Source organism: Streptomyces sp. NPDC002476 (genome assembly GCF_042889785.1).
GTDB lineage: Bacteria > Actinomycetota > Actinomycetes > Streptomycetales > Streptomycetaceae > Streptomyces.
Window position 1 is genome coordinate 256056 of record NZ_JBIARH010000002.1, and the last position, 56144, is coordinate 312199.

The following is a 56144-nucleotide window of genomic DNA, read 5'->3' on the forward strand; positions in this document are numbered from 1 at the left end:
AGCACCCCGACCGCGCGGCAGCAACGCCTAGGGGCCGAACTGCGCAAATTGCGCGAACAGTCGGGGATGTCGGTGCAGCAGGCCGCCGCCCTGCTGGGTGTCGACCGCACCCGCATCCCGAACATCGAATCGGGCCGCTTCGGCATCAGCCCCGAACGGGTCCGCACCCTGGCGTTCAACTACGGCTGCCCCGACACCTCCCTGGTCGACCTGCTCGCCGAGATGGCCCGGGAACGGGCCAGGGGCTGGTGGGAGGAGCATCGCGGACTGCTGCTCCCGGGGCTGCTCGACATCGCCGAACTCGAACACCACGCGGCCGAGCTGACCACCTCGACCACCACCCACATCCCCGGCCTGCTGCAGACCGAGGAGCACGCACGGGCGCTCTTCGCCATGGCCGACCCCCCACTGCCCGGACCGGATCTGAACGCCCGGCTCGCCCTGCGGCTGCGCCGTCAGGATGTGCTGAACCGGGACCGGCCCCCGTCGTACGAGGCGGTGATCCACGAGGCGGCCCTGCGCATGCAGTTCGGCGGCCCGAAGGTGGCCCGCGCACAACTGGACCACATCCTCGCTCAGTCGGAACGGGACCTGATCACGGTCCGGGTCATCCCGTTCGCCGCCGGTGGACTGCCCGGCGCGGGACAGTCGTTCACTTACGCGGGCGCGCGGGTACCCCAGCTCGATAGTGTGCAACTCGATTCCTCGCACGGCTCGACGCTGTTGGACTCCGACATGCAACTACGAAGATATCGCGGCCTGTTGGGGCGCCTGCGAGCACTCGCGCTCCCGGTCGGGGAATCACGCGACCTCGTCCGAACCATAGCCCGGGACCTCTGACCCGGCACCGTCGAGAGGACAGAACCATGAGCGAGATCCACTGGGACGATCCCTTCTGCAGCGAGGGCGCCAACTGCTTCCGCTTCGGGCTCGACGACCGGGGCCGCGCGTACATCGGCTCCACGACGGACACCGACGTCCATGTCAGCGACTCCGTGGAGGCACTGCGGGCGCTGATCACCGCGGTCAAGTCGGGAGCGGCGGACCACCTGCTCTGACCCTCCGCCCCGCCCGCACGGCGCGGCGCCCCGCGGCGAGCACGACCGCTCCGAGTACGCCGACAGCTCTGAGCGACCCTCCCGCGCGGCCGGCCGGGCCTACGGGAGGACGCCGACGCCGATCGCCCCGGAAACCAGACAGAAGATGTCCGGTATCGCGGTTAGCTTCGGCCGCATGGATCACCCCGCCCGCCGGAACACGGACCGGCACCTCGTCGTCACCGGAGCATGCGCGAACAATCTGCGCGAAGTCTCCCTCGCCATTCCCAAGGAGCGCATCACCGTTTTTACCGGAGTCTCCGGGTCGGGCAAGTCGTCGCTCGTCTTCGGCACGATCGCCGTGGAGTCCCAGCGCCAACTGAACGCGACCTTCGGTTCGTTCATCCGCAACCGGTTGCCGAAGTACGAACGGCCCCGGGTGGACTCGATCGACGACCTGTCCGTGGCGATCGTGGTGGACCAGAGGCCGATCGGCGGCAACGTCCGCTCGACCGTCGGCACGGCGAGCGACATCTGGTCGGCGATCCGGGTGCTGTTCTCCCGGCACGGAACACCGAGCGCGGGCCCGGCGACCGCGTACTCCTTCAACGAACCGGACGGCATGTGCCCGGAGTGCGACGGCGTCGGACGCACGGTGCGACTCGACATCGACCGGGCGATCGATCCCGGCAAGTCGCTCAACGAGGGCGCGTTGTTGCTGCCCGGACTTTCGGTGGGCGGCTGGGAGTGGCAGCTGTACGCCAGGTCGGGAGCCTTCGACAACGACAAACCGCTCCGCGACTTCACCGAGGAGGAGATGCGGCTCCTGCTGCACGGCGGAGGGTTCACCGTGCGGGTGAAGGTGAAGTCGTCCGAGGCCGAGGTGCGATTCGAGGGCATCGTCGAACGCTTCACCCGGCTCCACCTGAACCGGGACACCGAGGGGCTCTCGGAGCGGCGGCGCGCGGCCACCGCGCGCTTCACCACGGAGTCGGTCTGTGCCTCCTGCGACGGCGCCCGGCTGAGCGCGGCGGCGCTCGCCACCCGGATCCACGGCCTCTCCATCGCCGACTACGGCCGGATGGAGGTCGCCGACCTGGTGAAGGTGCTGGCTGCGATCGACGATCCGGTGGCCGGCCCGGTGGCCTCGGCCGCCCGCGAACGGCTGGAGCGCCTGGTGGACATCGGTCTCGGCTACCTCAGCCTGGACCGCGAGACCTCCACACTGTCCGGCGGCGAGGGGCAGCGGCTCAAGCTGGTCCGGCACCTGGGCAGTTCGCTGACCGGACTGACCTTCGTCCTCGACGAGCCGAGCGTGGGCCTGCACCCGCGCGACGTCGGCCGACTGTGCGACCTCCTGGTCCGGCTGCGCGACCGGGGCAACACCGTCCTCGTCGTCGAGCACGACCCGGACGTGCTGGCCGTCGCGGACCACGTCGTGGACATGGGCCCGCGGGCCGGCGCCGACGGCGGACGCGTCGTCTTCGAGGGTCCGGTGGAAAGGCTGCGCCGAGCGGACACGCTCACCGGACGCTGCCTGCGCCGCCGGGCACGGATCAAGGACACGTTCCGGTCCCCCGCCGGATGGATGCCGGTGACCGGCGCCAGGCTGCACAACCTCAAGGGCGTGGACGTGGCGTTCCCGCGAGGTGTACTGACGGTGGTGACGGGCGTGGCCGGATCCGGCAAGTCGACACTGGTCTCGCAGGTGTTCACGCGGGCGTACCCGGACGCGGTGGTCGTCGACCAGGGCGCGATCACCGCGTCGTCGCGTTCGACCCCGGCGTCGTACCTCGGCGCACTGGACCCCATCCGCAGGATCTTCGCCCGGGAGAACGGCGTCGATCCGGGCCTGTTCAGCTTCAACTCCTCGGGGGCGTGCGGGAATTGCTCGGGCAAGGGTGTGATCACCACCGATCTCGCGTTCATGGACCCGGTGACCACCACCTGCGCGGTGTGCGAGGGCCGGCGCTTCGACGACGAGGTGCTGCGGTACCGGGTCGGCGGCGCGTCCATCGTCGATGTGCTGGAGATGACGGCCGCACCGGCCGCCCGCCTCTTCGACGACCCGGTCCTGGCGCGCAGACTGGGTGCGCTCGACGACGTCGGTCTGGCGTACCTGCCACTGGGCCGTTCGCTCAGCACGCTCTCCGGCGGCGAGCGCCAGCGCATCAAACTCGCCACCCGACTGCACCGGACCGGCGTCGTGTATGTGCTCGACGAGCCGACCACCGGACTGCACATGGCGGACACCGGCACGCTCGTCGACCTGCTGGACCGGCTGGTGGACGCGGGCAACAGCGTGATCTGCGTGGAACACGACCTGGATGTGCTCAAGCGCGCGGACTGGGTGATCGACCTCGGGCCCGACGGCGGACGGAGCGGGGGCGAGATCCTCTTCCGGGGAACGCCCGCGGGACTGCTCGACCACCCCACCTCGTTCACCGCCGCCCATCTGCGCCGGGACCTGGGCTTGGATCCGGGCCGCGGTCCGGGGCCGCTCCCGGGCCCCGCACGGGCCGACGCGACTGGTACGCACGCCTCCTGACCAGCGGTCGGAAGGGGGTTCGAGGAGGGACTTCGCGGGGGTTTCGGGGGGCGAGTTTGGCGACAGCCTTACCGCCGCCTTAACCTACGGTCTCGTAACCTACGTGTCCGTAGGTAAACCTCCCGTCCCCAGGAGTCCCCGTGACGATCACCGCTCCCCACCTCGGCAGTTCCCAGGCGTGGACCGACGCCCGGCTGCTGTACGCCCTGGAAGAGGTGGTCGAGAAGGAGCTCAACCGCCACCTCAAGGTCGCCAAGGACTGGATGCCGCACGAGTACGTGCCGTTCTCCGACGGGCGGAACTTCCCGGGCGTCTTCGAGGACGGCGAGGAGTGGCGGGCCGACCAGTCCAAGGTGACCGACATCGGCAGGACCGCCCTCGTCGTCAATCTGCTGACGGAGGACAACCTCCCGAGCTATCACCACGAGATCGCCACTCTCTTCGGCCGTGACGGCGCCTGGGGCACCTGGGTGCACCGCTGGACCGCCGAGGAGGGCCGGCACGGGATCGTGATGCGCGACTACCTGCTCACCTCGCGGGCCGTGGACCCGGACGAGCTGGAGCGGTTCCGGATGGCGCACATGTCGGAGGGCTTCGAGTCCGACAACCGCCATTCGATGCTGCGCTCCGTGGCGTACGTCGCTTTCCAGGAGCTGGCCACCCGCGTCTCGCACCGCAACACGGGCCATCAGTCGGGCGACCCGGTCTGCGACCGGATGCTGGCGCGCATCGCGACCGACGAGAACCTCCACATGGTCTTCTACCGCAACCTGCTCGCCGCCGCGTTCGAGATCGCCCCGGACGAGACGATGCGGGCCGTGCGCGACGTCGTCGTCGACTTCCGGATGCCGGGCCACGGGATGCCGGGCTTCGAACGGGCCGCCGCGCGGATGGCGATCGGCGAGATCTACAACCTGCGCATCCACCACGACGACGTGCTCCAGCCGGTACTGCGCTACCTGAAGGTGCTCCAGATCGACGGTCTGGGCCCCGAGGGCCTGCGGGCGCAGGAGGAACTGGGCCTGTACATGGGCGGCCTGAACGACGAGGCGGCGAAGTTCGACGAGAAGCTCGCCGCCCGCAAGGCGCGGATGGCCGCGCGCGCCGAGGCCTGATCCCCGGCCGGTCCTTCTGCCCGTCCGTCCCGGCCTCCTCGGGTGCGGGCCGGGGGGACGGTGTGCCGCCCCGGTCGTCTCCCCCGGCGGCCGGGGCCGGTGCCCGGCACCGGGCTCACACCGTCGCGCGCGGACCGCGCGCGTAGTGCTCGATCGCACTCCGGTACTGCCGCACGGACGGGTCCTCGCCGGCGGCGGCCAGCAGCTCCGGCACAGGCGCGCGGACGCGTCGTGCTCACCGGTGTGGAACAGGGCCACGGCGAGGAAGGTCCGCAGCGCCCCGTCGTCGGGGAACTCCTCGACGTCGCCGCTCAGCACCTCCACGGCCCTGTCGTACCGGTCGGGCACCCGGTAGGTGCTGACCAGCCCGAGCAGCGTGCCCCGCCCCGGAGCCGGGGCCGGGCGTGCTCAGGCCCGCCTGCGTTCGCTCCTGCGCAGCCGTTCCCGCTCCTTCTCGGAGAGGCCGCCCCACACGCCGAAACGCTCGTCGTTGGCCAGGGCGTACTCCAGGCACGCCACACGTCCCTCGCAGGCGTTGCAGAGCTGCTTGGCCTCACGGGTGGAGCTGCCGGGGGCGGGAAAGAAGAATTCGGGTCCCGCCTGCGCGCACAACGCTGTCTCCTGCCAGGCGAGTGCGGGGTCGGAAGCGGTGTTGATCAGCATGGCACCCACAATGCCCGGCCCCGATAAACAACCGATCAACGCGCCATCAATGCGGCGCGCCGGTGCTTTCCGGCCGACCTTGCGGTCTTCGCGAACGGCGCCAGGGCCGAACTCCGGCCGCACCCGCGTCGGTCACGCGGCGGCCGTCGCCCTCCGGAGGGTACAGCCCGGCCCGGGCCCGGGACACCCCCGGCGGCCCGCCCGCCTCCTGAGCACCGCGGCCTGCGTACCCGCCGGAGCCTCGTACCCGCCAGGGCTCGTAGCCGCCGGACCCTCGTTCCCGTGGCGGCCGCCCGCTCGCCGCCTCGTACTCACCGGGGCCGGGGCCCTGTCGGCGGCGCGTGGCACGATATGAGGCGCCGGGGCAGGTGCCGGGCGGGACGGCGGCCCGGCCACGCGGACAGAGGAACGACGCAGATGACAGAGGCCGGACCGGCACGGGCCGGGGCACCCACGGGGCGGTCCGCCCGGGAACTGCTGGAGCGGGCCGAACGACTGCTGGTCACGGCGCGCGCGGTGCTGACCGATCACGCGGGCGCCGTCGACGCCGTGCGCACGGCGCTGAACCCGCTGCTCGACGGCCTCGTCCGTCGCGAACTGTCCGCCATCCCGGTCTCGCGGCTGAAGGACGTCACCGAGGGGCGGTTGCGGCTCGGCGCCGTGGAGCAGGCCGGTTTCACCACCGTCGGCCAGGTCCACGAGGCGAACCGCTACGAACTGCGCCAGATCTCCGGCGTCGGCGCGCAAACGGCCGATCAGGCGCTGGCCGCGGCCGGCCAGATCGCCCACGCCGTACGGGACACCGTCGCGGTGCGGATCGACGTGGACGCCCCGGACGAGGCCACGACCGCGCTGGTCACCGCGTTGCACCGGCTGGTCGAGGCCGGTCCCGACGCCCGTCGGGCGGTGGACGCCGCAGGGCGGCTCATCGCGCGGCTGGAGCCTCTGACGGTCGCGGCGGGGCCCACGCGGGGGCGGCTGCGCCTGCTGCTCGGCGGACGGGAGGCCCGTGCCCGCGCGTTGACGGCCGCCGTCTCGGTGCGGGACGAGGTCGACGAGACTGCGGCGCGCGGACTGCCCCTGCTGTTCGGGCAGGTGTCGGCCGATCTGCTGCGGGAGGCGGACACGGGCCTCGCGGCCTGGGTCGACTTCGAGCTGCGGTCCGCCGAGTACTACAGCCTGATCGCCGAGCTGTCGGGCAGCGGCCCCGACCGGGACGCGGCGGAGGGTTTCATCCCGGCGGGGATCGCCGACCGGGTGCGCGGTCTCAGGCTGGACGACGCCCATCTGCGGGTCTCGCTGCGCGGCTACCAGTCGTTCGGGGCCCGGTTCGCGCTGGCGCAGAAGCGGGTGATCCTCGGTGACGAGATGGGGCTGGGCAAGACCGTGCAGGCCATCGCCGCGCTCGCGCATCTCGCGGCGCACGGCGAGACGCACTTCCTGGTGGTGTGCCCGGCGAGCGTGCTGATCAACTGGGCGCGCGAGGTCAGGGCCCGCTCCACCCTGCGGGCCCTGCCGGTGCACGGCCCCGAGCGGCACGGCGCCTTCGCCGAGTGGCGGGAGAGCGGCGGCGTCGCCGTCACCACGTTCGACGCCCTCCACACCCTGCCGGATCCCCGGGACTGCGGCGTGCGTCCCGGCATGCTGGTGGTCGACGAGGCCCACTACGTCAAGAATCCGGAGACCCGCCGCTCCCGGGCCGTGTCCGGCTGGACGGGACGCACGGAACGGGTGCTGTTCCTCACCGGTACGCCGATGGAGAACCGGGTCGAGGAGTTCCGCAGCCTGGTCCGCCATCTCCAGCCCGAACTGGCCCCTTCGGTCCGCACCACGCACGGGGCCGCGGGCTCGCAGGCGTTCCGCAGGGCCGTCGCCCCCGCCTACCTGCGACGCAACCAGGAGGACGTGCTCACGGAACTGCCCGCCCTGGTGCAGGTCGACGAGTGGGAGGAGTTCAGCGAGGAGGACCTCGCCGCCTACCGCGAGGCGGTGGACGCCGGGCAGTTCATGCGGATGCGCCGCGCCGCGTACGCCCGGCCCGGCACCTCCACGAAGCTGGACCGGCTGCGCGAGCTGGTCGCCGAGGCGGCGGAGAACGGGCTCAAGGTCGTGGTGTTCTCGTACTTCGGCGAGGTGCTCCACACGGTCGGGCAGGCCCTGGGAGGGGAGGTGTTCGGACCGCTGGCGGGAAGTGTCCCGGCGGCCCGGCGGCAGGACATCGTCGACGGGTTCGCCGCCGCCGACGGCCACGCGGTCCTGCTGAGCCAGATCCAGGCCGGTGGCACGGGCCTCAACCTCCAGGCCGCGTCGGTCGTCATCCTCTGCGAACCGCAGATCAAACCGACGATGGAGCATCAGGCGGTGGCCCGCGCGCACCGGATGGGGCAGATACGGACCGTCCGGGTGCACCGGCTCCTCGCCACCGACAGCGTCGACGAGCGGATGCTGGACATCCTGGCCCGCAAGGAGCGGCTGTTCGACCTGTACGCGCGGCGCAGCGACATCGCCGAGACGACGCCGGACGCCGTGGACGTGTCGGACGGGTCGCTCGCCCGTCGCATCGTCGAGGAGGAACAGCGGCGTCTGGCGTCACGGGCGGCCGACCCGGCGAACACCGCCGAAGCCTCCTCACCGGCCGGGACGGCCGACGTCGACACCACCGGCCCCGCGACGGGAGCCGGCTGACCGGGCCGGGTCAGGAGCCGTATGACGCCTGGTCAGGAGCCGTGCGCTGCAGGGGCGTGGGCGGCCCCGCCCGCGGTCGGCCCACCGGGGGCCGCCGCGCCGGTGTCCGGCGTGCCGGGGGCGGCGGTCCTGCCGGGCGTGGGCGTGTCCGGTGCGCCCTTGCCCGGAGCGGCGCCCGACGGGGTCTTCTCCGGTGCGGGCGTACTGTGGAGCCCCGGGTCGTGTGGATCGTAGCCCGGGACCGTGCCGTCCGGCTCGGCGACCAGCAGCAGTCCGGCCATGCCCAGGTCCGAGTGGCTCTGCACGTGGCAGTGGTACATCCAGGCCCCCGCTCCCACCCGTTCGCCCGCGATGACCTGGAAGCCGAAGGAGTCCGCCGGGCCGACGGTCCTCGTGTCGATGACGCGGCTCAGGTCGTCCGGGCCGGTGAGCAGGCCGGTCCGGTTGTCCGCCCAGCGGTGTCCGTGCAGGTGGAAGGTGTGGAAGAAGTCGCCGTGGGTGATCATCACGACTTCGAGCCGCTCCCCCAACGTGGCGCGGAAGTCGGGGGCCTGACGGGCCGGACTGTTGTTGACCGTTGTGCCGTTGAAGACGATGGTGATGGTCCTGTCCGGCAGGACGTCGCCCCTGCGGCGGACGACCAGGGGGCCGTACAGTCCCTTCCGGATGCCCTCGGTGCCGTGGTCCGTGCCGACAACGTGGTCGTGGTAGTGCCAGTAGCCCGCGCTGCCTTCCCACCAGGTGCCGTCCCGGCGCCTGCCCGGGGCGTGGGTGCGCCAGATGTAGGTACGGGTGCCGCCCGGTTCGGTCATGCTTCTGTTCAGCCGGGTGCCGTCGCTGGCGATGTCGTAGTCCACGCCGTGCGGGTGGAGGCTGACCGGCACGTCCGTGGTGTTGTGCAGCTCGATCCGCAGGGTGTCGCCCTCGTTGAGTTCGACGAGCGGTCCGGGGACCGTGGCCCTGCCCTTTTGCAGGCCGAACCCCATCCGTCCGTCCGGGAGCCTCTCCGCGTACATCCTCAGGCGGCGTGTGGCGCCGCCGGGCGGGGCGGTCCGCGGCACGGCGTGCGCCGGGCTCGCCTCGATCGCGCCGAGGGGCAACGATGCCGCCCCGGCTGCGGCCGCCACCCCGCCGCCCACCAGGAACCTCCGGTTGAAACTCCTTCTGTCCATGCCAAACTCCCCACTGCGTTACGGAATTTACGGAGTGTGTGCAAACGTGGCCGGATCGCGGGGCCGCCCCGGATCGCAGGGGAACGGCCCGGGCCGGAACCGGCCCTGATCGGGGAACCGCGGAAAGTGCGGAGACAACGGAGGTTACGGGGCGTGCGGCGGCTTCCGATGCTGCCGTGGTAGGCGGGGCGCGGCTGCCCCTCGGACGGCCCACACCGTTTCCCGGGGATCTCCCGCTCGTACGCACCCGGACGGAGCGCGCACCGTCCGCCACCGCGGCCTTTGACGCTCCCGGCCTCGGCCGCCGACGCCACGCCCGGCACGGGCGGACGGCCCCCGCGCGGCGCGCCGGGTCCCGGGCCGGGGCCGGACGGCGGCGCCGGGCGGGCTCGGCCGGACGGGCTCAGCCGCCCGTGGCCGCATGCCGGGGCATGTGGTCGCGGCCACCCGGATGCCGGTGGCGCCACACCCAGAACACCGTGCAGGACACCAGTGTCCAGCCGCCGAGCACCAGATACGGGAAGAGGAACTGGTGCCCCCGGTAGTAGACGGCGGTGTGCTGGGCGTTGACCGAGGCCCCGGGAGGCAGCCAGCGGCCGATGTACCCGAGGAGCGACGGCAGCAGCGGCCAGGAGACCGCGCCGCCGGAGGACGGATTGCCCAGCAGGATCATCACGCCCCAGGTGGGCAGCATCGCCCAACGCCCCATCAGGGTGTTGAACATGTTGAAGACCATGCCCGAGGTGAACATGGTGAACGCCAGGATCAGCCAGGAGTGGAGGAACGGCAGGTCCAGGGCGCCGATCAGCCAGTCGACGACCGCGGCGATCGCGAAGGCGCCGAGCAGCGAGTACGCGACGGTGAAGGCGATCCGCTCCAGCGGCACGAGCGCCCGCGCGTGCACGCTCAGCTGGATCGCGCCGACGAAGCCGACGATCACCGCGGCGAGCGAGATGTAGAAGAGGGCCAGACCGCGCGGATCGCCCCTCTGCAACGGTTTGACGTCCCGGACCGTGACCGGCACCCCGGTCTCGGCGCCGGCCTTCGCCGCGGCCCCGGTCAGCAGCTCGGCGACGGAGGCTCCCGCGGCACCGGCCACGTCCAGGGCGGCTCCCCGGCCGCCCGCGCGAATGACCGCGAAGACCTCCTGGGCCTCCAGCGCCTGCCCGGCCCGTGCCCGGGTCGGGTAGGTGTGGATGACGAGCGAGCCGTCGAGCGCCTTGTCCAAGGCGGCCACGAACGCCTCGCCCCGCGCCGACTCGGGACGGCCGACCACCGCGGTCGGGATCCGGTGCGGGGTCGGGTTGGCCATCGCGTAGCTGTAGGAACCCGCGAAGAGCCCGGCGGCGGCCGCGACGATGAAGAGCAGCACAGTGGCGGGAAGGTACGGGGACTTCTTGTACACGGACCATTTCTGACGGGCATTCAGCGGTCGGCCATGTGCCCCGTGCGGTGCGGAGGGCTCCAGGTCGGGTGCGCTCATGCGGCGCCGTCCTCGTCGCTCCGGGCCCGGCTCGGCTGGACGCGCTTCGGCTCGCCGGGCATCTTCGGATACTCCGGCGGGTACGGCAGGTCGCCGAGGCCGCGCTCGCGCTCGTCCCGGTCGGCCAGTTCCAGCAGGGCGTCGAGCCGGAAGGCGTACTCCTCCATGTCCGCGTGCACGTCGCCGACCTCCGCGTAGCGCTTCGGCATGGTCCGGATGTCGAAGTCCCGCGGTTCGGCGTCGTCGATCTCGTCCCAGCGCAGCGGTGCGGAGACCGGAGCGTGCGGGCGGGGGCGCACGGAGTACGCGGAGGCGATGGTGCGGTCGCGGGCGGTCTGGTTGAAGTCCACGAAGATCCGCTCCCCGCGTTCCTCCTTCCACCAGGCGGTGGTCACCCGGTCCGGCATCCGGCGTTCCAGTTCGCGGCCGGTGGCGATGGCGGCGCGCCGGACCTCGGTGAAGGTCCAGCGCGGCTCGATGGGGACGAAGACATGGACGCCCCGGCCGCCGGAGGTCTTGGGCCAGCCGCGCAGGTCGTGGTCGTCGAGGACGGAGCGCAGTTCGTGGGCGGCCCGCACCGCGTCGGCGTAGTCCGTTCCGGGCTGCGGGTCGAGGTCGATGCGCAGTTCGTCCGGGTGGTCGGTGTCCGCGCTCCGGACCGGCCACGGGTGGAAGGTGAGCGTGCCGAGGTTGGCCGCCCAGAGGACGGCGGCCGGTTCGGCCGGGCAGATCTCGTCGGCCTGGCGGCCGCTGGGGAACGTGATCCGGGCGGTGGGGATCCAGTCGGGAAGGTTCTTCGGGGCCCGCTTCTGGTAGAAGAACTCGCCCTCGACGCCGTCCACGAAGCGCTGGAGCGTGGTCGGCCGGTCCCGCAGGGCACGGGTGATGCCCGGACCCACGGCGCGGAAGTACTCCGCCACGTCCCTCTTGGTGTAGCCCGGCTCCGGAAAGTAGACCTTGTCCGGACTGGACAGCCGTACGGTCCGTCCCCGGGCTTCCAGTTCCACCGCTCTGCCCGCTGCGCCCATGACGATCACGGTAGGCCGGGGTCACTTATGCCGCATATCGGGAGAAGTACGACTGCCCTCGGGTGAGAATCGGACCATGGACCTGCCGGTGATGCCGCCCGTGAAGCCGATGCTCGCCAAGTCCGTCGCCAAGATCCCGCCGGGCATGCAGTACGAGGCCAAGTGGGACGGCTTCCGGGCGATCGTGTTCCGTGACGGCGACGAGGTGGTGATCGGCAGCCGCACCGGGAAGCCGCTCACCCGCTACTTCCCCGAGCTGGTCACGGCAGTCCGGGACAATCTGCCGCCGCGCTGCGTCATCGACGGCGAGATCGTGGTCGCGTACGAGGGCCGTCTGGACTTCGACCGGCTCGGTGAACGGATCCATCCGGCCGATTCCCGGGTGCGGCTGCTCGCCGAGCGGACCCCGGCCAGTCTCGTCGCCTTCGACATCCTGGCGGCGGGCGACGACTCGCTGCTCTCCCTGCCCCAGTCCGACCGGCGCACCGTGCTGGAGGCCGCGCTGTCCGCCGCCGAACCGCCCGTCCACCTGGCCCCGGTGACCAGGGACCCCGCGGTCGCCGAGGTGTGGTTCGAGCGGTACGAGGGCGCGGGGCTCGACGGCGTGGTCGCCAAACCGCTCGACCTGCCGTACCGCCCCGACACCCGCGTGATGTACAAGATCAAGCACGAGCGCACCGCCGACTGCGTGGTGGCGGGGTACCGCCTCCACCGGAGCGGCCCGGTCGTCGGCTCGCTGCTGCTCGGTCTGTACGACTCCGGCGGCGTCCTGCAGCACGTCGGGGTCTGCGCGGCGTTCTCGGCGACACACCGCGCCGAACTGGTCGAGGAGCTGGAGCCGCTGCGCGTCGACTTCGCCGGACACCCGTGGGCGGCGTGGGCGGACGCGGAGGCGCACGAGACCGCCCGGCTGCCCGGGGCGCCGAGCCGCTGGTCGGGGAAGAAGGACCGGACCTGGGTGGCGCTGCGCCCTCAACGGGTCTGCGAGGTGGCGTACGACCACATGGAGGGCGGCCGTTTCCGGCACACCACCCGGTTCTGCCGGTGGCGGCCGGACCGCGCTCCGGAGAGCTGCACGTACGCGCAGCTGGAGGAGGTGGTGCGGTACGACCTGACCGAGGTGCTGTCGGCCGGTGGCCGGTGAGCCCATTGCCCCCTCCCGGCCATGCTCGCGACGGGGCGGACGTTCCCGGGAGGGGCACGAGGTGCCGTCAGGCGGTGGAGGGCGGGTCCGACGGGGTGGGGCACGGTCCCTCGCCGGGGCCGGACCCGGGATCCGGGGACGGGCTCCGCGTCGGCTCCGGCGATTCGCCCGGGTCCGGCGGGGCGGAGCCGGTGGGGCAGCCGGAGCCGGGGTCCGTCGTGCCGGGGCCGGGGGTGGTGCCGGGGTCCGGGGAGGACGGTCCGCCGTCGGTGGGGCGGGGCGATGCGGTCGGACCGGTGGGGTCCGGGCTCCCGGTCGGTCCGGGTGAGCCGGTCGGGGTGACGGACGGTCCCGGGGACGCGGACGGCGAGGGGCCGGGCGAGCCGCCGGGCTGCGGGCCCACGACGATGCCGCCGCCCGGGGACCCGGGTCCGCCGACCGGCCGCTTCGGCTTCTCGGGGCCGCCCGCGCCGGGGCTCCGGGGGACGACGCCCCTGCCGTCGGCCACCGGGTGGACGCCCTTGCGGTAGAACTCCAGCCAGGACAGCACGGTGCGCAGATAGGTGTCCGAGTGGTTGTAGGCGAGGACCGCGCGGTCCAGATCGGCCTTCACGGACAGGTCGCGTGCACCGGCGCACAGGTAGGCCCCGGCGGCGAGGGCGGCGTCGTACACGTTGTTCGGGTCGCGGCGGCCGTCGCCGTTCCCGTCCCTGCCCCAGTGGGCCCATGTGGACGGGATGAACTGCATCGGGCCCACCGCGCGGTCGTATGTGCGGTCGCCGTCGTACACGCCGTCGTCGGTGTCCCGGATCTCGGCGAAGCCCGCGCCGTCGAGCACCGGTCCGAGGACCGGGGTGAGGGTCGTGCCGTGCACGTCGACCCGCCCGCCGCCCGCGTGCCCGGACTCGACCCTGCCGATCGCCGCGAGCAGCTGCCACGGCAGACGGCATCCGGGGGCGGTGCGGCGCAGCGCGCTCTCCGCCTTGCGGTAGGCGGCGAGGACCGTGGTGGGGATGCCCGCCTCGGCCCAGGTCCGGGCGGCGGCCGGGCTCCGCTTCGCGCCGGTCACCGGCGGCTGCGGCGTCGCGAGCGGCGGGAGTTCGGTGTGGTAGGAGTCGTCGTTGGGCGCCTGGGACCATCTGATCTCCTCGGTGGTCTTCTGACGCTCCTTCGCGGTGTGTTCGTGACGGACGCCCGTCGGCGCCTGGGACGCGGTGAGCGCGGCCATGGCGGCGACCGCGGCCGCGGTGCCGCCGATCCTGCGGCGGGTGGTGCCGGTGAACCTCATGTGTGCTCCCCTCTCCCCGGATCGATGAGCCGCCGAGTCACTGCGCGAAGGTGTCGATGGCGGAGATCCGCCAGGTGCCGTCGCGGCGCACGGCGTCCACGGCGAACATCGCCGCCGCGTAGGTCCTCTCCTCCGACGTACCGGTACGGGTGTTGCTCTGGTCGGCGTAGATCAGCAGCCTGGCCCGGTCGCCGTCGAGGACTTCCACACCGCTGTCGGTGACGGTGGTGGTCAGGACGAGCTTCTGTTTCGGCCCCTGCGCGCGGACCTGGGCGAGCATGTCGCGGTGCTGCTGGACCGCCTTGCCGACCAGGTGGGTCCGCGCCGCCTGCTCGGACTTGGCGGTGGCGGCGTAGTTGTACGAGAAGACCGCGCCGACCGCCTCGGTGATCTGGCCCTTCACCTCGCTGGTGCGGCCGATGTCGGTGAGGGCGGTGTTCTGCCGTGCGGGTTCGTCACGCAGGCTCGCGGCCTGACCGAAGGCCCAGGCGGCGAAGGCTCCGAGGAGCACGGTGAGGGCGCAGAGGACGGCGGGGAGACCGATCCGGAGGCGGGGCATCCGGCCGGATCCCGGCCCTCTGTTCTCCCGGCTCGTTCTTCCCCGGCGCACTTGACTCGTCCCCGTGCCGTCCGCACCGGTGCCGTCCGTGGCGGTGCCGTCCGCGCCGGTGTCCTCCGTGACCGGAAGGCGGTCGGGATCAGCGCGTGGCGCGTCCGGGCCCGCGGGCCCGCGCGGCGGCGTGGCGGCTCCCCCGCGTTCCGCGGCGACGGCGGCCAGACGGCGTCGGCGGTTGACCAGGTGACGGGTGGTCGACATGTCCGGGGTCCTCTCGGTGACGGGGGTGGGGAGCCGGGGCGTCAGCCGGCCGTGTTGCCGACCGGTGCCTGGCCGAGGGCGCTGAGCTTCCACCCCTCGGGCGTGCGGGTGAGCTGCCCGAGCATCCGGCTCTCCTTCACCGCGGGCTCGGTCCTCGGGGCGGTCACGGTGATCCGCAACGCGACCATCACCGACGCCGTGCCGGCCCGCTCGTCGAGTTCGGTGACCGCGCCGGACAGTACCTTCGCGGTGCTCACGGTCTCCGCCGCCCGGATCTGCTTCTCGAACCCGCTCCGCCCGTCGACGAGTTGCTTGTGCAGATCGCCGGTGGTGGAGTCCTCCCAGCCGTCCAGCCCCTCGTTCAGCTTCCGGTGGTCGAGGGTGTTCATGTTCTGCACGGCCTGCTCGCCCGCGGCCAGGGCGTCGTCGCGGGTCCTCGCGTACGCCGCCGAATCCTCGTGCGCGGCCCCGTACCAGGACCAGCCGCCCCGAACCGCGCCTCCGGCCGCCACGACCGTGAGCGCGAGCGCCGCCATCACCAGCGGGTTCTTCCTCGTCCGTACCCGTGCCATTGCTGTCTCCCCTGCCGGCTGAACTGAGCTGAGCGGTGGATGCCACGCCGTGCCGTCCCGGTGGCCGTCCGGCGGCTATCTGGCGGCGATGTCGACGATCCGCCAGTGCCCGCCCCGCAGTTCGGCGGTGACGGACAGCTGGGCGGCGGCCGTGGTGGCGGCCCTCCCCCGGCGCTCGTAGACCTGGTCGAGGAAGACCAGCAGATGGGCACCCGTGCCGGTCAGCCGGGTGGCCCCGGCCCGTACGACATGGGTGGTGAGGGTCAGTTCCTGGTCCCTGGCCTGCTTCTCGACCTGACCGAACAGTGCCGCGTACTGCTGGAGCGCCTTCCCGCCGAGGTACCGCTTCGCGGACTCCTTGGTGGCGTCGGTCTCCCGCGGACCGTAGGAGAACACCGTCCCGAGGGCGTTGCTGACGTCGCCGACGACCCTGGCGGTCGCCGCGGTGTCGGTCAGCGCGAGGTTGTCGGTGGCCGGAGTGTCCCGCAATTGCCGGGCCTTGACGAAAAGCCCGGCGCCCGCGGCGAGCAGGGCGACGGTCAGCAGCACCGCCGCGCCCGCGAGGACCCGTCGGCGGACGGACCGGGTCGCCCCGTCCGGTCCGTCCGGCCCCTTCGCCTCGTCCGCCCCGACCGCGCCGTCCGGTCCCTTCGCCGTGTCCGCCCCGACCGCCTCGTCCGACTCGTTCCCTGGCACCGCGTCCGCGCCCGCCGCACTCCCGTCGTCCACGTCCGGGTCCCGGTTCCCGACCCGCTCGTCCGGCGTCCCGGCCCGTTCGTCCGTGCTCACCATCGCCGTCCTCCCCCGCTCCTCATGCGCCACCGGCCGCGAGCGCCGTCAGCGCCTTGATCTTCCAGCCGTCCCCGGTCCGGGCGAGCGTGGCCTCGAAGCGCTTGCGTTCGGTGCCCGGCCGACCGGTGCGCGGGGTGATCCGGACGTCCACGGTCGCGATCAGCTCGGCGGTGCCGGCCCGTTCGTCGAGGGCGGTGAGCGCCGCGTCGGTGACGGTTCCGCGCGCCGTGCCACCGCTCCTGCGCAGATCGTTCGCGTCCTTCTTCCGGGTGCGGGCGAGCTGGTCGTGCAGGGGGCCGGTGGAGGCGTCGAGCCACTGCCGCAATCCCTCGTCCACGCTCCGGGCGTTCTTGCCGTCCAGGCTGTTCAGCCGGGCGAGATGGTGTCTGCCCGCCGCCAGGGCGGCATCGCGGCTCTTCGCGTACGCGAGTGTGTCGTCGCCCCGCGCCCGCGCGTACGACCAGCCGCCGAGCGCGCAGGCCAGCGCGGCGACGAGTACGGCCACCCGGCCGGTCATGGTCCTGGCGCGCGTGCTCATCGGCCGGCCTCCAGTCCGAGCAGCCCGGCCATGCCCCTCGGGGCGGGCGCCGGATCCCCGACGAACCCGAGCGCGCCGGGGAGCGCTCCGCCGGCATCGGCCCCGAGGAGCAGCGAGCCGGGTTCGGCGGGCTTCGGCAGCGGACCGCCCTTCGGCGCGTTCGCACTGCCGCGCACGTTGATGCCGGTGCCCGGCGAGGAGGTGCAGCGCGCCTTGGTGTTGACCGCCGGGCCCGTCGACGTGTCGAGACCGTTGCGGTAGGTGGTGCCGTCGTATCCGGCGGTGCACGGAAGTGGTTCGAAGAAGGTGACGGACATGCCGAACCTGGCGCCTTCCTCGTCGATCGCGCTGGCCCCGGCCGCCACCACCGCGGGCAGTTTCACCAGCAGTTCCTCCATGCCGCGCTGCCGGGTCACCGCCACCTCGGACGTGGTCAGGAGGTTCGCGACCACGACGCCGAAGGCGGGGTCGAGATCGCGCAGCAGGCCGCTGATCTGGCCGGTGGCGTCGGGGGCGGCGGCGATCAGCTTCCGCAGGTCCGTGTCCGACCCCTTGAGCTGGGCCGCCAGTTCCTCGGCACCCGAGGCGAACCCCTTGAGCGCCTCGCCCTGTTCGGCCTGTGTGCGCAGTACCACCTGTCCGTCGGCCATCAGCTTCGTGTTGGTGGGCAGCGCGTCGTCGGCCGCCCGTACGAAGTCGCTGCCGGTGTCCAGGAGGACCTGGAGGTCGTCGCCCCGGCCGGTGAACGCGGCACCGAACTCGTCGACCACGGTGCGCAGCGACTCCAGGTCGACCGATCCGGCGAGGTCGTCGACGCTGGTGAGGACGTTCGTCACGGGGGCCGGGACGGTGGTGTCGGCCTGCAGGATGACCGAGCCGTTCGCCAGGTAGGGCCCGCCGGAGCGGGTCGGCCGCAGGTCGACGTACTGCTCCCCGACCGCCGACAGGTTGGCCACGACGGCTTTCAGGCCGTCGGGGATGGGCGGGGCGGAGTTGTCGATGCGCAGTTCGGCCGCGACGCCGTCGTCGGTGAGTTCGATGGGGCCGACCCGTCCGACGGAGACTCCTCGATAGGTGACGTCGGAGTGGGTGAACAGGCCACCTGTCCTGGGGAGTTGGACCGTGACGGTGTAGTAGTCGCGCAGCCCGGCGTAGTGACCGAGGCCGGCGTACCGGACCCCGAGGTAGCCGAGCACCAGCACCGCGATGATCAGGAACGCGATGTTCTTCAGCCTGATGGCGAGGGTGATCACCGGTTGCTCCCCTCCGAGGGCGACGCCTCGTCCGAGGCCGACGGGCCGTCCGGCGACGCCGACGGATGTGTGCCGGGCGCCGTTGTCCGGGGCGTGCCCGGGGCGATCGCGGTCGGCGCGGTCGTGCCGGGCCTGCCCGGGGCCGGTGTCCCGGAGACCGTTGCCGGTGCCGTGACCGAGGGGAGCGGCAGCGGCAGCGCCGCGCCGGCCGACGGCAGAGCCGCCCTCGCCGCGGGCGCCGTCACCGCGTCCGGGTCGAACGCCGGGATGATCTGTGTGCCGGGCACGGCGGTCAGGTCCAGGTACACGTTGAGGTAGTCCCCCTTCACCCCGCGCAGCACCTCGTCCGTGAACGGGTAGGTCAGCAGGACCTGGAGGGAGTCGGGCAGGTCGTTCCCGGAATCGGCGAGCGCCTTGAGGGTGGGTGCGATGGCCTTCAGGTCGGCGATCGTGTCGTCCTTGCTCCTGTCGATGGTGTCGACGGCGACGGTGGAGAGGGTGTCGAGGGCCCGGAGCATGGTCAGCAGGGAACCGCGCTGCTTCTCCAGGACCTTCATGCCGGGGCTGAGGTCGGTGAGCACCTTGCCCACCTGCTGTTTGCGGGTGGCGAGGGTGGTGGAGAGCCGGTTGACGCCGTCGAGGGCCTCGGTGATGTCCTCGCGGTGCGCGTCGAGGTCGGTGACGAGTGTGTCGACCCGGTGGAGCATCGAGCGGATCCTGGGCTCGTTCCCGGCCATCGCCTTGTTGAGTTCGGTGGTGATGGTCTTCAGCTGGTTGATGCCCCCGCCGTTCAGGAGCATCGACAGGGCGCCGAACACCTCCTCGACCTCGGGGTTGCGATTAGTGCGGGTGAGCGGGATCCGGGCGCCGTCGGCGAGGGTGCCGCGCGCGGTGCCTCGCGCGGGCGGCGAGAGCTGGATGTACTTCTCGCCGAGCAGGCTGGACTGTTCGAGGTGTGCGTAGGCGTTGGCGGGGAGTTCGACGTCCCCGTCGACCCGCATGGTGACCCGCGCGTGCCAGCTGCCCGGGACGAGCGAGATCCTGGTGACGCGGCCCACGGCGACGTCGTTGACCTTCACCGAGGACTGCGGGGCGAGGCTGAGCACGTCCCCGAAGTCGGCGGTGACCTCGTACGGGTGGTCGCCGAGGTCCGCGCCGCCGGGCAGGGGCAGTTGTTCGATGCCCGAGAACTGCGGGGCCGCGCAGCCGGTGAGAACGAGGGCGCAGACGGCGCCGAGCACACCCAGGGTCGTGGCCCGGGCCGCCGCGGGGGTCCGGGATCCGCCGAGTCCTCCGCTCATCGGCCCGTCCCCTTCCGCTTCCCCGCGTCGTGAACGGGCGCGTCGGCGCTCCCGTTCTTCTCGGGCGTGCCGTAGACCGTTCCCACCGCCGGCAGCGGCAGCGAGGGCAGCGCCCGCTGCCGGTCGGTGCCCACCGGGGAGAGCCCCCGGAGACCGGCGGCCGGCTGGGTGAGGGGGCCGCCCATGCTGAGTTCGTTGAGGTCGGTGCGGCCGTTGAGTGTGCGGTTCTTCGGGTCGTACGCGTTCAGCACGTTGCCCGCCGAGAGGGGAAGGACGTCGAGGGACTCGGCCAGCGAGGCGCGCTGGTCGACGAGGGTCCGGGTGAGCGGCACCAGCGCGTCCACGTTCTTCTTGAGCGCGGAGCGGTTGTCCTGGATGAAGGTCTTGACCTGGGCGAGCGCCGTGCCGAGTTCCTTGAGCGCGGCGCCGAGGTTCTTCTTGTCGTCGGCCAGGAAGCCGGTCACGGAGTTCAGCTGGCGTTCGGCGTCGCGCACCTCGCCGTCGTTGTCCTTCAGCATCGTGGTGAACGACTGGAGGTAGGACAGCGTCTCGAACAGGTCCCCGCTGCTCTTGTCGAGGGTCTTCGTCGCCTTGCCGAACTGCTCGATGGAGTTCCCGATGTCCTTGCCGTTGCCCTTGAGGTTCTTGGCCCCGGTGTCGAGGAGTCCGGCGAGCGCACCCTGCGCGTTGGCGCCGTCCGGGCCGAGCGCGTCGGCCAGTTCGGTGATGGACGCGTAGAGCTGGTCGACCTCGACGGGGGTGGCGTTGTGCGCGGCGGGGAGTTCGGCGCCGTCGGCGAGCAGCGGTCCGCCGGTGTAGGCGGGGGCGAGCTGGACGTACCGGTCGGCGACGATGCTGGGGGCGACGACGACGGCATGGGCGTCCTTCGGAACCTTGACGCCCTTGTCGACGCGCAGCACGACCTCGACCTCCGTGCCGCGTGGCCGCACCGACTGGACCCGGCCGGCCTTCACGCCGAGGATTCGCAGGTCGGATCCGGCGTAGACGCCGGTCGCCCGGTCGAAGTACGCGGTGACGGTGGTGCCGCCCCGGTCGTCCAGGGCCATCACCCCGGTCGTGGCGGCGACGGCCACGACGGCGAGCCCGGCGCCGATGCCGACGATGCGGGTCGGTCTCATGTCAGTGTCCGCCTTCCTGCCGGGGAGGCATGCATCCGGTGGCCGGCGGGGTACCGGCGGGCAGGTAGTTCTTCGGGACGACGCCGCAGACGTAGTTGTCGAACCAGCGGCCGTTCCCGAGGGTGTTGCCGACGAGCCGGTTGTAGGAACCGGCGAGCGCGAGCACCTTGTCGAGGCTCTTGCGGTTCTTCCGCAGGACGGCGGTGACCCGGCCGAGCGCGTCGAGTGTCGGCCCGAGCTGCTTCTTGTTGTCGGCGACGAGACCGGTGAGCTGGGTGCCCAGGTCGCGGGTGCCGGTGAGCAGCAGATGGATGGAGTCGCGGCGGGCCTGGATCTCGCCGAGAAGCAGGTTGCCGTCCTCCAGCAGGGTCTCGAAGCTGCTCTTCTTGCCGTCGAGGGTCTTCGTCAGCCTTTTGCTGCTCCTGAGGAGGGTGGCGAGCTGGGCGTCGCGTTCGGAGACGGTCCTGGAGAGCGCGGAGAGTCCGTTCGCGGCGCTCTTGACGTTCGGCGGGGAGTTCCTGAACGTGGCCGAGATCGTCTCGAAGCTCTGGGCGAGCTGCCGGGTGTCGATCTCCCCGATGGTCTCGCCCAGGCCGTCGAACGCCCGGGTGACGTCGTACGGGGAAGTGGTGCGGCTGGTCGTGATGCGTTCGTGCGGGTCCTGCGGCCCGTCGCCGAGCGGGTCGACCGCGAGGTACTTCTCGCCGAGGAGCGTCTTGATGGCGATGCCCACGGTGCTGGAGTCGCCGATCCAGGCGTCCCGCACCCGGAAGGTCGCCTTCACCTCGGCGCCGTCGAGGGCTACTCCGGTGACCTCGCCGACCTTGACCCCGGCGATCCGTACCTCGTCGCCCTCGGTGAGACCGGCGGACTCGGTGAAGGCGGCGGTGTACGTCGTGCCGCCGCCGATGAACGGCAGCGAGTCGGCCCGGTAGGCGGCCAGTCCGACGAGGGCCAGGACGAGCAGGCCGACGACGCCGACGGCGACGGGGTTGCGTTCGCGCACAGGCTTGATCCTCATGACAGGCACCTCGGCTGGGTGATGGCGATGCCGGTGGGCGGTGCGCTGCCGTCGCTGGTCGTCACACCGGTGACCCTCGCCTCGCAGAGGTAGAGGTTGAGCCAGGAGCCGTACGAGGCGGCGCGGCTGATGGCCGTCATCTTGGCGGGTGTCCTGCGCAGGAAGTTCTCGATCTGCGGGGTGTTGTCGGCGAGCCGGTCGGAGAGGCGGCCGAGCTGCCGGATGTCGTCCTTGAGGGGCCCCCGGCCGTCGTCGAGCAGGTCGGCGGTGACGGTGGTCAGGGCGCCCATGGCGGTGACCGCGCGGCCGAGCGGTTCGCGGTCCCCGGCGAATCCGCTGACGAGCTTGCGGAGGGTGACGACGAGGTCGTCGAAGCCCGCCTCCCGGTCGTTGACGGTCTTCAGGACCGTGTTGAGGTTCTCGATCACCTCGCCGATCACCTTGTCCTTGGCGGCGACGGTGCCGGTCAGCGACCCGACGTGCTGGAGGATGCTGTCGACGGTGCCGCCCTCGCCCTGGAGCACCTGGACGATGGAGCCGGCCAGTTCGTTGACGTCGGGCGGGGAGAGCCCTTCGAACAGCGGCTGGAAGCCGTTGAAGAGCTGGGTGAGGTCGAGGGCCGGTGTGGTGCGGGAGACCGGGATGGTGGAGCCGGCGGCGAGGCTCTCGCCCACCGGCCCGGCGCCCCGGTCGAGGTCGATGTACCGCTGGCCGACCATGTTGAGGTACTTGATCGACGCGGTCGCCGACGCCGGGAGCCCGCGCCCCTTCCGTACGGTGAAACCGACCTCGGCGAGCCTGCGGTCGGCGACCTCGATGGACTCGACCTGTCCGACCTCGACCCCGGCGATCCGGACGCTGTCGCCGACGACCAGCCCGGTGACGTCGGTGAACCTGGCCTTGTACGAACTGGTCCCGCCGACGCCGGTGTTGGCGACGGACAGCGCCAGCACGGTGGTGGCCAGCGTCGTCACCAGGACGAAGACGATCGATTTCGCGAGCGGTCCCGCGAGCGAGCGGCGCTTCACTTGAGCTTCACCTCCGCACCGCGGAAGGCCGGGCCGATGAGCACGCTGCTCCACTCGGGCAGGTCCCGCGGCTGGACCTTCAGTGTGGGAGCGACCAGTTCGTTGACGAGCAGGCTCTCCTGCCGGGAGTTGGGCATGCCGAGCGACGCGTCGGCCGCCGGGACCTCGTCCGGTGCGCGGGGGCCGGAGCGGGCCGAGTGGCCCCGGTCCGCGGCGCGGACGTCCGCGGTCGGCGCGGTGTCGCCGATGTAGGGCAGGGAGTAGCAGTGCGGTCCGCCGGTCGCGTCGTAGACGGGGGTGTCCCTGCCCGCCACGTACTTCCCCTTGGAGGGCACGGTCTTGAGCGTGACGTGCAGTCCGGGCTGGTTCGTTCCCTTGCCGAGGGCCTTGTCCATGGCCGGGACGAAGGTGGCGAGGGTGCGCAGGGTGCAGGGGAACTCGGAGGAGTACGTGGCGAGGGTCTCCAGTGTCGGCCGGCTCGTCGCGGAGAGCCGGATGAGGTTGTCCTTGTTCTTGTTCAGGAAGGCAGTGACGTCCTGGGCCGAGGCGGTCGTCGATCCGTACAGGTCGGCGAGCCCGGCCTCTTGTTCGGCGAGGGTGCCGCTCGTGGTGGTGAAGTCGGTGAGGGCGTCGAGAACGTCCGGGGCGGCGTCCGCGTACAGGGCGCTCACCCTGACGAGTTCCTTGATGTCGGCGTTGAGCGTGGGCAGTTGGGGGTTGAGCTTCTTCAGGTGGGCGTCGAGCGTGACCAGGGTCTCGCCCAGCTTCTCGCCGCGGCCCTGGAGCGCCTGGGAGACGGCGGTGAGGGTGGCGGAGAGCTTCTGCGGCTGCACTGCGGTGAGCAGCGGCAGGACGTTGTCGAGGACCTGTTCCAGTTCGATGGCGTTTCCGGAGCGGTCCTGCGGGATGGTGTCGCCCGCCTTCAGGGTCCGCGCGGAAGGGGTCTCGGGCGGTACGAGGGCCACGAACCGCTCGCCGAAGAGGGTGGTGGGCAGCATCTGGGCGGTGACGTCCGCCGGGATGCGGTCCAGCTCGTCGGGCCGGATGGCGAGGGTGAGCCGGGCCCCCTCGCCGTCCGCGTCGATGGCGCGGACCTGACCGACGACGACGCCGCGCAGTTTCACGTCCGCGTTCCGGTGCATCTCGTTGCCGACGGTGCCGGTGCGCACGGTCACGGTGGCATCGTGGGTGAAGTCCTTGTTGTACACCGCGACCGAGGTCCACACGAGCGCGACGGGCACGAGGAGGAAGCCGACCCCGGCGATCCGGCGGCGGATCGTCCCTGTCTTCGTCGTCCGCATCATCCGGCCACCTTCACGGTCGTCGTGGCGCCCCAGATGGCGAGCGAGAGGAAGAAGTCGGTGACGCTGATCAGCACGATGGCGTTGCGCACCGACCGGCCCACGGCGATGCCGACCCCCGCGGGTCCGCCCTCGGCGCGGAAGCCGTAGTAGCAGTGGGCGAGGATCACCATGACGCTGAAGACGAACACCTTGAGCACGGACAGCAGCACGTCGTCCGGGGAGAGGAAGAGGTTGAAGTAGTGGTCGTAGGTGCCTTCCGACTGCCCGTTGAACAGGACGGTGACGTAACGGGACGCCACGTACGACGAGAGCAGTCCGATGGCGTAGAGCGGGATGATCGCGACCACTCCGGCGATGACCCGGGTCGTGACGAGGTACGGCATGGAGCGCACCCCCATCGCTTCGAGGGCGTCCACCTCCTCGTTGATCCGCATCGCGCCGAGCTGGGCGGTGAACCCGGCGCCGACGGTCGCGGAGAGCGCGAGTCCGGCGACGAGCGGGGCGATCTCGCGGGTGTTGAAGTAGGCGGAGACGAAGCCGGTGAACGCGGACGTGCCGATCTGGTTGAGGGCGGCGTAGCCCTGGAGGCCGACGACCGTCCCCGTGAAGAGGGTCATGGCGATCATCACGCCGACGGTCCCGCCGACGACGCCGAGTCCGCCGCTGCCGAAGGCGACCTCGGCCAGGAGCCGCTGCACCTCCTTGAGGTAGCGCCGCAGGGTGCGCGGGATCCAGATCAACGCCCGTACGTAAAAGGTGATGTGGTCGCCGGAGCGATCCAGCCGGCCGAGCATGGACATCGTCTCTCAGCTCCCCTTCGCGGGGACGATCTGGAGATAGATCGCCGTGAGGATCATGTTCACGAAGAACAGCAGCATGAAGGTGATGACGACGGACTGGTTGACCGCGTCCCCGACGCCCTTGGGCCCGCCGCGCGGGTTCAGTCCGCGGTGGGCGGCGACGATGCCCGCGATGAAGCCGAAGATCAGCGCCTTGACCTCGCTGATGTAGAGGTCGGGGAGCTGGGCGAGCGCGGAGAAGCTGGCGAGGTACGCGCCGGGCGTGCCGTGCTGCATGATCACGTTGAAGAAGTAGCCGCCGAGGGTGCCGACGACGGAGACCAGTCCGTTGAGCAGGACGGCCACGCCCATGGTGGCCAGGACGCGCGGGACGACCAGGCGCTGGACGGGTGAGACGCCCATGACCTCCATGGCGTCGAGTTCCTCGCGGATCTTCCGCGAGCCGAGGTCGGCGCAGATCGCGGAGCCGCCCGCGCCGGAGATGAGCAGGGCCACGATGAGCGGGCTGGCCTGCTGGATCACGGCGAGGACGCTGGCGCCGCCGGTGAAGGACTGGGCGCCGAGCTGCTGGGTGAGCGACCCGACCTGGAGGGCGATGACCGCGCCGAACGGGATGGAGACGAGGGCGGCGGGCAGGATGGTGACGCTGGCGATGAACCAGAACTGCTCGACGAACTCCCTTGCCTGGAACGGCCTTCGGAAGACCGACCTGGTGACGGACAGGGTGAGCGCGAAGAGTTTCCCGGTCTCGCGCAGCGGCGCCAGGAGCCGTGTCGGCGGTCTGTGCACCGGCCCCGGGTCCGGCGGCGGGATGTCGGTGGCGGGCGGCCCGGGAGGCCGCGTCGGAAGATCGGCGGTCATGGCCTGGCACCGCCGGCGGCCGGGGCGTAGCTGTTCATGATGGCCGTGCGGGCGGCCTCGGGGAGCTGGCCCATCATGCCGAGGACCCGCTCGCGGCGGCGCTGGACGGCCCGGCGGACCGGCATCCCGGGCGAGGGCTCCAGCTGCGCCACGACGGTGCGCGGTCCCGGCGCCGGGGCGGATCCGGCGCCGTCGGCGCCCCGCCGCTCGGCGGCGAGGGTGGCCGCGTCCTTCTCCTCGGACATGCCGATGGGCCCTTCCCTGCGCCCCGCGAGGAACTGGGAGACGACCGGTTCGTCGCTGGTCAGCAGGACCTCGCGCGGACCGAAGGTGACGAGGTTGCGGCAGAAGAGCATGCCCATGTTGTCGGGGACCGTGGCCGCGATGTCGAGGTTGTGGGTGACGATCAGCATCGTCGCGTCGATCTGGGCGTTCAGGTCGATGAGGAGCTGGGAGAGATAGGCGGTGCGGACCGGGTCGAGCCCGGAGTCCGGCTCGTCGCACAGGATGATCTGCGGGTCGAGCACGAGGGCGCGGGCCAGCCCGGCGCGTTTGCGCATCCCTCCGGAGATCTCTCCGGGCAGTTTCCCCTCGGAGCCCAGCAGACCGACGATGTCGATCCGCTCCATGACGATGCGCCGGATCTCGGATTCCTTCTTGCGGGTGTGCTCGCGCAGCGGAAAGGCGATGTTGTCGAACAGCGACATCGAGCCGAAAAGTGCGCCGTCCTGGAACATGAGCCCGAACAGTTTGCGCGTCTCCATGATGTCCCGCTCGGGACTGTTCACCATGTCGACACCATTGATGAGGACGCGTCCCCGCTCCGGTTTCAGCAGTCCGATGATGGACTTGAGGAAAACCGTCTTTCCGGTGCCGGACGGGCCGAGCATCACACTTACCTCACCGGCGGGCAGTGTGAGCGACACATCCTGCCAGATGTTCTGCTTGCCGAAAGACTTGGTAAGGCCCTCGACGACGACTTCGATTCCCATCCCACCTCCTGCATGCACTCACGAAGTGACAGAAGTGCACCGAGGGGCGCACGTTAAGTTCATCAGGACCGCCGGGACAAGCCCTTGAACAGCCATTTCTTCAGGAGCCGGCCCGTTTGTCATGCGATGACAAACTCCCGCGTACGCCTTGTCGACGGATGCGCAACCCCAGCGGCGGGCCCGGGCCGGGCCCGCGCGTTCCGAGAGGGAGCAAGCGTCCGACATCGTGGCCGAGTTGCCTACGGGGGCGACGTTACGGCTGGGTAACCTGACCGGGCAATACCGGTTCTCCAAGTTTTCGACAGCCCGCGCCACCCCCTCGCGTTCTTCGCACGAATTGAGCAGGAAACCGGGGGAAACCGTGGGGGACTGTCACCGGATGACAAATTCTCCGCACCGGCGAAAGACCGCCTCGATGCCCGGTTCCGCCATCACACGGGTGCGCACCGAATGACAAGCCGCCCTCGTGGCGCACTCATCCGGGAACGAGGAACCGGTCATGGGGCAACAATCTCGGACAACAGGATTGTGCGGCGGTGTTTCCCGCCAGTAACCTCACGGCTCGGTGAAAGGGACTTCCGTTTCGGCATTGCTCGCCGCGGACTCCGGCACCCGCACCGCACACCGATGGCCTGTGCACCCGGAACACCTGGCCCGAAAAGGTGCCGGTTTTGGTGTGTCACAGAAAGACCCGAGCAACTCCGCTTATGTGGCCGCCCGGTGGCGGCTGCCCGAAAAGGGGACGACATGAGATCTGGTTCGAGACGGGCGCGCCTGGGGCTGCTGGCCTCCTTCACCGCACTCGCCGCCTTCGCGTCCGTGGGATCGGCCACCGCCGCCACGGGCCTCAACGGCCACTGGGCGCCGTTCACCCGGTGCCCGGTGGACGCGCCGGCCATGCTGGCCGCAGACGGGCTGAACGACACTGCGGTCTGTGTCTCCTCGCACTCCGCGAGCGGCTCCATCAAGCTCGGCAACACGACCGTGCCGGTGGGCGCCAGCGACCTCCAGGTCGGTGTGGTCACGCACCCCGGCGGCGGCTCGACGGTGGTCTCGCCCGCCGGCGGCGCCCTCGTGGCCGACTCCGCGCAGATCCCCGGCGGGCTGCTCGGGCTCATGTGCCCCAGCGACATCCCGGTGATCAGCGGCATCTGCAACCAGATCACGAACAGCACCCTGAACCGGGTCACCGCCACCATCGAGTCGGTGGGCAACCCCAGCGACTTCCAGCTCCTGGCGGGCGTCACCACGGGCAAGCCGATCATCACGCTCCCGGTGCGCATCCACCTGCAGAACCCGTTCCTCGGCGACGCCTGCTACATCGGCTCCGCCTCGAACCCGATCCTGCTCCGCCCGCAGAACCTGACCCGTCCCACCCCGGGCACCCAGCAGTTCGCCGGTGACGGCACCCCCGACCCGGCCGGCGTGATGGGCCGCATCAGTCTTCTCGGCGCCAACCAGACGGACACCACCTACGCGGTCCCGGGCGCGAGCGGCTGCGGCCTGGGCCTGCTCGACTGGGCGGTGAACCTGAAGACCGGGCTCCCCTCCGCCTCGGGCGACAACAACGTGGTCCTGAACAACGCCCAGACGTACGTGGCCACGATCAACGACCCGAGCGGCGCCGCCCCCGACGCGGGCAAGCTGATGTCGCAGTACTGGCACTCGGCGGCACGGTAACCGGCACGGCCGACCGGACAGCGGGCGGGGCCGTCCTCGGAGGGTGGCCCCGTCCGCTGTCCGGCAGCGCCCGTGGCCCGGCCCATGCGCGCCCGCGGGCCGCTCCTCGGCCGGGCGACGGGGGCCGACGGTCAGCCGGCGGGCGTCTCCTTGCCGGGCAGCGCCGGCACGGTCGGCGGGCAGAAGGTGCTGCTGTGCGAGGGGATGCAGGTCCTGCCCTGGTTCATCGCGACGACGTTGCCGGGGCCCGAGATGGCCGCCGTGAACAGGTTGTCCAGGTCCTCACCGCCGGTCCCGCAGCCGGAGAACGGGGGAATCTCGACCTTCCCGTTCATGGGGCCTCCGTCGAAGACATTGGCGTACTCCGGGAAGTCGCCGTTCAGGACCACCTTGAACGGTGCAGCGGTGCGGCAGTTCGGACCCACGTCCAGGGGGGTCCCGTTGACCTCGACGTCGTACAGCCGCAGCGACTGCTTGAACGAGGCCGTGGCGAAGTAGGTCTTGGAGCTGCCCGTGCCGATGTTGCCGGTCGAGATCGTGAGCGGCCCGTTCTCGAACTCCACCTTCGCGGACACCGGCTGGAACCCGAACGTCAGGAAGGTGGAGTCGGCGTCCGGCAGCTTCAGGTTCCCGAGCGAGTCGAGCCGCAGGTAGAAGCCGCCCGCGGCGCCGGCCACCCGCTGCCCTCGGTGCACGTTGGCCAGGACGCTGATCAGACCGGGCTTCTTGGCGGGATCGTTGATGATCATGGCCCCGTTCAGCTTGTACACCGTGGCCATGCCGACCGCGTAGGCACAGCCGAACGTTCCGCCGCCGGGGATGTCGACCTCCATGACGGGGCCGCCCGGTGGCGGTTTCGGCGCGTCGCTCCAGTCCGCGGTTCCGGCGGGCGGATCGACGGGGCACGGCTCCTCGCTCCCGGCCTCCGCCGTCCGTGGCTCCACCGCGATGCGGTCACCGGCGTCCGCGCCCCCGTCCGTGCCCCGGGCCCCCTCGTCCCCCTCGGTCCTCGACGGCCAGGGGTCGGGCGGGCCGGCCTTCACCGGAACGGTCGCCAGCGGCGTGCCGCCGTCCTCGGCGGGTTCGCAGCCGAGCGGTGGGGCGGCGGCCGGCCCGCTCTCCGCTCCGGCGTCCGTGACGGGACGCAGTCCGAGCGTGAGCCGGCCCGCGGTGAAGGTGACATCGCCCGCGGCCGGCAGCGTCACCGACGGGACGGGCCCGGTGTGGACGAGGCTCACCTCGCCCTCGGCGGGGACGGCGGAGCCCGGCGCCGGCAGGTCCAGCCACCGGGCCTCGGCCGACCGGTCCTTCTGCCTGATCCCCACGGCGAGCGTCGCGGTGCTCGCCACCACCTCGGTGCCGGCCGGCAGCAGCGCCTCCAGGTCCGCCCGCGCGAGCCGTACGTCGACCGTCACCGGACCGCTCTCCAGCGGTGTCCCCGCGGTACCGGATGACGGGAAGGCCGTGGTGACCCGGACGGTGACACGGCCGGTGCCGCCCGGCAGGGCGCAGTCGTAGGCGAGGGTCACCGCCGAACCGCCCTCCTCGGCGGCCGATCCGGAACCGGACAGCAGCCCGGCGAGGAGCACGACGGCCGCGACCGATGCCAGGCGCACCGATCGCCTGCCGCCGGTCGCCGATGTCTTCACGTTCATTCTGGCGCTGCCCTCCCTGGTACGGGGTGCTGCTGGGGTACGGCCCCGGACCGGCGGATCCCCGGTGCGGTCCCGCCGTGCGGGTCGCCGGCACCAGGGGCGACGGGCGGGCCGTGAACGGCCGCTCGGGGTGGTGGCGAACCGTTGTCCGCCACCACCCCGAGCCCGGAGGTGGACCGGGCCGCCTTCCGCCCGGCTCCGCCACGTCACGACGTGGCGGTGATCTTCTGCTTCGGGCTCACCACGTACTCGGCGTTGAAGCCGGCCACGTCACCGTTGCTGATGAGGCCGAGGCAGCTGGCGTTGGACGCCTTCAGGTCGCTTCCCGTGCCGTCGATGACGAGCGAGCCCTTGGTGTTGTCGTAGTGCCCGTACACCTTGCCCTTGAAGTCCGCGTTGCAGCCGACGCCGGAGATGTGCGCCGAGATGTCGCTGACGGTTGCGTCGACCCAGTCCGCGTGCGTGGCGTTGGGCTGAATGGCGTTGATCTTCCAGGGCGTCGCCGTCATGGAGACGGTGAAGGAGATGCCGCCCACGTCGCAGCCGGTGAACGTGATGTTGTTGATGCTGCCGATCCCGACGCCGTCGGCGCTGGTCGTCTGGAGCGTCCCGGACGTCACGGCGGAGGAGTCGCAGACGAGTTGGACGAGGGGGACGTCCAGCGTCGGGAGCGTGGCGCCGGCGGTGAACGCGCCGCCCGGACCGACCGTCCAGGAGTGCGACGCGGTGGTGGCCGAGGCCGACGACACCGTCATCCCGATGGCCGCGCCGAATGCCGCGGTCACGAATGCGGCTCTGCGTGCAAGGGTGTTCACGATTCCATTTCCCTTCAGAAGGCGTGACCCATGCGGAGAACCCGTCCCGCCGGAATGGCTGGAACTCCGATGGGGGCACAGAACAGAGAAGTGGCAGTCCGGCCTGACCGACTGCGCGACCACGTGCGTTCGGCGAAGACGCTACGGTCGGGTAACGTGGCTTCGCAACAGTCGTGACGAAGAATCTGCCGAAGCGCGAATCCCGGTCGGCAATTTGTCGTGCCGCGAGTGCCGAGCCGTGAAATCTTGTCCAGAAGTGAGCAGTCACGGCGCGTCCGCGAAGGGTCCCGGACCGCCCGCACACAGCGAACTCGCCCCCTGTTGTGTCATCCTTCCCTGGTCAAGGGGTACCTGAGCGGGCATCAGCCATGCCCTCGCATGCCGCGCCGCATCCGCACGACGACCCGGAGGACCCCCTCGCCGACCGAAGACACACCAGGGGATTCGGCCGGATTGAATTACGGCCCCGTACAGGGCGAAGGCCGCACACACGATCCCGCGACGCACCCTCTTCGACTTCGCACCGATGAAACGGCGGGCCTACCCGTCCGACGGCAGACATATCACATTCCCCCGCACGGAAGAGCGGTGCGTATTCACCGGGGAATCCCCGGGAATTCCCGTCACGGAACACTGGTCCGGCACGCACGCGCGGCGGACAAAACGGAATCCATGAGTCCGCGCGTCCCGGCACGTCGCGCCCCCGACGGCGGTACGTGCCCCCTACATCTCGCCCTGCCGTGCCTGTGTCCACACGCGCGTGCGTGGACTATCTTCAGCAGCCCACGTTGGTACGCACCTGACGGCTTGGGAGCGCTCCTCCCACGGCCCACCCCCCATCGGGCGCCGGAGAGCAAGGGACAGAGGAATGCCGGGAGTTGTGCAACCCTCGGAACTCGGAGAGCCGCTCGGACCGCTGCCGCAGGAGTTCGCCGCGATCGTTCGCCCCGAGATACCCAGCCTGATCAAGGAGATCGGGCTGGAGGTCACCCGGGCCTACCCCGTGTACGCGCGACTGCTCGACGGCCCGTACGGACAGGGCATCCGGGTGGGCGTGGAGCAGACCATCTCCGTCTTCGTGGACCAGGTCGCCGAGCCGACCGCCCCCTCCACCCTGCGCGACGAGATGTGCCGGAGGTTCGGCCGGTACGAGGCGTACGAGGGCCGCACCCTGGACCAGTTGCACGGCGCCTACCGGCTGGGCGCGCGGATCGCGCTCCGCCGGGCCAAGAAGATCGGCCGACGCTACAACCTCTCCCCCACGATGATGCTCGCCTTCGCCGACGCCCTGTTCACCTACGTCGACGAACTGGAGGCGCTCTCCCGCGAGGGCTACATGGAGGTCCGCGCGGCCTCGGCCGACCACACGGGCACCCTCAGACGGCGGCTGCTGCATCTTTTGCTCGCCGGACGTCCCGTCCCCCGTACGGCCATCGCCGAACTGTGCGAGCAGACCGGATGGACGATGCCCGACGAGGTGACGCTCGTGGCGGTGCGCTCCTCGCCGGATCCGGGCGGACCGGGCGCCGCCCGGGACGTACTGGTCGACTTCACCGATCCTCAGCCGCACTTATTGATCCCGGGGGCGTTCGACGACGCGCGAAGACGCATGCTCGACCGAACGCTCCCGGGGCACCACGCCGCGGTCGGACTGACCGTCCCCACCGCCATGGCCTCCGACTCGATCCGCTGGGCCCGCCGGGTGCTGGAACTCGTGGACGCGGGCGTCATCGACGACGAACCGGTCGTCCGCTGCGAGGACCACCTGATCACACTCTGGCTGTTGTCCGACACGGCCCTCCTCGACCAGTTGGCGCGCCGCGAACTCGCCCCGCTCGCCGGAATCAGCGCGAACCGGCGGGAGCGGCTGACCGAGACCCTGCGGATCTGGCTCGACACCCGGGGCACCGCCGCCCAGATGGGCGAACTGCTCGACGTGCACCCGCAGACGGTCCGCTACCGGATGCGCAACCTGGAATCCATCTTCGGCGAGCAGCTCGTCGACCCCGAAGCCCGGTTCTCGACCGAGGCGGTGCTGCGCGCGCTCCGGCTGCAACTGCGCGCCGGAGGCGACGACGCCGCCCGCGAACCGCGGGACGAGCGGGCCGGAATCGGATCACGCACGGCACGGCGGGTCAACTTACCCAGCGGTAAGGCGAAATAGCCGGTCAGTCCCGAACGGTTGCCACGCGGAGACGTTCTCAAGGAGAAACCCGGACCTGTCTCCCGTAGACATGGAGGAGTCGGCCGCCCACCCGGTGGCCGTACCCGGCACCGCCTCCTGGCAGACCATCCGAGAGGGAACCCCATGACCGCCTCGCACCTCCTCGTCCCCGTGCCGATCCCGGACCGGGTCGTCGCGCTGATCGGGTCCTGCTTCCCCCCGCACATCCTGCGGGCGGGACTCGACGCCGCATGCGCCGCGCGGGAGGTGCGCCGGTTCCGCGGTCCGCGGCTCTGCGTCGAGGACCGGGCGGACCGCGAACAGGCGCTCGGGGAGCTGGCGCGCGCCAACAAGATCCTCGCCGCTCATCACCCGGGGCTGCCGGTGCGCCCCGGCAGTGCCTGGTAATCCGGCGCGGGCCTACTCGGCGAAGTCCGCGGCCTCGTACACCCAGGCGCCCTCGGACCGCACGAAGCGGCTCTTCTCGTACAGCGAGTCCGGCTGTCCGGCGACGGTGAAGTGCGCGCGGAAGGTGACGGTGCCCGTGGTGTGGAAGGCACTGCCGTCGGTCGTCCCCAGGACCTCCAGACGCACCCATCGCGTCCCGGGATCGAAGTCGACGGCGGAGGGCCGGGTGCCGGGGTGCCAGGTGCGGAGCAGATACGCCTCGTCCCGGACGGCGAACGCCGCGTACCGGGAGCGCATCAGGGCCTCGCAGGTCGCAGCGGCCGCAGTGCCCGCGTGGAAGCGGCCGCAGCAGTCCCCGTAGGTGCCGGGCAGTCCGCAGGGGCACGGCGACCGGTCGGTGATCGCAAAGGGCCGCCCGGCGGGGGCGGTGGACCGCCTCGGTCGTGTGGTGCGTCGTGACATGCGTCCATTGTGTCCTGCGGCCCGGACGGGACGGACCGGGAGGTCCGGGGCCCGGCCGGGGGCGGTCAGGGCTTGCGGGCGACTCCCGCGTAGCCCGGGACCGGCTCGTCCCCGGGGACGTCGACGGCCTCGCCGAGTTCCGGGTGCCAGTCCGCGGAGAGCGAGACGCCCGGTTCGACGAGTTCGAGCCCGTCGAAGAACGCGGTGAACTCGGCGCGGGACCGCAGCCGGAGCGTCATTCCGCGCGCCTTGTACATGGCGGAGGCCGTCGCCGCCCCCTCCGGGTCGTAGTCCCCCGTGGTCTGCGAGAGCACCAGGAAACTTCCCGGGGGAAGCCGGCTCACCAGGCGGTCGACGATCCCGGCCGCGCCGTCCTCGTCGTCCACGAAGTGCAGCAGGGCCAGCATCGACAGCGCGATCGGCCGGTCGAAGTCGAGAACGTGGCCGGCCTGTTCGAGAATGACGTCCGGTTCGCGCGCGTCGGCCTGGATGTAGTCGGTGGCGCCCTCGGGGGCGGACCGCAGCAGGGCCGCCGCGTGCGCGAGGACGATCGGGTCGTTGTCGCAGTAGACGACGCGCGCGTCCGGGGCGATGCGCTGGGCTACCTGGTGGAGGTTGGGCTCGGTGGGGATTCCTGCGCCGATGTCGAGGAACTGGCGGATGCCGTTCTCCGCCAGCCACCGGGTGGCCCGGTGCATGAAGGCCCGGTTGACCCGGGCCATGTCCCGCCCCCGGGGCTGGAGGGTCAGCAGCTCCCGGGCCATCTGTTCGTCGACCGGGTAGTTGTCCTTGCCACCGAGAAACCAGTCGTACATCCGTGCGGGATGGGGACGGCTGGTGTCGATCTCCACGGCTCGGGGGTCGTGCCCGGTCATAGCGCGCTCCATGGGTCCATAGGTCGGCGGACGGCGGCAGTGTGGGACGCGGGCGGTTCCCGGTGCCGGGGATTCCGGGGGAAGAACCGTCGGACCGGCATCGGGACCCACCGCTCAGGTCAGGAGGAAGTCCGCCTGACCCGACTTGGCTCCCTGGATGAAGGCGGCGATCTCGTGGTGCGAGTAGATGAGTGCGGGGCCGTCGGGATCGGCGGACTGGCGGACGGCGACCCTGCCGTCGGACAGTTTCATGGCTTCGACGCAGTTGCCCCCGTTCCCACCGCTCCACGGCTTGTGCCAGCCCTCGGTGCCGAGTTCGGCGGCCGGCATGCCGTTGTATATGGGATCCATCACAGCTCCTTGCGGAAATCCCGGAGGATCTCCTTCGTGCGTTGTGCAGTCGCGGCCTGAGCCGCCATGCGGTCCATGACTTCGAGGTAGGAGGCCACCTCGGGGCGCGCGTCGAAGTAGACGGCGCCGGTCAGGTACTCGCTGTAAACCATGTCGGGGAGTTCGGGCACTCCGAAGCGGAAGATGACGAAGGGGCCGTAGGTGCCCGGGTGGTGGCCGGTCGAGAACTCCGCGATCTGCAGTGTCACATGCGGCATCTCGGTGGCCTCCAGCAGCCGGTCGATCTGCGCGCGCATCGCGTCGACGCTGCCGACGGGGCGGCGCAGCACCGTCTCGTCCATCACCACCCACAGCTTCGGGGCGTCCGGCCCGTGGAGCAGGGACTGACGCCTCATGCGCAGCGCGACATGGCGTTCGATGTCCTCGGGCCTGGTCTGGCCGACGGCACCCGTGCGCAGCACCGAGCGTGCGTAGTCCTCGGTCTGGAGCAGACCGGGGACGAAGTGCGGTTCGTACATGCGCAGGAGGCTCGCGGCGCCCTCCAGGCTGACGTACATGCTGAACCAGTCGGGGAGCACATCGTGGTAGCGCTGCCACCAGCCGGGCTTGTTGGCCTCCTCGGCGAGCTCCACGAAGGCGTCGGCCTCGTCGTCGGAGATGCCGTACGCCTTCAGCAGCATCTGGACGTAGGGGATCTTCAGGGCGACCTCGGCGGTCTCCATCCTGCGTACCGTCGCGGGTGCGACCCGCAGCACCTTGGCAGCCTGGTCACGGCTCAGGCCGACATGCTCCCGCAGATCCTGCAGGCGCTTGCCGAGAACGACCTGACCGACGGTCGGGGCGGACCGCGGTTCGCTCACTTCAGACCTCCCCATGCGCTGTTTGGCAGCAGTGTGCCACGAGCGGGACCCCGTGACACAGTCACTCTGAAATTTTCAGAGTGCCTCTTGCCAAGTGTTCCGGACAGGGGGAGAGTTGTTGAGGGAACCAGTTCACATAGTCACGGCCGTGGTCACTCGTGTGCGATCGCGGAGCGTGACGCAGCCCCCACTGTGAGGAATGGTTGTGACACCTGGCAGTGCGCTCATCCCCCGGCTCATGGACCTCAGCCCCGGGACGGAAGCGCTCCGGTACTGCTTCGCGCTGCCGGCACACCCGGAGTCCGTGGCCGGCGCGCGGCAGCTGGCACGGGCCCGGTTCGACGAGTGGCGGCTGGACGACGACGCGTACGAGGCTGCGGTCCTGATCGTCTCGGAGCTGGTCACCAACGCGGTGGTGCACACCAGGAGCGCCCGCGTCGTGTGCGAGCTGCGATGCCTCGGCAGACGACTGCGCATAGCCGTGCAGGACCAGGGGTTCCAGTCCGGCGGGCCGAAGCTGTGCCGTACCGCCTCCGGCGAACACGGACGCGGACTGCTGCTCGTCGACGCGATGTGCAGTACGTGGGGTTCCCGCTACGCGGAGTTCGGCTCGGGCCGCATCGTGTGGGCAGAGCTGCCGCACGGATCGGAGCGCTCGTGCTGAGGAACGCGATGTCGCATCTGCGCAGGGCACGCCGGCTCCACGACTCCGGGCCCCCCGCCGGGGCGGAGACGGTGCGGCTTCCGCTGCCGCCCGCGTTCTCGGCAACCCTGGGCTGCGACGCCGTGGGCGTGCCGGCGCGCTACGGCGTCCGGCTGCTGTCCCACCTGCCACGCACCGGCTGCGTCTTCGCGGACACGGACCTGTGGTGGTGGATCGTGCCCGCGGGCTCCGACCTGGATCTGGACTGGCCCGTGCAGACCGTCTACGTGCGCGGGGCGCGGGTTCCGGCGGACCGGCCGAGGCTGATCCACCGGCCGGACAACCACACGCCGTACACCCCGCCCATCCCCCTCTTCCTGATGGTCTGCCAGGTAATGGGCGTGCCCCCGTCGTGGGCGCCGTCGGGTGGCGCACGCGCGGTCTCCGCTCCCTGACGCCCCGCTTCCCGGCGCGGCCGGTCCGCGGCCCCGGTGCCGGTCCGCCGCGTCGTCCAGTGGCCCCCGGTCCCCCTCGCACCCGGGTCGACCTGCGGTTTCACCGAACGGACACCCTGGTCACGCTGCGTTGTCAGTGGTCCGTTCTACTGTGGCACCACTGATCGAGAACCCGTCGGAGCGCGGGTTGTCCAGGTGTGAGGGGGGCGGACTCGTGCGCCGCTGGGAATATGTCGAGGGCACCGCGTCGAAATTCTGGGAGACCGGAGCCGAGGGCGCCGTGGTGACGGTGCGTTACGGACGCTGCGGAAGTAACGGCCGTACGCAGACGAAGGAGTACGCGTCGGCCGAGGCCGCCGCGGAGCAGGTCCTCAAGGCGATCGCGGAGAAGGAGAAGAAGGGGTATCGCGAGGTGGCCCCCTCGGACGTGCCCGCCGCACCGGCGGCGGGAGACGCCCCGGCGGCGCCGGACACGCCCCCCGCCGCGAAGCCGCCGGTCCTGCCGGACGAGGACACCTTCACACTGCCCGCCACGTGGAAGAGCATCCTCCTTCCCCGGCGCGGCGGATGCCCCAGGGTGCCGAGCGGGGTCGCGCCGGGGACGTTCGAGAAGATCGACGCGGACGTCACGGAGCAGGCGTCCTGGATCCAGCGGTTCATCGACTCCCCCGACTCGGACCCCGGGCTGGCCGACCAGCTGCGAGCCCATGTCGCGGGGAGCCCGAGCCCGGTCGGCGCGGCCCTGCTGACCTCGATCGTCCCGCTGTCCGTGCCCGACTCCGCCTGGGCGCACCTGTGGACCGAGCGGTACGGGCTGCCGTTCGCCGCGTGCGCGGCCGCCGAAATGCCCTCGGTCGAGGCGACGTGGCAGCAGTCCGGCCGTTCGCGGACGCTGCCGAAGCTGCAGGCGCTCGCCCGCCCCCATCACGCGTACTGGATGCGGAACCGCAGGCCGGTGACGGACCGGGTGCGCGCACTCCTCGCCGCCGCGGACGAGGACACCTACCGCGCGGCGGTCGCGGCGCTGGCCGACCGCCGTACCGACGCCGTCCGCAAGGTCTCCGTCTCCTATCTGGTGCCGAGCGAGACGGACTGGGTCGACGAGCTGTGTGCCGATCCCCAGGTGCTGGACGAGCACGACGACAGCCTGCTGACGATGCTGTTCTCCTCGCTGTACTCCGGCGACCAGGTGACGGGGTTCACCCGCCGGCCGCCCCTCGCCTACAACGCGGCGCTCGTCGCGACGCTGGCCGAGGGCATCGGAACGGCCGTCGCCCCGCTGCTGGCCGATCAGCTCAAGGACGGGGCCCACTACGCGGACGCGGTGAAGGCCGCCGCCGAGTCCCTGGCCGAGATCCCCACCGACGAGGCGTTCCTCGCTCTGCTGGCGCACGCGGACCTGCGGCATGTGCGCCCGGCCCTCCTCGAAGCCATGCGCCGCTGTCCGGTACGGGCCACGCGCCTGCTGGCCCACGCGTCGCGGAATGCCTCGGGCTCGGCGGCCGACCGGACGCGGCAGCTGATCCGGGGCCACCTCGCGACCTGCCGCGAGGTGGTGTCCCTCGCGCTCGGCGGTCTGGACGCCGAGGTCGTCGAGGTCGTGGAGCCGCTGCTGAACCCGGTGGGTCTGGTCCCCGACGCCCCCGCCGACGCGCTCCCGGAGGTCCTGACGACGCCGCCCTGGTCCCGCCCCCGCGTCAAGGCCAAGCCCCTGGTCGTGACCGGTCTGACCGCCGAGTCCGCGCCCTCGGTCGAGTGGCTGCCCGGCGAACGGGAGGCCTGGGCCGCCACCACGTCCTGGTACACGACCGAGCGCACCGGCGGCCGGTGGGCGGGATGGGACGTGAACGACCCCGCCGTCCAGCACGACCTGCGCGGAGACCATCTCTCCTCGGCCTGGCTCTACGTCCACGGACCCGAGGAGCTGGTCGCCCCGTATCTCGCCACGTGGGATCCGACCGACCTGTGGGATGCCGAGGACACCTTCAAGCCGATCGCGGCCCGCTTCGGCCTCGCCGCTCTGCCGCTGCTGCTGCGCGCCGCTCCCCGCCAGCCCGCCTCTCTCGCACCGGTGCTGCTCCCGTTCGTCGACGTGGGCGTCGCCCGCCACATGGCGGACTGGGCGGTGCGCCTCAAGTCCGTGGCGGCGACGGCACGTTCCTGGTTCGCCCGGCACGGCGCGGTCGCCGCCCCGCTCCTGGTGCCCGACGCCGTGGGCAAGGCCGGCCCCGCCCGGCGCGCCGCCGAGCAGGCGCTGACGCTGATCTCCTCGCTGCACGGCGACGAGGCGGTGCGCGAGGCCGCCGGGGGGGTACGGCCCCGAGGCGCTGGCCGCGGTGGAGGGGCTGCTGACCGCGGATCCGCTGGAGCGGGCACTGCCCGCCAAGATGCCCGCGCTCCCGGCATGGGCGGAACCCGCGCTGCTGCCCCAGATCCTGGTGCGGTCCGGCGGTGCGCTGCCTCGGCCGTCGGTGCGCCACGCGCTGACGGCACTGGCGCTGTCCAAGTCCGGCGACGTGTACCCGGGTGTCGGCCCGCTCGTCGAGACGGCCGAACCCGCGACGCTCGCCAGGTTCGCCTGGGCCCTGTTCGAGCAGTGGCAGCTGGCCAACATGCCCGCGAAGGAGTCGTGGGTGCTGCACGCGCTGGGGCTGCTGGGCGACGACGAGACGGTACGCAGGCTCACTCCGGTCATCCGGACCTGGCCCGGTGCGGGCGCCCACCACCGGGCCGTGGAGGGCTTGGACGTCCTGGCGACGATCGGCAGCGACGTCGCGCTGCTGCATCTGCACGCGATCGCGCAGCGGGTGAAGTTCAAGGGACTGAAGGCCAGAGCCCAGGAGAAGATCGCCGAGGTCGCGGCCGGACTCGGGCTGACCGGGGAACAGCTCTCCGACCGCCTGGTGCCGGACCTCGGCCTGGACGAGGACGGTTCGACCGTCGTCGACTACGGCTCGCGGACGTTCACGGTCGGTTTCGACGAGCAGCTGCGGCCGTACGTGCTGGACGGGGACGGCAAGCGCCGTAAGGATCTGCCCAAGCCGGGCGCCCGGGACGACGCGGAGCTCGCCCCGGCGGAACGCAAGCGGTTCATGGCGCTCAAGAAGGACGTCCGGACGATCGCGTCGGACCAGGTGCGCCGGCTGGAGGCGGCGATGGTGACCGGGCGCTCCTGGACGGCCCAGGAGTTCCGGGAACTGTTCGTCGCCCATCCGCTGCTCTGGCACCTGGTGCGCCGACTCGTGTGGCTGAGCGAGACGGACGACGGGGCGCGCACCGCGTTCCGCGTCGCGGAGGACCGCACGTTCGCCGACGTGGAGGACGAGGTCTTCGAACTGGCCGAGGACGCGGCGGTGCGGCTGGCGCACCCGGTCCGGCTGGGCGGCGAGCTGGCCGCCTGGTCCGAGCTGTTCGCCGACTACGAGATCCTCCAGCCGTTCCCGCAGCTCGGCCGCGCCGTGCTCGCGCTGTCCGACGAGGAGCGCGAGGGCTACCGGCTCACCCGCTTCGAGGGCCTGAAGGTGCCGACCGGAAAGGTCCTCGGACTGGAGCGGCGCGGCTGGGAGCGGGGCGTGCCGCAGGACGCCGGGGTGGAACGCTGGATCTCCAAGCGGCTGGGCGACAACCGCTACCTGGTGATCGCTCTCGACACCGGCATCGCGGTCGGGGTGGTCGACATGTTCCCCGACCAGACCCTCGAAACGGTATGGCTCGACACCCGCCCCCAGGACCACTGGTCCAGGCACGAGCACCCGCTCCGCTTCTCCGGGCTGGACCCGGTGACCGTGTCGGAACTCCTCGCCGACCTGACCGAACTCACCGAGGGCGCCGCGTCATGACCGTACGGAACGAACAGCGGCCCGGCGGGGCGGCGGACGACACGGCCGGGCGGGTGCAGCGGCCCCCGGCCGAGGTGCGGTACGCGGACGAACTCGCCGCGCTGCGGGCGAAGGACCGCGATCCCCGGCCGCCCGGCTGGGAGTTGAGCCTGCGCGCGGCGCGCCGCTTCGTCGTCGGCGACGCGGACGCGGGCATCAGCCGGAAGTTCGTCGGCAATCCCTCGCTCGTGGACCGGGCGCTGGTGACACTGGCGACGAGTCGCGGCCTGATGCTGGTCGGGGAGCCGGGCACGGCCAAGTCCCTGCTCTCCGAGCTGATCGCGGCCGCGGTCAGCGGGGACTCCACGCTGACGGTGCAGGGCGGTGCGGCCACCACGGAGGACCAGATCAAGTACGGCTGGAACTACGCGCTGCTGGTCGCCGAGGGTCCCTCCACGCGGTCGCTGGTGCCCGCTCCGATGCTGCGCGGCATGGCCGAGGGCAGGCTGGTGCGGTTCGAGGAGATCACGCGCTGTCCGCTGGAGGTGCAGGACTCGTTGCTGTCGCTGCTGTCCGAACGGGTGGTGGCGATCCCCGAACTGGCGGGTCCGGACGGCATGGTCTTCGCCCGGCAGGGGTTCAACGTCATCGCGACCGCCAACACCCGGGACCGCGGCGTCAACGAGATGAGTGCCGCGCTCAAGCGGCGGTTCAACTTCGAGACGGTGTTCCCGATTCCCGACCTGGACACCGAACTGGCGCTCGTCGAGGCGGAGGCGACGGCCCTGCTCCGGCGGTCCGGGGTGGAACCCCCGCCGGACCACGACGTGCTGAAGGTCCTGGTCGCCACGTTCCGGGAGCTGCGGAGCGGGGCCGGTGGGCAGGGCGGGCCCGGTGCGGGCGCGGACCGCCCCTCGGCGGTGATGAGCACGGCGGAGGCCGTGTCGGTCGCCCATGCCGTGGGGGTGCGCGGCTGGTTCCTGCGTGGCGAGCCGGGCAGTGCCGCCGATGTGGTGGCGTGCCTGGCGGGGACGGCGGCCAAGGACAGCCCGGAGGACCTGGCCCGGCTGCGCCGCTACCTGGAGCAGCAGGTGCCTCGTCGGCGCGGCCCGGCATGGCAGGCCCTGTACGACGCGCGTCATCTGCTGGCCGACTGATGTCCGCGGTGTTCCTGGGGGTGCGGCACCACTCCCCCGCCTGCGCCCGGCTCGTGGGGCGGACCATCGACGAGCTCCGCCCCGCCCATGTGCTCGTCGAGGGTCCCGCGGAGATGAACGGGCGGCTGGACGAGCTGCTGCTCGGGCACGAGTTGCCGGTCGCGGTGTTCAGCCACTACCGGGACGAGGACCGGGCGGCCACGTCCTGGGCCCCGCTCTGCGACTACTCGCCGGAGTGGGTCGCGCTGCGGGCGGGACGGGCGGCCGGTGCGGAGGTCCGCTTCATCGACCTTCCGGCCTGGCATCCGGTGTTCGCCGAGCGCACCAACCGCTACGCCGACGCCGAGGCACGGTACGCGGAGGCGACGGACCGGTTGTGCCGGCACTTCGCGGTGGACTCGCCGGACGCCCTGTGGGACCGGCTGTTCGAGGTCGAACCGGACGACGGTCTCGCGCAGCGGCTCGACGCGTACTTCGCTCTGGTGCGCGGTGACGCGGAGGCCGACGCGGGCGACCGGTCGCGCGAGTCGTACATGGCGGCGTGGGTGCGGGCGGCGGTCGCCGCGGCCGGGGACCGGCCGGTGCTGGTGGTGACCGGCGGTTTCCACCAGCCCGCGCTCCGGGCGCTCACCGGGACCGGGCGGCCCCACGGCAGCGGCGGCGGCACCGGCGACGGCGTGTGCGAGCACGGTACGGACGGGTGGGAGCACGACGCCGACGGGTGGCCGCGGGTGCCCGCCCCGCCGGACGGGGCCCTGGCCGGGAGCTTCCTCGTGCCGTACTCCTTCCGCCAGTTGGACGCCTTCGCCGGGTACCAGTCGGGGATGCCGTCACCCGGCTACTACCAGCAGGTGTGGGAGTCGGGCCCCGAGGCCGCGGCGGAGGAGCTGCTGCGCGTGGTCGTCGAGCGGCTGCGGGCGCGCAGGGTCCCGGTGTCCACCTCCGATCTGATCGCCGCGCGGAGTCTGGCGCAGGGGCTCACCACGCTGCGCGGCCATCCCCGCCCCGCCAGGATCGATGTGCTGGACGGTCTCGCGGGCGCCCTGATCACGGACGATCTGGACCGGCCGCTCCCGTGGACGAGCCGGGGCCCGCTGGGCGCGGGGGCGCACCCCGTGGTCGTCGAGATGGTGTCGGCGTGCGGTGGCGACCGCATCGGCAGGCTGCACCCCGGCACCCCCGCGCCGCCCCTGGTCCACGACGTGGCGACGCGGCTGGCGGCGCTGTCGCTCGACGGCGGGCCCGGGACGTCGTACCGGCTCGATCTCACGGACGCCACCGATCTGGAACGCAGCCGACTGCTGCACCGGCTGCGGGTGCTGGGGATCCCCGGGCACGGGCGGATCTCCGGTCCCGAGCACGGGATCGACCCGGTGTTCACGGAACGCTGGGAGTCGCGGTCCGTCGCCGGGCGCGAGGCCGCGCTGGTGGAGGCGGGTGCGTACGGGGCGACGCCGGCGGAGGCCGCGGCGGTGGCGCTCGCCGAGCGGACCCGTGGTGCCGCGTCCGGGGCGGACGATCTGGCCCGGACGCTGTTCGATGCCGTGCTCTGCGGAATGGACGGCTTCTCGGAGCGGCTTCTCGGTGAACTCTCCTCCCGTGTGGGCGGGTTGAAGGACGCGGGTGCGCTCGGGGAGATCCTCTCCACGGCGCTGGGGCTGTGGCGGCACGACCGGGTGTTCGGGGTGGCGCGGGGGCCGTTGCTCGCCGGGGTCGTCGACCGGGCGACGGAGCGCCTGGTATGGCTCCTCGAAGGGGCACGCGGCGGACCGGGGGTGGACTTTCCGCGGCTGCGCGCCGTGGCGGCTGTCCGGGACGCGGTGCGGCACGCGGACCGGCTGCTCCCGTTCCGCCCGGAGGCGGTGGTCTCGGTGGCATGGCGGATCAGTGGCGATCCGCAGGCACCGTTCGATCTGCGCGGGGCCGCGTTCGGCCTGCACCGGGCCCTGGCACCGGTCCCAAACGCGTCGGGGGATCCGGCCGGGGCGGTGCGTGCGGTTGCGGGAGCGGGCACGGACGCGCTCGGCGACTGGCTGGCCGGGCTGTTCGCACTCGCCCGGGACGAGATGACGGAGCCTGCGGGGGCGATGGTTCCGGCGGACGGCCAGGAGACCGGTCGAGACGCGGAGTCCCTGCTCGACGTGCTGGACGGGCTGGTCTGCGCGTTGCCCGAGGAAGCGTTCCTGGCGGGGCTCCCCGCGCTGCGTCAGGCGTTCACGTTCTTCCCGCCCCGCGAACGCGAGCGGATCGCCGCTCGCCTGCTGGAACGGCGGGGCGTGCGCGGTTCGTCGCGCTCCCTGCTGCGGACCACCGAGGACCCGCTGTTGATCGCCCGGGCCCGCGCCCTGGAGGAGTCCGTTTCCCGGCTGCTGGCCCGTTACGACCTGGGAGCCACTCCATGACCACACCCGAACGCACTCCCGACCCGGCGCCCACGGTCGAGGCGGTCCCCGGCCCGACGACACCCACGGCCACCGCCGGACGCATGCCCACGGCCGGAGCGGGCCCCGAGGCGGCACCCCGGCCCGATACCGGCCCCGATACCGGCCCCGTTGCCGCGCCCGCTGCCGCGACCGGCCCCGAGGTGGGGTCCCGGCAGGGGGACGCTGCCTCCGGCACGGCACCCGACGCGGGCCTGGAGCGCTGGCGGCTGCTGCTCGGCTCCGCTGCCGAACAGCACACCGGCCCATTGAGTCCCGGTGGCGCCGGCCGTGACGCCGCGCTCGACTGGCTCTACGGCCGCGACCCCGACCTCGCCCGACGCGGTGTGCGCCGTTCCGGCGTCACCTCCCGCACCGGAGGCAACGGCCCCTCGGCCCTGACCACGGTCGACTGGCTCGACGACATCCACCGGCTGTTCCCGAAGGAGACCGTCGAACGCCTGGAGCGGGACGCCGTCGAGCGGTACGGCATCCAGGAGATCGTCACCGACCCCGCCGTACTGGAACGGGTCGAGCCGAGCCCGACGCTGCTGCGGGCCGTGCTGCGGACCAAGCATCTGATGAACCCCGAGGTGCTGCGGGCGGCCCGGCGTATCGTCGAGTCGGTGGTGCGGCAACTGCTGTCCAGGCTCCGGCCGGAGGTCCGCCGGGCGTTCCACGGCACCCGTTCCCGCACCCCCAGCCGGGTGCCGCTGGCGCGGGACTTCGACTTCCGGCGCACGGTGCGGGCCAACCTCGCCCACTACCAGCCGGCCGAACGCCGCCTGCTCATCGAGCGTGCCCACTTCCACTCCCGCACCCGGCGCCATATGACGCAGTGGCAGCTGATCCTGCTGGTCGACCAGTCGGGCTCGATGGCCGGTTCGGTGATCCACTCGGCGGTGACCGCGGCGTGCCTGTGGGGCCTGCCCGGACTCAAGACGCACCTGGTCGCCTTCGACACCCAGGTGGTGGACCTGACCGCCGACGTGACGGACCCGGTGGAACTGCTGATGCGGGTGCAGCTCGGCGGCGGTACCGACATCGCGCGTGCCGTCCGCTACGCCGCGGGGCTGGTGGAGAATCCCCGGCGCACCATCGTCGCGCTGGTCACCGACTTCTACGAGGGCGGCGACGCCTATCAGTTGGTGCGTTCCGTACGGTCACTGGTGGAGCAGGGCACCACCGTCCTGGGGCTGGCCGCGCTCGACGAGGACGCCGAGCCCGACTACGACCGGGGGACGGCCGCGCGACTCGCCGAGGCCGGGGCGCATGTGGGGGCGATGACTCCGGGCCATCTCGCGGAGTTCGTCGCCGAGAGGCTGGGCCGATGAGCGAAACGTCTCGTGACACGCCGGCCGCACGCCCCGACCTGCTCGCCCTCACCCCCGGCACGCTCGCGCAGCTCGCCAACCGCGGCCTGGTCAAGCGGGCCACGAAGGAGCTCGACACGGGCACGGCACCGGCCCTCACGACCGACCCGGACACCACGCTGCGGGCCCGCTTCCCGGACGGCACCGCCGCCGCCCTCCCGCCCGGCGCCGGTCTGGAGAACGGCACGTGCAGCTGCGCAGCGCCCGGGGTGTGCCGTCATCTCGTGGGCCTGGTACTGGCGTACCAGCGCGAGGCCGCGTCCGGCGCGGACCGCACGGACGGCGGGAAAGCGGCCTCCGCCTCGGTCGCCGACTGGTCCCCGGGCGCCACCGACGACGAGGTGCTCGCGGCGGCGGTCGGCGCCCGCCCGCTCGCCGCGGCCCGTCGCTCCTTCGACCGCGGTTACGCCGCCGTGGTGCACCGCCCGTCCCCGGAGCACCCCGAGCCCCGGGTCGAACTTCCCACCTGCACGGTGCGTTTCCCCGTCCCCGGCGAGATCGCCTACGCGCTGACGGACGCGACCCCCGCACTGCGCGGTGAGGTGCTGGCCCTCGCGATATGGGCGTTCCGGGCGGCCGACGCGGCGGGAACCGGGGAACGGTCCGTGACCGTCCAGGTCGGTGGCCGTCCCGCCGCCCCGCCGTCCGCCGGACCGGCGATGGACACGGCCGCCGGGCTGGCCGACGAGCTGCTGATGGAAGGCGTGGCGCATCTCGGGCCGGTGCACGGCGGGGCCCTGGCACGGGCCGGTGCCGATCTGGCGGCACGGTCGCTGCACTGGCCTGCCGGTGCGCTCGCCGATCTGGCGGACCAGCTCACCGCGTACGCCGACCGCGACGCACACTACCGCCCGGAGTCGGTGGCCGCCCTGCTCACCGAGGTGCACGCCCGACGGCGGGCCGCCGCGCTGCCCGGTGTGCTGGGCACCCGCGAGGCCGGGGACACCCCGCTGCGCCGGGTCCGGCTCGTCTCGCTCGGCTGCCGTGTCCACGGCACGCCCCGGGCCCTCGTCTCCGAGGTGTACTTCGCTCATCCCGGCGCGGTTGCCGTCCTGGTCCTGCGCAAGACGTGGACGGCCGCCGAGGGCAAGGAGCTCACCGGTCATCTGCTCGCCGCCCGCCGTGTCCTCGCCACCGGGCTCGGCGCGCTGGCCACTGGGAGCCTGGTCAGCGAGAGCGTGCGACGCACGGCGAGCCGTGCGCTGACCGTCGACCGCGGCAGGCTCGGCACGTCGACGGTGACACCGGTCGGCACGGCCTGGAAGGAGCTCCCCGAGCCTCTGCTCGTACGGGATCTGTCCGCGCTGACGGCGGGCTGGGCGGGAAGACCGCCCCGGCTGATCCGTCCTCGGGTCCAGGCCGATTCGGTCCACGTCATCGCGCTGTCGGCGGTGGAGAGCGTCGGTTACGACCCGGCCGAGCAGCGTGTCGAAGCCGTCGTGCGCGATGTCTCGGGGGCCTCGGCACTGCTGACGTCCGCCTACCGGCCCGAATGCCCCGGGGCGCTGGACGCCCTGGCGGCGGCCCTGGAGGACGGCGCGACGCATGTGAGCGGTGCGGTGCACCATACCGCCGAGGGCGTCACGATCGATCCGATCGCGGTGCTCACCCCGGCCGGGGTGATCGTGCCGGATCTCGCACCGGGCGACGGTTCCACGGCCCTGGCGGCGGCGCCCCACTGCCCGTCCGATCCGCTGACGGCTGCGCTGGACGAGGCGTTGTCCGCGCTCTCGGCGGTCCCGCACAACGGGCTGCGCCATCTGACGGTCCCTGCCCGCTCCCATATCGAGGGCACCGCCACAACGCTGTCGCGCACCGGCCTGGTCCGCGCGGCGGCACTGGTGCGCGCCTTCATCGACGCGCTGGACGGCGGGGCGGAGACGGACGGGACAAGGCTCAAAGCCGCTGCCGACGCCTGGCTGGAGGCACAGCTCCATCTCCTGGTCGGCAGCGAACTCCGCTCGTCCGGGCAGGAGTTCGTGCCCGGTCCGCTACGTTGACGGCCCGCGCCCCGAAGACGTCTCACGCCGGGACGGGGACGAAAGGCCTCGGGGCGGGGCCGGACAGCCCTCAGGACGGCGCGGGACGGTCCTTGGCCGTGTCGTCGAAATACCGTTGTTCGGCCGGAGGCCGGGCCGTGCGGCGTCCTGCGCTTCCCCGAGTTCTCGGCTTTACTCGAACAGGGGAGACCCCATTGACCGCGAGGCGGAGGAGCGTCCTCGTACTTCGACGCCGGAGCCCTAGCTAGGGCCTGTCTGGAGTTGTGATCTGGATCAGGGAGCGGGGCGTGGTGCGTGCGATCGCAAGACGCCGGAAGGCCCTCGTAGCGGAGCTACTAGGGCGTTTCGGCGATGCGGCGAGCGTGCGTGACACGCCCTGCGAGCCCAGATCACAACTCCAGACAGGCCCTAAGGGCGGTCGAGGTAGCGGAGACCGGGGTGGACCTTCAGATATCCCTCGACGAGTCGTTCGGCGACGGTCACCGAGTCGACCAGCGGGTGCAGCGCGAACGCCTTCACGGCGGCGGCGCGCGAGCCGCTGTCCGCCGCCTCGAGCACGGCGCGCTCGACGGCCTTGACCGCGGTGACCAGGCCGACGGCGTGGTACGGGAGGGGGTCGACCGCGACGGGGCGGGCTCCGCTCGCGTCGACCAGGCAGGGCACCTCGATGACGGCGTCCGCGTCGAACACGGACAGCGTCGTGCGGTTGCGGACGTTGAGGATGAGCGAGGTCCGTTCGTTGCGGGCGACGGCCCGCATGAGGGCGAGCGCCACCTTCTCGTACCCGCCGGAGTCCAGATCGCTCTCGTCGCGTTCACCCGCCCCGGCGGCCTCCCGGTTCTCCGACATGTACGTGGCCTCACGTTCGGCGCGGGTGCGGTTCCACGCCGTGAGGGCGGGAGTGTCCGGGTCCTTCATACGGGCGTAGAAGCCCTCCTGCTGCTCGCGCAGGAAGGCGCCCCGGGTCTGGTCGGCCGCCCGGTAGGCGCGTACGGCTTCCCGGTTGAAGTAGTAGTAGTGCAGGTACTCATTGGGGACGGCGCCCAGCGACCGGATCCAGTCGGCGCCGAAGAGCCTGCCCTCCTCGAAGGAGCCGAGGAGTCCGGGATCCGCGAGCAGCCGCGGAAGCTCGTCGCGCCCGTCGACGCGCAGGCCGCGGACCCAGCCCAGGTGGTTGAGGCCGACGTAGTCGATCCAGGCCCGGTCGGGGTCGGCGCCCAGGATCCGGGCCAGACGCCGGCCGAGGCCCACCGGGGAGTCGCAGATGCCGATGACGCGGTCGCCCAGATGGCGGGCCATGGCCTCGGTGACCAGTCCGGCCGGGTTGGTGAAGTTGATGACCCAGGCGTCCGGGGCGAGCCGTGCGATGCGTTGGGCGAGGTCGACGGCGACGGGAACGGTGCGCAGCCCGTACGCGATGCCGCCCGCGCCGACCGTCTCCTGTCCGAGGACGCCTTCGTCGAGGGCGACGCGTTCGTCGGCCGCCCGGCCCGCGAGTCCGCCGACGCGGATCGCGGAGAAGACGAAGTCCGCGCCCCGGAGGGCGTCGTCGAGCTCGGTGGTGGCGGTGACGACGGGGGCGTCGGGGACGTCCGCGGCCTGTTCGCGAAGGACCCGGGCGACGGCGGCGAGCCGGTCGGCGTCCGTGTCGTGGAGGGTGACCGCCGAGACGCGGCCCTCGGCGTGATCGGCGAGGAGCGCCCCGTGGACGAGTGGAACCCGGAATCCGCCGCCGCCCAGAATTGTCAGCTTCACGCTTCCGCATGGTACGGGGACGGGGACGGGGGCGGGCCCGGGGCCGGGCCCGCTGCCCGGGGACGGCCGCGCCCCGTGTCCCCCGACGGCCCTCCCGGGCACCACATGGTCAGTTGCCGCTCCACCACCGCGAGACGACACGCCACAGCCTCGCCGGGGCGGACTCGCCGCGCTGCTCCGGGATCCGGTCGGCCGCCGGTCCGGTGGGAGCGGGCGCGTCCCGGGACGTGTCGACGGCCGTCGTCGCCGTCGAGTCCGTCACCCCCGTCCCGGGAGCGGACGAACGGACCGGAGCGGAGGAAGGGACAGAGAGGGACGAAGGAGCGGAGCCGGGTCCGGAGGACGAGGCGGGTGCCGGTGCGGCCACCGGCGTCCGGCCCGCGTCACGGTCGGGTGTGGCACCGGTGTGCCGGACGGTCGTCTGCACCTCCCAGTCCTGGCGTTGCGAGTGCGGCTTGCCCATGGACGGCGGTTCCTTGTCGTCCTGGGGCGGGCGGGCGGCGAAGTCCGCCGGGAGCTCCACCAGGTGCCGGCTCATGATGTTCCCGATCCACCGCAGTTCGCTCTCGTCCACGGCGAGTTCGAGGTCGGGAAGCCGCATCAGCAGCGCGTCGACGCCGACGTCGGCGATGGCGCGCCCGATGTCCTGTCCGGGGCACTCGTGGGGGCCGCCGCTGAACGCGAGATGGGCCCGGTTGCCCACCATGTCGGCGCCGAGCTCGGGCCGCACCACCGGGTCGGCGTTGGCGGGCGCGATCCCGACGATCAGGGCATCGCCCGCCCTGATCCGCTTGCCGCCCAGTTCGGTGTCACCGACCGCCCACCGGCCGAAGACGGCGGTGAACGGTGGTTCGTCCCACAGCGTCTGCTCGACCGCCTCGGGCACCGTCATGTGACCGCCGCTCAGCCTGGCCCGGAAGCGGGGGTCGGTGAGCACCATGCGGAGGACGTTGGCGATCAGGTTGGCGGTCGCCTCGTAGGAGGCGATGAGGATCAGCCGGAGGTGTTCGCTGACCTCCTGGTCGTTCAGCCCCGCGGGGTGCTCGACGAGCCACGTGGCGAAGTCGTCCGCGGGATCGCGCCGACGGCGCTTGACGAGCCGGGTCAGCACGTCCGAGACGTAGGCATTGCTCGCGACGGCGGTCGCCGTGCCCCGGATCATGTCGCGGGCGGCCTGGACCATCCGGTCGTTGTACTCCTCGGGCATGCCGAGGACCGCGCACATGACCATCATCGGCAGCCGCTCGGCGAACCGGCCGACCAGGTCGACATGGCCTTCCTGGCAGAACTCGTTGACGAGCCGGTTGCTGTAGCGGTTGATGTGGCGGCGCACCCCGCGGGTGTCGATGCGCGCCATGCTGTCGGTGACCGCGCCGCGCTGGCGTTCATGGGTGGCGCCGTCGGCGAACGCGCAGATCGGCTGCCAGGTGAAGATCGGGGCCAGGGGGTGGTCCGGGGCGACGGTGCCGTCCTGCAGGGCCCGCCAGCGCCGCGAGTCCCGGGAGAACTGCGAGGGCGTACGGGTCATGTGCAGGTTCTCGCTGTGTCCGAGGACCAGCCAGGCGGGTACGTCCCCGTGCAGCAGCACGGGTGCCACGGTGCCGTGTTCGGCGCGCAGCTTGTCGTACAGCCCATGGGGGTCCCGCTCGGCCTCCGGGCCGTAGAACCGGCGGATTCCGCCGGGGCCGATGCCGAGGCCGTGGGCCGGGCACTCGGGGGGCGGAACCGGCCCCTGGGCCGCTCCGGGCTCGTAGTGGAAGGGGGTTGTCACGATCGCTCCAGGGATCAGGATTCCCGAGAATCCGGACGGATGGGACGCGCGGGGGGGTGTGTGGTGGGGGTGCGGTGCGGTCAGGCGACCGGGAGTGCCAGGCTGTGCAGGTAACGCATCAAGGTCATCAGCACGTCGCGGCTGGAGCCGCGCAGCCGGGCGTCGCAGTCGATCATCGGGACCTCTTCGGGCAGGTCCAGGGCGCTGCGCAGCGCCTCGACGGGATGCTTCGGGGCGTCGGGGAAGGTGTTGATGGCGACGACGAACGGCACTCCGCGCTCCTCCAGTCGGCCGATGACGTCGAAGCTGACCTCGAGGCGGCGGGTGTCGATGAGGACCACCGCGCCGAGGGCGCCTTCGAACAGGCCGTTCCACAGGAACCAGAACCGTTCCTGGCCGGGGGTTCCGAACAGATAGAGGATCAGTTCCTCACTGATGGAGATCCGCCCGAAGTCCATGGCGACGGTGGTGGCGGTCTTGCTCTCCACCCCGTAGTTGTCGTCCACGCCGACCCCGGCCTGCGTCATGGTCTCTTCGGTGGTCAGCGGCCGGATCTCGCTGACGGATCCGACCATGGTCGTCTTGCCGACCCCGAACCCGCCGACGATCACGACCTTCACCGCGGCCGTGGCCGTGGTGGGAAGGACGTCCTCGCGCCGGGGGCCGGCGATCGTGTCAGAGCTTCTGAAGTCCATGCATCACCGCTTCGAGAAGGGACCTGTCCGGGAGGGTGGCGCGAACGATGGGTGCGCGCGATTCGATGAGGTCGGCCACGAGGAGTTCCGTGAGGAGCGACGTCACCACGCTGAAGGGCAGAGCCAGGTACGCCGAGATCTCGGCGACGGATAACGGGGCCTGGCAGAGCCGCAGGATCACGGCCTGCTCCGGCTGGACCGTCGGCGTCGGCTCGGCCTTCGCCACGATCATCGTCACCAGGTCGAGCGCGGCGCGCTCGCTTCCGTCGGGATCGCCGGTGAGCACGTACAGCCGTTCCGGATCGCTCAGAACCGGATCGGCCGTTCTGCGTTCTCGTCGGGGCGGGTTCATCCGCCCTGCCTGTCATGGCGAGGGGGGCTCGTCAGATGGGCGCCGATCCTGACGACCATGTCGCGCATCCGCGCCCCGACGAGTCCGGCGTCGACGGTCTCACCGGCCAGGACCGCGAGGTAGGCGCCGGTTCCGGCCGCCATCATGTAGAAGAAGCCGCCGGTGACCTCGATGACGACCAGGCGCATGATGCCGTCGCTGTAGGGGATCTCGGTGGCGACGGCGGCGGCCAGGCTCTGCAGTCCGGCGCAGGCCGCCGCGAGGCGGTCGGCGACATCGGGGTCGCCGCCGTGCTGGGCGATGCGCAGTCCGTCGGCGGACAGCACCACGATCTGGTGGATGTCCGGCACGTCGTCGGCCAGTTCCTTGAGCATCCAGTCCATGTTTCCCCGCTGCTGGATCACTTCAGGTCTCCCTTGTCCCAGGCGTCGTCAGAGTCTTCGTCGGTCTTCGGCTCCTGCGGCACGCCGTTGACGGCGTTGGTGAAGGCCTCCAGCCAGAGCCCGGGCGGCTGTTCCCGGTTGCCGTCGCCTCCCGGACCGTGGCCGTGGCCGGGCCCGTGCCCGTGGCCGTTGACATGGCCGTTGCGCTGTGCCGGAGCGGGGTCGACGGGTTGCGCGGGAAGGTTGTGCGAGCCCAGGGGGGCGCGGCCTCGGCTGCGGCGTTGCGGGAGGCCGCCGGCGGTCCACTCGGTGACCACGGGGACGTCGTCCTCCATGGCGGCCGCGGGCATGGCTGGTCGGGTGGCGGGCCCGACCGGACCGGTGGCCGGGCGCTGGGCCACGGGGCGCGGCTTGCGCCGGGCCGGTACGACGTGCTTCATGGCCTCGTGGTCGATGTCGCTGGTGGGCCGCGAGGTGGCGCCGATGCCGTGGGCGATGCCGGGAGCCGGGCCGGTGGTGATCATGGCGCGGGGCACGATGAGGACCGCCCGGACACCGCCGTACGCGGACTGCCGCAGCGAGACCTGGAGGTCGTACATCCGGGAGAGACGGCCGACGACGGCCATGCCGAGCCGCGGGGACTCGCCGAGGTCGTTCATGCTGGAGCCCGCCTGGGCCCTGGCGAGCATGTTCTCGGCGCGTGCGCGGGCCTCCTCGCTGAGCGAGACTCCGCCGTCCTCGATCTCGATGGCGATGCCGGTCTGCACCTCGACGGCGGTGACGTGGACCCGTGTCTGCGGCGGCGAGTACCGGGTGGCGTTGTCGAGGAGTTCGGCACAGGCGTGGATCAGCGGTTCGACGGCGGTGCCGATGATGGCGACCTTCGCGATGGAGTGCAGATCGACCCGCGGGTACTCCAGGATCCGCGACATGGCACCGCGCAGTACGCTGAACAGCGGTACGGGCTTGGGCCATTGACGGCTGGGCCGGGCACCGCCGAGCACCGCGATGGAGTCGGCGAGACGGCCGATCAGTGCGGTGCCGTGGTCGATGCGGAGCAGGTCGTCGAAGACGTCGGGGTTGCGTCCGTGGTGCTCCTCCATCTCGCGCAGTTCGCTCGCCTGACGGTGGACGATCGCCTGGACGCGGCGGGCGACATTGACGAAGGCACGCTGCGCGGAGTCGCGCAGCGCCTCTTCGTCGTCGATGATGTTCAGCACCTTGTAGACCAAGGAACGCTGGGCGTCGGGCAGATCGTGGTAGCGCTCGTCCGCGTCGACGACGTCCCGGAGCACCTCCTCGGGCGAATTGCCCACGCGCAGCCGGTGGATGGCGGCGGGCAGGAGTTCCCTGCCGATCCGTACGGTCTCGTCGTCATGGGCCGCGATGCGCCGCTCCAGGTCGGCGAAGCGCCGTTCGTACGCCGCGCGCTGGATGCGCATGTCGTGTGCGCGCCGGGCGAGTTGAACGGTGAGCACGGTGATCAGGACGGTGGCGAGCGCGCCGCACCAGACGACTGGTATCCGCGCGGCCCCGGACAACAGCGCCGCCGCGGCGGCGGTCGCGCCACCGCACAGGACCACGGGCAGCAACACGGCTCGAACGACGGGTGCTTCCCGTTCGGTCGGGGGTGATTCGACACGGACCATCTAGAACCTCGGGCGGTTGATTCGGGAGATATGGGCGCCAGCCCTGACAGTTGAGAACAAGCACTCGAATTCATCTCAACTCGACTGCGCTGCGCGTGAGCTTAGTCAGATCGAATCAGCGCCTCAGCACATTCATCCAACCCTCTGCGCGAACGCTCGCGCGGTAATACACTCACAAGTTTCCCTACACAGCGCCTCCGCACGTGCACACCGAGTGACGGGTTGCCGAAACCGATACGTTTCGGAGCCCTGCGTACCGCACAGAAGGACAGATGCATGCCACGCGGATCCCGCATCCTGGCGAAACAGGCCGGATTGACAGGGAACATGGCACCATGACGGATCAACCATTCGGCCAGAAAGGCCCGTTGCCGTCCTTCCCAACGGGACAAGAACACTTGTGATCGAAGCAGATCGAAAGATGCACATTCATGACTGAACGGCGAAGCCCGGCAGAGTGCGTCGCGCCGTGACGGAGGCCCCGTCGGGCACCGGCCATCAGGCCGGCCCGGCCGACACCCCGCAGGCCGCCGCGGTCCTCACCACCGACCGCGGCCCCGACCGGGGCGCACCCGGGCGGCGCGAGCACCCGACGGAACGCGAACTTCACCCCTATGGGCCAGCCGGACCCGTCGACGGCCTCGTACACGAAGGCAGTACGTGTGCCGCGCCGCACCCGCATCCGGGCGCAGGACGGCGCGGGACAGCAGAACAGAGCAGAACAGAACAGAACAGGAGAGCGGATACGCCATGGAGCGGACACGGCGCTACACGATCGAATCGCTGGACACCGGGCTACGGCTCATACAGCTGTTCCTCGCCCACGACCGGCTGACCGTCTCGGAAGCGGCCGCGCTGCTCTCCGTCGGCCGGTCGACCGCCCATCGGGTGCTCAGCACCCTGGAGGGTCGCGGTTTCGCGGTACGGGACTCCTCGGGGCGCGGCTACACGGCCGGGCCCGAACTGGTCCGGCTCGGCCTCCCGGCCGGTTTCGGCGCGGCGGCCCGGCGACGGCTCGGGGCCGTGCTGGACGACGCGGCCCGGCGTACCGGCGAGACGGTGCAGAGCGCGGCACTGATCGGGGACCAGATCATCGTCACGGACGGGCGCGAGTCGCCGCATCCGGTACGAGCGACGCTGGAGCTGGGCCGTACCCGCCCCGCGCACGCCACCGCGGGCGGCAAGCTGCTGCTCTCGTCGCTGACGGAGGAACAGGTGCGAGCCCTGTACCCCGGGGAGGAGTTGCCCGGATACACGTCCGCGACGCTCACCACGCGGTCCGCGCTGCTCGCGGAACTCGCCCTCGTCCGTTCCCGTGGATACGCCGTCAGCCGCGGGGAGTCGATTCCGGGTCTGCACACCGTGGCCGTCCCGCTGGCCGGGTCGAACCGGCGGGACCGGCTCGCGCTGGTGGCGTCGGGGCCCGCGGACCGGGGCGAGGACGGGGCCCTGCTGCGCCGGGCCGAGGAACTGCGCCGGTCCGTCGTACTGCTGGACGCGACCTGACGCCGTCGGCCGAGGCACCGGGCTCTCGGCCCTCTTCCCGGCTCCCGGCTCCCGGCTCCCGGCTCCCGGCTCCCGGCCTCAGCGTCGGCCGCCGCCGATGCGTCCTTCCAACTGCACCAGCAACTCGCTGAGCTGGGCGCTGAGCCGGGCGCGGGACTGCTCGTCGAGACCCGAGAGCACCGAGCGCTCGTACTCCAACTGCCGCGGCAGCAACCGGTCGACGAGCACGCAGCCCTCCTCGGTCAGGCGGACATGGGCGACGCGGCGGTCGCGTTCGTCGCCGCGCCGGTCGACCAGTCCACGTTCCTGCAGGACA

General features: G+C 71.8%; 49 protein-coding genes (2 of these 49 cut by a window edge). 18 read left to right on the plus strand and 31 right to left on the minus strand.

Annotated features, from left to right (window positions below):
• The 4 genes from ACFYXM_RS03025 to ACFYXM_RS03040 form a co-directional block, all read left to right on the plus strand.
• Positions 1-840, plus strand: partial view of a Scr1 family TA system antitoxin-like transcriptional regulator gene (locus ACFYXM_RS03025; RefSeq protein WP_389286281.1) — the 3' portion only. Its footprint begins 12 nt before the window's first position; 840 of the gene's 852 nt are visible here — the last part of the coding sequence; its start codon lies off the left edge, out of view; the stop codon is at positions 838-840.
• 26 nt (positions 841-866) lie between these two features.
• Positions 867-1058 carry a hypothetical protein gene (locus ACFYXM_RS03030; protein WP_389286283.1) on the plus strand — a complete coding sequence of 64 codons (192 nt, stop codon included), beginning with the start codon at positions 867-869 and terminating at the stop codon, positions 1056-1058.
• A gap of 175 nt (positions 1059-1233) precedes the next feature.
• Entirely contained in the window at positions 1234-3585 is a 2352-nt protein-coding gene (locus tag ACFYXM_RS03035; protein WP_389286285.1) for an ATP-binding cassette domain-containing protein, read from the plus strand.
• A gap of 140 nt (positions 3586-3725) precedes the next feature.
• On the plus strand, positions 3726-4700 hold the full coding sequence (locus ACFYXM_RS03040) for an acyl-ACP desaturase (RefSeq protein WP_389286287.1): 975 nt from the start codon (positions 3726-3728) through the stop codon (positions 4698-4700).
• Positions 4701-5108: 408 nt separating this feature from the next.
• Here the strand turns inward: ACFYXM_RS03040 and ACFYXM_RS03045 are convergent, their stop codons facing one another.
• Positions 5109-5363, minus strand: coding sequence for a WhiB family transcriptional regulator (locus ACFYXM_RS03045; protein WP_073781403.1), 255 nt, complete (start codon positions 5361-5363; stop codon positions 5109-5111).
• 417 nt (positions 5364-5780) lie between these two features.
• Here ACFYXM_RS03045 and ACFYXM_RS03050 point away from each other — a divergent pair, with 417 nt between their 5' ends.
• On the plus strand, positions 5781-8048 hold the full coding sequence (locus ACFYXM_RS03050; RefSeq protein ID WP_389286290.1) for a DEAD/DEAH box helicase: 2268 nt from the start codon (positions 5781-5783) through the stop codon (positions 8046-8048).
• Positions 8049-8080: 32 nt separating this feature from the next.
• On the opposite strand, the gene ACFYXM_RS03055 is transcribed toward ACFYXM_RS03050, so the two are convergent.
• The 3 genes from ACFYXM_RS03055 to ligD form a co-directional block, all read right to left on the minus strand.
• Positions 8081-9220, minus strand: a complete 1140-nt coding sequence (locus ACFYXM_RS03055) for a multicopper oxidase domain-containing protein (RefSeq protein WP_389286292.1) — start codon at positions 9218-9220, stop codon at positions 8081-8083.
• Positions 9221-9623: 403 nt separating this feature from the next.
• Positions 9624-10703 carry an ABC transporter permease gene (locus ACFYXM_RS03060; protein WP_389286294.1) on the minus strand — a complete coding sequence of 360 codons (1080 nt, stop codon included), beginning with the start codon at positions 10701-10703 and terminating at the stop codon, positions 9624-9626.
• The gene (ligD, locus tag ACFYXM_RS03065) at positions 10700-11710 is read right to left on the minus strand and encodes a non-homologous end-joining DNA ligase (RefSeq protein WP_389286563.1); all 1011 of its coding nucleotides are present in this window, start codon (positions 11708-11710) and stop codon (positions 10700-10702) included. Before ligD ends, ACFYXM_RS03060 begins: the two co-directional genes overlap by 4 nt.
• 97 nt (positions 11711-11807) lie before the next feature.
• Here ligD and ACFYXM_RS03070 point away from each other — a divergent pair, with 97 nt between their 5' ends.
• Positions 11808-12875 (plus strand): ATP-dependent DNA ligase, encoded by a 1068-nt coding sequence (locus tag ACFYXM_RS03070; protein ID WP_389286296.1) that lies wholly within the window; start codon positions 11808-11810, stop codon positions 12873-12875.
• A gap of 67 nt (positions 12876-12942) precedes the next feature.
• Here ACFYXM_RS03070 and ACFYXM_RS03075 read toward each other — a convergent pair whose 3' ends face one another.
• The 14 genes from ACFYXM_RS03075 to ACFYXM_RS03140 all read right to left on the minus strand — a co-directional run bounded on the left by ACFYXM_RS03075 (position 12943) and on the right by ACFYXM_RS03140 (position 26581).
• Complete coding sequence (locus ACFYXM_RS03075) at positions 12943-14163, minus strand: lytic murein transglycosylase (protein ID WP_389286298.1); 1221 nt, start codon at positions 14161-14163, stop codon at positions 12943-12945.
• A 37-nt stretch (positions 14164-14200) separates the two neighbouring features.
• A complete protein-coding gene (locus tag ACFYXM_RS03080) occupies positions 14201-14980 on the minus strand; it encodes a nuclear transport factor 2 family protein (protein ID WP_389286300.1) in 780 nt (259 codons plus the stop codon).
• A 41-nt stretch (positions 14981-15021) separates the two neighbouring features.
• Positions 15022-15552 carry a hypothetical protein gene (locus tag ACFYXM_RS03085; RefSeq protein ID WP_389286301.1) on the minus strand — a complete coding sequence of 177 codons (531 nt, stop codon included), beginning with the start codon at positions 15550-15552 and terminating at the stop codon, positions 15022-15024.
• A 75-nt stretch (positions 15553-15627) separates the two neighbouring features.
• On the minus strand, positions 15628-16344 hold the full coding sequence (locus ACFYXM_RS03090) for a hypothetical protein (protein ID WP_389286303.1): 717 nt from the start codon (positions 16342-16344) through the stop codon (positions 15628-15630).
• A 19-nt stretch (positions 16345-16363) separates the two neighbouring features.
• Positions 16364-16882: a hypothetical protein gene (locus ACFYXM_RS03095; protein ID WP_389286305.1), complete on the minus strand. Its 519-nt coding sequence runs from the start codon at positions 16880-16882 to the stop codon at positions 16364-16366.
• Entirely contained in the window at positions 16879-18135 is a 1257-nt protein-coding gene (locus tag ACFYXM_RS03100) for an MCE family protein (protein WP_389286307.1), read from the minus strand. Before ACFYXM_RS03100 ends, ACFYXM_RS03095 begins: the two co-directional genes overlap by 4 nt.
• A complete protein-coding gene (locus ACFYXM_RS03105) occupies positions 18132-19436 on the minus strand; it encodes an MCE family protein (RefSeq protein ID WP_389286309.1) in 1305 nt (434 codons plus the stop codon). The genes ACFYXM_RS03100 and ACFYXM_RS03105 overlap by 4 nt, the downstream gene beginning before the upstream one ends.
• Positions 19433-20575, minus strand: coding sequence for an MCE family protein (locus ACFYXM_RS03110; RefSeq protein ID WP_389286311.1), 1143 nt, complete (start codon positions 20573-20575; stop codon positions 19433-19435). Before ACFYXM_RS03110 ends, ACFYXM_RS03105 begins: the two co-directional genes overlap by 4 nt.
• A 1-nt stretch (position 20576) precedes the next feature.
• Entirely contained in the window at positions 20577-21596 is a 1020-nt protein-coding gene (locus ACFYXM_RS03115) for an MCE family protein (protein WP_389286313.1), read from the minus strand.
• The gene (locus ACFYXM_RS03120) at positions 21593-22624 is read right to left on the minus strand and encodes an MCE family protein (protein ID WP_389286315.1); all 1032 of its coding nucleotides are present in this window, start codon (positions 22622-22624) and stop codon (positions 21593-21595) included. Before ACFYXM_RS03120 ends, ACFYXM_RS03115 begins: the two co-directional genes overlap by 4 nt.
• Positions 22621-23925, minus strand: coding sequence for an MCE family protein (locus ACFYXM_RS03125; RefSeq protein WP_389286565.1), 1305 nt, complete (start codon positions 23923-23925; stop codon positions 22621-22623). The genes ACFYXM_RS03120 and ACFYXM_RS03125 overlap by 4 nt, the downstream gene beginning before the upstream one ends.
• A complete protein-coding gene (locus ACFYXM_RS03130) occupies positions 23925-24728 on the minus strand; it encodes an MlaE family ABC transporter permease (protein WP_389286317.1) in 804 nt (267 codons plus the stop codon). The genes ACFYXM_RS03125 and ACFYXM_RS03130 overlap by 1 nt, the downstream gene beginning before the upstream one ends.
• Before the next feature lie 6 nt (positions 24729-24734).
• Entirely contained in the window at positions 24735-25589 is an 855-nt protein-coding gene (locus ACFYXM_RS03135) for an MlaE family ABC transporter permease (protein WP_389286318.1), read from the minus strand.
• Complete coding sequence (locus tag ACFYXM_RS03140; protein WP_389286320.1) at positions 25586-26581, minus strand: ABC transporter ATP-binding protein; 996 nt, start codon at positions 26579-26581, stop codon at positions 25586-25588. The genes ACFYXM_RS03135 and ACFYXM_RS03140 overlap by 4 nt, the downstream gene beginning before the upstream one ends.
• 747 nt (positions 26582-27328) lie before the next feature.
• Between ACFYXM_RS03140 and ACFYXM_RS03145 the strand changes: the two genes are divergently transcribed.
• Positions 27329-28261, plus strand: coding sequence for a hypothetical protein (locus tag ACFYXM_RS03145; protein WP_389286322.1), 933 nt, complete (start codon positions 27329-27331; stop codon positions 28259-28261).
• A gap of 131 nt (positions 28262-28392) precedes the next feature.
• On the opposite strand, the gene ACFYXM_RS03150 is transcribed toward ACFYXM_RS03145, so the two are convergent.
• Positions 28393-29916, minus strand: a complete 1524-nt coding sequence (locus ACFYXM_RS03150) for a DUF6801 domain-containing protein (RefSeq protein WP_389286323.1) — start codon at positions 29914-29916, stop codon at positions 28393-28395.
• A 206-nt stretch (positions 29917-30122) separates the two neighbouring features.
• Positions 30123-30731: a hypothetical protein gene (locus tag ACFYXM_RS03155; RefSeq protein WP_389286324.1), complete on the minus strand. Its 609-nt coding sequence runs from the start codon at positions 30729-30731 to the stop codon at positions 30123-30125.
• 868 nt (positions 30732-31599) lie between these two features.
• Between ACFYXM_RS03155 and ACFYXM_RS03160 the strand changes: the two genes are divergently transcribed.
• Positions 31600-32895 (plus strand): helix-turn-helix domain-containing protein, encoded by a 1296-nt coding sequence (locus ACFYXM_RS03160; RefSeq protein ID WP_389286326.1) that lies wholly within the window; start codon positions 31600-31602, stop codon positions 32893-32895.
• 144 nt (positions 32896-33039) lie between these two features.
• Complete coding sequence (locus tag ACFYXM_RS03165; protein WP_389286328.1) at positions 33040-33303, plus strand: hypothetical protein; 264 nt, start codon at positions 33040-33042, stop codon at positions 33301-33303.
• A gap of 12 nt (positions 33304-33315) precedes the next feature.
• On the opposite strand, the gene ACFYXM_RS03170 is transcribed toward ACFYXM_RS03165, so the two are convergent.
• The 4 genes from ACFYXM_RS03170 to ACFYXM_RS03185 form a co-directional block, all read right to left on the minus strand.
• Positions 33316-33765, minus strand: a complete 450-nt coding sequence (locus ACFYXM_RS03170) for a YchJ family protein (protein WP_389286329.1) — start codon at positions 33763-33765, stop codon at positions 33316-33318.
• A 65-nt stretch (positions 33766-33830) separates the two neighbouring features.
• Complete coding sequence (locus tag ACFYXM_RS03175) at positions 33831-34640, minus strand: SAM-dependent methyltransferase (protein ID WP_389286331.1); 810 nt, start codon at positions 34638-34640, stop codon at positions 33831-33833.
• Between the two features lie 114 nt (positions 34641-34754).
• Entirely contained in the window at positions 34755-34991 is a 237-nt protein-coding gene (locus ACFYXM_RS03180) for a DUF397 domain-containing protein (RefSeq protein ID WP_073781424.1), read from the minus strand.
• Positions 34991-35851, minus strand: coding sequence for a helix-turn-helix domain-containing protein (locus ACFYXM_RS03185; RefSeq protein WP_389286333.1), 861 nt, complete (start codon positions 35849-35851; stop codon positions 34991-34993). The genes ACFYXM_RS03180 and ACFYXM_RS03185 overlap by 1 nt, the downstream gene beginning before the upstream one ends.
• A 205-nt stretch (positions 35852-36056) precedes the next feature.
• On the opposite strand from ACFYXM_RS03185, the gene ACFYXM_RS03190 reads away from it, so the two are divergent.
• The 8 genes from ACFYXM_RS03190 (at position 36057) to ACFYXM_RS03225 (ending at position 47717) form a co-directional block, all read left to right on the plus strand.
• On the plus strand, positions 36057-36515 hold the full coding sequence (locus ACFYXM_RS03190) for an ATP-binding protein (protein ID WP_389286335.1): 459 nt from the start codon (positions 36057-36059) through the stop codon (positions 36513-36515).
• The gene (locus ACFYXM_RS03195) at positions 36509-36949 is read left to right on the plus strand and encodes a hypothetical protein (protein ID WP_389286337.1); all 441 of its coding nucleotides are present in this window, start codon (positions 36509-36511) and stop codon (positions 36947-36949) included. Before ACFYXM_RS03190 ends, ACFYXM_RS03195 begins: the two co-directional genes overlap by 7 nt.
• A gap of 214 nt (positions 36950-37163) precedes the next feature.
• On the plus strand, positions 37164-39977 hold the full coding sequence (locus ACFYXM_RS03200) for a WGR domain-containing protein (protein ID WP_389286339.1): 2814 nt from the start codon (positions 37164-37166) through the stop codon (positions 39975-39977).
• Complete coding sequence (locus ACFYXM_RS03205) at positions 39949-40788, plus strand: DUF4132 domain-containing protein (protein WP_389286567.1); 840 nt, start codon at positions 39949-39951, stop codon at positions 40786-40788. The genes ACFYXM_RS03200 and ACFYXM_RS03205 overlap by 29 nt, the downstream gene beginning before the upstream one ends.
• On the plus strand, positions 40785-41924 hold the full coding sequence (locus ACFYXM_RS03210) for an AAA family ATPase (protein ID WP_389286340.1): 1140 nt from the start codon (positions 40785-40787) through the stop codon (positions 41922-41924). Before ACFYXM_RS03205 ends, ACFYXM_RS03210 begins: the two co-directional genes overlap by 4 nt.
• Complete coding sequence (locus tag ACFYXM_RS03215) at positions 41924-44326, plus strand: DUF5682 family protein (protein ID WP_389286342.1); 2403 nt, start codon at positions 41924-41926, stop codon at positions 44324-44326. Before ACFYXM_RS03210 ends, ACFYXM_RS03215 begins: the two co-directional genes overlap by 1 nt.
• Complete coding sequence (locus ACFYXM_RS03220) at positions 44323-45678, plus strand: VWA domain-containing protein (protein ID WP_389286344.1); 1356 nt, start codon at positions 44323-44325, stop codon at positions 45676-45678. The genes ACFYXM_RS03215 and ACFYXM_RS03220 overlap by 4 nt, the downstream gene beginning before the upstream one ends.
• On the plus strand, positions 45675-47717 hold the full coding sequence (locus tag ACFYXM_RS03225) for a hypothetical protein (protein WP_389286345.1): 2043 nt from the start codon (positions 45675-45677) through the stop codon (positions 47715-47717). The genes ACFYXM_RS03220 and ACFYXM_RS03225 overlap by 4 nt, the downstream gene beginning before the upstream one ends.
• 408 nt (positions 47718-48125) lie before the next feature.
• On the opposite strand, the gene ACFYXM_RS03230 is transcribed toward ACFYXM_RS03225, so the two are convergent.
• The 6 genes from ACFYXM_RS03230 to ACFYXM_RS03255 all read right to left on the minus strand — a co-directional run bounded on the left by ACFYXM_RS03230 (position 48126) and on the right by ACFYXM_RS03255 (position 54322).
• Positions 48126-49472 (minus strand): 6-phospho-beta-glucosidase, encoded by a 1347-nt coding sequence (locus ACFYXM_RS03230; protein ID WP_389286347.1) that lies wholly within the window; start codon positions 49470-49472, stop codon positions 48126-48128.
• Positions 49473-49581: 109 nt separating this feature from the next.
• The gene (locus ACFYXM_RS03235) at positions 49582-51243 is read right to left on the minus strand and encodes a cytochrome P450 (protein ID WP_389286349.1); all 1662 of its coding nucleotides are present in this window, start codon (positions 51241-51243) and stop codon (positions 49582-49584) included.
• Between the two features lie 80 nt (positions 51244-51323).
• Positions 51324-51938 carry an ATP/GTP-binding protein gene (locus ACFYXM_RS03240; RefSeq protein WP_389286351.1) on the minus strand — a complete coding sequence of 205 codons (615 nt, stop codon included), beginning with the start codon at positions 51936-51938 and terminating at the stop codon, positions 51324-51326.
• Entirely contained in the window at positions 51919-52290 is a 372-nt protein-coding gene (locus tag ACFYXM_RS03245) for a DUF742 domain-containing protein (RefSeq protein ID WP_360110847.1), read from the minus strand. Before ACFYXM_RS03245 ends, ACFYXM_RS03240 begins: the two co-directional genes overlap by 20 nt.
• On the minus strand, positions 52287-52694 hold the full coding sequence (locus tag ACFYXM_RS03250) for a roadblock/LC7 domain-containing protein (RefSeq protein WP_073781436.1): 408 nt from the start codon (positions 52692-52694) through the stop codon (positions 52287-52289). The genes ACFYXM_RS03245 and ACFYXM_RS03250 overlap by 4 nt, the downstream gene beginning before the upstream one ends.
• A complete protein-coding gene (locus ACFYXM_RS03255; RefSeq protein WP_389286353.1) occupies positions 52691-54322 on the minus strand; it encodes a sensor histidine kinase in 1632 nt (543 codons plus the stop codon). Before ACFYXM_RS03255 ends, ACFYXM_RS03250 begins: the two co-directional genes overlap by 4 nt.
• Positions 54323-55072: 750 nt before the next feature.
• Here ACFYXM_RS03255 and ACFYXM_RS03260 point away from each other — a divergent pair.
• Positions 55073-55828 (plus strand): IclR family transcriptional regulator, encoded by a 756-nt coding sequence (locus ACFYXM_RS03260; RefSeq protein ID WP_389286354.1) that lies wholly within the window; start codon positions 55073-55075, stop codon positions 55826-55828.
• Between the two features lie 78 nt (positions 55829-55906).
• Here ACFYXM_RS03260 and ACFYXM_RS03265 read toward each other — a convergent pair whose 3' ends face one another.
• Positions 55907-56144, minus strand: the final stretch of a protein-coding gene (locus ACFYXM_RS03265) for a MarR family winged helix-turn-helix transcriptional regulator (protein ID WP_389286356.1). The gene runs 269 nt beyond the window's last position; only the last 238 of its 507 coding nucleotides appear in the window; the start codon falls outside the window, past its right edge; its stop codon occupies positions 55907-55909.

What these genes read in the sequence shown, in the direction of transcription:
- ACFYXM_RS03175 (WP_389286331.1), bottom strand. Translation starts at nt 34,640, where the DNA reads ATGACCGGGCACGACCCCCGAGCCGTGGAGATCGACACCAGCCGTCCC.
- ACFYXM_RS03045 (WP_073781403.1), bottom strand. Translation starts at nt 5,363, where the DNA reads ATGCTGATCAACACCGCTTCCGACCCCGCACTCGCCTGGCAGGAGACA.
- ACFYXM_RS03145 (WP_389286322.1), top strand. Translation starts at nt 27,329, where the DNA reads ATGAGATCTGGTTCGAGACGGGCGCGCCTGGGGCTGCTGGCCTCCTTC.
- ACFYXM_RS03070 (WP_389286296.1), top strand. Translation starts at nt 11,808, where the DNA reads ATGGACCTGCCGGTGATGCCGCCCGTGAAGCCGATGCTCGCCAAGTCC.
- ACFYXM_RS03240 (WP_389286351.1), bottom strand. Translation starts at nt 51,938, where the DNA reads ATGGACTTCAGAAGCTCTGACACGATCGCCGGCCCCCGGCGCGAGGAC.
- ACFYXM_RS03030 (WP_389286283.1), top strand. Translation starts at nt 867, where the DNA reads ATGAGCGAGATCCACTGGGACGATCCCTTCTGCAGCGAGGGCGCCAAC.
- ACFYXM_RS03180 (WP_073781424.1), bottom strand. Translation starts at nt 34,991, where the DNA reads ATGGATCCCATATACAACGGCATGCCGGCCGCCGAACTCGGCACCGAG.
- ACFYXM_RS03105 (WP_389286309.1), bottom strand. Translation starts at nt 19,436, where the DNA reads ATGAGCGGAGGACTCGGCGGATCCCGGACCCCCGCGGCGGCCCGGGCC.
- ACFYXM_RS03055 (WP_389286292.1), bottom strand. Translation starts at nt 9,220, where the DNA reads ATGGACAGAAGGAGTTTCAACCGGAGGTTCCTGGTGGGCGGCGGGGTG.
- ACFYXM_RS03080 (WP_389286300.1), bottom strand. Translation starts at nt 14,980, where the DNA reads ATGTCGACCACCCGTCACCTGGTCAACCGCCGACGCCGTCTGGCCGCC.
- ACFYXM_RS03150 (WP_389286323.1), bottom strand. Translation starts at nt 29,916, where the DNA reads ATGAACGTGAAGACATCGGCGACCGGCGGCAGGCGATCGGTGCGCCTG.
- ACFYXM_RS03085 (WP_389286301.1), bottom strand. Translation starts at nt 15,552, where the DNA reads ATGGCACGGGTACGGACGAGGAAGAACCCGCTGGTGATGGCGGCGCTC.
- ACFYXM_RS03255 (WP_389286353.1), bottom strand. Translation starts at nt 54,322, where the DNA reads ATGGTCCGTGTCGAATCACCCCCGACCGAACGGGAAGCACCCGTCGTT.
- ACFYXM_RS03035 (WP_389286285.1), top strand. Translation starts at nt 1,234, where the DNA reads ATGGATCACCCCGCCCGCCGGAACACGGACCGGCACCTCGTCGTCACC.
- ACFYXM_RS03050 (WP_389286290.1), top strand. Translation starts at nt 5,781, where the DNA reads ATGACAGAGGCCGGACCGGCACGGGCCGGGGCACCCACGGGGCGGTCC.
- ACFYXM_RS03135 (WP_389286318.1), bottom strand. Translation starts at nt 25,589, where the DNA reads ATGACCGCCGATCTTCCGACGCGGCCTCCCGGGCCGCCCGCCACCGAC.
- ACFYXM_RS03165 (WP_389286328.1), top strand. Translation starts at nt 33,040, where the DNA reads ATGACCGCCTCGCACCTCCTCGTCCCCGTGCCGATCCCGGACCGGGTC.
- ACFYXM_RS03210 (WP_389286340.1), top strand. Translation starts at nt 40,785, where the DNA reads ATGACCGTACGGAACGAACAGCGGCCCGGCGGGGCGGCGGACGACACG.
- ACFYXM_RS03170 (WP_389286329.1), bottom strand. Translation starts at nt 33,765, where the DNA reads ATGTCACGACGCACCACACGACCGAGGCGGTCCACCGCCCCCGCCGGG.
- ACFYXM_RS03090 (WP_389286303.1), bottom strand. Translation starts at nt 16,344, where the DNA reads ATGGTGAGCACGGACGAACGGGCCGGGACGCCGGACGAGCGGGTCGGG.
- ACFYXM_RS03060 (WP_389286294.1), bottom strand. Translation starts at nt 10,703, where the DNA reads ATGAGCGCACCCGACCTGGAGCCCTCCGCACCGCACGGGGCACATGGC.
- ACFYXM_RS03225 (WP_389286345.1), top strand. Translation starts at nt 45,675, where the DNA reads ATGAGCGAAACGTCTCGTGACACGCCGGCCGCACGCCCCGACCTGCTC.
- ACFYXM_RS03160 (WP_389286326.1), top strand. Translation starts at nt 31,600, where the DNA reads ATGCCGGGAGTTGTGCAACCCTCGGAACTCGGAGAGCCGCTCGGACCG.
- ACFYXM_RS03110 (WP_389286311.1), bottom strand. Translation starts at nt 20,575, where the DNA reads ATGAGACCGACCCGCATCGTCGGCATCGGCGCCGGGCTCGCCGTCGTG.
- ACFYXM_RS03260 (WP_389286354.1), top strand. Translation starts at nt 55,073, where the DNA reads ATGGAGCGGACACGGCGCTACACGATCGAATCGCTGGACACCGGGCTA.
- ACFYXM_RS03215 (WP_389286342.1), top strand. Translation starts at nt 41,924, where the DNA reads ATGTCCGCGGTGTTCCTGGGGGTGCGGCACCACTCCCCCGCCTGCGCC.
- ACFYXM_RS03140 (WP_389286320.1), bottom strand. Translation starts at nt 26,581, where the DNA reads ATGGGAATCGAAGTCGTCGTCGAGGGCCTTACCAAGTCTTTCGGCAAG.
- ACFYXM_RS03245 (WP_360110847.1), bottom strand. Translation starts at nt 52,290, where the DNA reads ATGAACCCGCCCCGACGAGAACGCAGAACGGCCGATCCGGTTCTGAGC.
- ACFYXM_RS03125 (WP_389286565.1), bottom strand. Translation starts at nt 23,925, where the DNA reads ATGCGGACGACGAAGACAGGGACGATCCGCCGCCGGATCGCCGGGGTC.
- ACFYXM_RS03115 (WP_389286313.1), bottom strand. Translation starts at nt 21,596, where the DNA reads ATGAGGATCAAGCCTGTGCGCGAACGCAACCCCGTCGCCGTCGGCGTC.
- ACFYXM_RS03075 (WP_389286298.1), bottom strand. Translation starts at nt 14,163, where the DNA reads ATGAGGTTCACCGGCACCACCCGCCGCAGGATCGGCGGCACCGCGGCC.
- ACFYXM_RS03220 (WP_389286344.1), top strand. Translation starts at nt 44,323, where the DNA reads ATGACCACACCCGAACGCACTCCCGACCCGGCGCCCACGGTCGAGGCG.
- ACFYXM_RS03130 (WP_389286317.1), bottom strand. Translation starts at nt 24,728, where the DNA reads ATGTCCATGCTCGGCCGGCTGGATCGCTCCGGCGACCACATCACCTTT.
- ACFYXM_RS03095 (WP_389286305.1), bottom strand. Translation starts at nt 16,882, where the DNA reads ATGAGCACGCGCGCCAGGACCATGACCGGCCGGGTGGCCGTACTCGTC.